Source organism: Sphingomonas ginsenosidimutans, assembly GCF_002374835.1.
GTDB classification, from domain to species: domain Bacteria; phylum Pseudomonadota; class Alphaproteobacteria; order Sphingomonadales; family Sphingomonadaceae; genus Sphingomonas; species Sphingomonas ginsenosidimutans.
This window is the reverse complement of the sequence record NZ_NWVD01000001.1, coordinates 403,160-458,002: the sequence shown is the minus strand read 5'-3', so window position 1 is coordinate 458,002 and position 54,843 is coordinate 403,160. Positions and strand designations below refer to the sequence as shown.

Here is a 54,843-nt window from a genome sequence, read left to right as displayed (position 1 = left end):
CCACCGACAATTCGCCACGGATCGCCTCGATCGCATCCGCCTCGCCGAAGCCGTTCAGCATCACCGCCGCGCCCTCCGCCGCCAGCGCGCGCGCGATGGCCAGGCCGATGCCCGACGTGGAACCCGTGACGATCGCGCTCTTGCCCTTCAGGAACATGGCCTTGGTCTCTCCCGATCCGATCGCCCAGCCCTAACGGGCGACAGGCGGCGCTTGCAACCCGGCACCGCCCGGACGCATTCATGCCGCGACGGAAACGATCCAGCCGAAGGATGATCCCATGCGCCTCGACGATTACGACAACGACATCAACGTCGAGGATCAGCGCGGCGGCGCCGGCGGCGGGTTGGGCGGCGGCGGCGGGCTGCTGCTGGGGCTGTTGCCGATAATCGGCAGCCGCTTCGGCTGCGGCGGGATCGTCGTCGCGCTGCTGCTGCTTGCGGTGTTCGGCGGGCTGGGCAACCTTGGCGGGCTGGTGGGCGGCGGCGACAGCTTCGCCCCGTCGACGCCGGTATCGCGCACCAACGGCGGCGGCGGGGAGACGCTGGCGCAGAAATGCGACACCCAGGCCGCGCGTGCGGCCTGCAACGCCTTCTCCTCGGCGCAGGATACGTGGGAGGCGATCTTCGCCAAATCGGGCGAGCGGTTCGTCGCGCCCAAGCTGGTGTTCTTCGGCGAACAGGGCGGCCGTTCGGGGTGCGGCGCGGCGATGTCGGCGATGGGGCCGTTCTATTGCCCGACCGATCAGGGCATCTACCTCGACACCGATTTCTTCAACGAACTGACCAACCGGTTCAAGGCGCCGGGCGATTTCGCGCAATATTATGTGATCGCGCACGAATTCGGCCATCACATCCAGAATCTGACCGGCACTTCGGAACGCGTGCAGCAGGCGCAGCGCCAGGCGAGCGAGCGTGAGGGCAACGCTTTGTCGGTGCGGCTGGAATTGCAGGCGGATTGCTATGCCGGCGTCTGGGCCGCCGCCAACCGCAACCGGCTGGAGCCGGGCGACGTGGAGGAAGGGATGCGCGCGGCGCAGGCGATCGGCGACGACACGCTCCAGCGCGAGGCGCAGGGCCGCGTCGTTCCCGACAGCTTCACCCACGGCACCTCGGCACAGCGGCAGGAATGGCTGCGGCGGGGCATGGAAAGCGGCGATCCGGCGGCCTGCGACACGTTCAGCGGCGCAGTGTGACCCGCACCCCCGCCCTTTCCGGCGTCCACGAAAAAGGCCCGGGCGTCGCCGCCCGGGCCTTCTGTGCATCCGCCGGGTTTCGGGTCAGTAGGTGCCGGAAAAGCTGCGGTTGAGGTTGGTGCCGCCCGACGTGCCGGTGCCGGCCGACGTGCCGGTGCCGGTCGTGTCATCGCTAGGCGCGGTGCCGGTCTGGCCACCGGCGGCGTAGCTGGACGCGCCCATCCGCTGGCGATCCTGATCGGCGCCCTGCCCGCCGCGGTCGCCATAGCCGAACATCGCCTGGTTCTTCTCTTCGGTGCGCCAGTGCTGCTTGGCCTCGTCGGCGGTCTTCGACAGCGTTACCTTGCCGTCCTCGGCGCGGTCGATCCACCGCGACGGGATCGAATGATGCTGCCCGCCGGCATCAGCATCGTTCTTGGTCAGCAGGATGCGGTCGCCGCGCACCTTGTCGACGGTACCGACATGGCTGCCGTCCGATCCCAGCACCTCGTCATGTTCCTTGACGCGATCCAGCGCGTCGCGCTGCGTCTGCCGCTGCGATCGCCAGGCCGAGAATTCGTTCTCGAACTTGGTGCGGTTCTCGCGGCGATATTCGTCGTAATCGCGGTCGAACGACGCGATCTGGCCCGAACGCCACGAATGATAATCGCCGTCGCGGTCCTGGCGATCCTGCTGGTTGTAATAACGCTCGTCGTAGCGGCCATCCATCTCGCGGCGGCGTTCCGCCTCCTCGTCGCCGAACCACGACCGCACCTCGTCCCCGGCACGCGCCAGGAAACCGCGGTCGTCATAGTCGTAGCCCTGCGGCTGGCGGCCATAGCTGGCCCCGCCGCGCTGGCGGTCACGATCGCGGTAATTGTCATCGTCCCAATGGCGGCGTTCGCCGACATCCTCGAACCGGCGACCGTCATGCGCGTAACTGCCGTGATAGTCGTTCCCGCGGTCGCCCCGCGACTGGCCATAGCCCGACCGGCCGTAGCCGCCACGATCATCGTCCGACTGGCCATAGCCCGACTGACCATAACGCGACTGGCCGTAACCGCGATCGTTATGCTCGTTCCCGCCACGGCCGTAGCCGGCGTTTCCATATTCGCGGGCCCCGTAATCGTCGCGCTGCCCGCGCACCCCGCCGCGTTCGTCGCGCCCGATCATCCCGGCCGCACGATACTCGCGCGCGCTCGAATAGCTGTAATCGCGACCGGATCCGTAATCGCGCCCGTAATCCTGCGTGTCGCGTCGACCGTCGTCGTCGCCGCGCGGATAGCGTTCGTAGCCCATGGCATCCTCCTCGTCGTCAGATCGCCCCCGCGCGCCACCGGCGGCGTCGCGGGGATGCTGGCAGAAGGGATCGGGGACCGCTTTCGTTCCTCTCGTTGCGGGCGCGCAACGGGCGCTGGTCGCATGCCGCGCTCGTCCGGTCGGGGCGGGACCGGGCGGTAAATGCGCGCGCACCGCGAAAGGTGTGTTGCATCGCCCGAAAAGGCTCGCTAAGGGCGGCGCTCCCGGCGATGCCGGGCTCCCGGGCGGGGCCGTAGCTCAGATGGGAGAGCGCTGCAATCGCACTGCAGAGGTCAGGGGTTCGATTCCCCTCGGCTCCACCACCCCGCCCCCTTTCACGTTCACGCCGTTTTCTTGGCCCCTTCCGCGCGATCGGCGGTTGCCCTGCGCCGCATCGCGCCCGATGATGCCGCGTATCGGACGGGCGCTCACGCCGCCTGCCGGCTGGAAGGATGGGAGACGGGCCGATGATCGATCGCAGCTTTCGCGCGGAGCATCTGGTCGATCCCGATGGCGGCGACGACGATCTGCCCCCCGCCATCCCGGCGGCCACCCTGGTCATCTTCCGCGAGGCCGCCGATGGCGGCCCGCCCGAACTGCTGATGGTGGAACGCGCGAAGGCGATGGCCTTTGCCGCCGGGGCGATGGTGTTTCCCGGCGGGCGCGTCGATCCGGGCGACCACCTGCTGGCCGAGGTGATCGGCGCGGGGGAGGACGGCGCGGCGCGGATCGCCGCGATCCGCGAAACGATCGAGGAGGCGGGCATCCCGATCGGCCTGTCGCCGCCACCCGCCCCCGACGCGCTGGCACGGATGCGCGCCGCGCTCCACGCCGGCACCTCCTTCGGTGAGGTGCTGGCCGATGCCGGCGTGCGGCTCGATCTCGATCAGCTGGTGCCCTTCGCGCGTTGGCGCCCGGCGCATCGCAACATGCGCATCTTCGACACCCTGTTCTTCCTCGCCGGCCTGCCCGCCGACGCGCCGTGCGCCAGCGTCGATGCGACCGAGAACGTCCGGCTGGTGTGGGCCAGCGCGCGGTCCGTGCTGGACGATGCCGATGCCGGGCGGCTGGCGGTGATCTTTCCCACCCGCCGCAACCTTGAGCGGCTGGCGCAGTTCGACAGTTTCGAGGACGCGGCCGCGCATGCGCGCGCCACGCCGGTGCGGGTGGTGACGCCCTGGCACGAAACGCGCGATGGGGAGCCGCACCTCTGTATTCCCGACGATCTGGGCTATCCCGTCACGTCCGAGCGGCTGAGCGACGCCATGCGCGGCTGATCCGCGCGGTGCGCCGCGTCATCGCCATCACTGCCGCACTCGCGCTGGTCGCGGTCGCGGCGCTGTTGATCTGGGCGCAGGCGCGCGGCCGGCCGCAGGATCTGCCCTGGACGCGGCTGGACCTCGCGCAGCCGGTCGGGCTGTTCACGGGGCGCAAGCTGACCGCGCTGGGCGACGACGCGCCGCGCTGCCGCGCGCTGCTGACGGATGCGGGTGTGCGCTTCACCGCACTGCCCGCGCTGCGGCCCACGGGAGCGGGCAGCTGCGGCTACGACGATGCGGTGCGGCTGGAGCGTGGCGGGGCCGGCGCGATCCCGTTCGCCGCGCCGGTGCCGGGGGTCGCCTGCCCGGTGGCGGCGGCGCTGGCGCTGTGGGAATGGCATGTCGTCGCGCCCGCCGCGCAGCGCCATTTCGGCGCCCGCGTCACGCGCATCGACCATTTCGGCAGCTATTCGTGCCGCCGCATGTACGGCCGCGACGCCGGATCGTGGAGCGAGCATTCCACCGCCAATGCGATCGACATCGCCGGCTTCCGCCTGTCCGACGGCACGCGCATCACGCTGGCCGGCGACTGGAACGGCGCGCCGGCGAAAGCCGCCTTCCTGCGCGAGGTGCGCGACGGCGCGTGCGATCTGTTCGCGACCGTCCTGTCACCCGATTACAACGCCGCGCACCGCGATCACTTCCACCTCGACCAGGCGCAGCGCGGCACCATGGGGTGGCGCGCGTGCCGTTGAGCGTGATTCGCCTCGACGCGCGCGGCTGGCACGATCGCGACGACCTGTGGCGCGATCTGCTGGCGGGACTGGGCGCGCCCGGCTGGCACGGCGCGAACCTCGATGCGCTGTACGACGGGCTGGTCGCCGGGGAGAATAGCGTGCGCCCGCCGCTGGCGGTGGAGATCGCCGGCGCGGCACGGCTGCCTGCCGCGCTCGTCGCCTATCTGACGCGCATACGCGCGGTGTTCGACGACGCCGCGCGCGACGGCGCGGCGGTCGCCCTGCGGTTCGTCGCGCCGCTCAGTGCGGCAGCGCGGTGACGTCGACCTTTTCGACCCAGTAAGGGAAGAACGCCGGCTCGCGCGAGGACCAGCCCGATGCGGTCGCCGCGGCCTCGCTGATCGACTGGAGCAACGTCCGCCGCAGTTCCGGGTGGAGGTGCGGCATCGCCGACGCGGCGCAGAACGCCGCGGGCAGCCACGGACGCACCTGCGCCCCGACAAGCCGTTCGTACAGGAAGCGATACGCCGAAAAACTGGTCAGCCGCCCCTGCCCCAGGTCGAACGCGGTCAGCGTGATCAGCGGCGCCATCATCTGCTCGGCGCTTTCCAGTCCGCTGTCGTCGGGCACCAGCGCGCGGATCGCGGGCAGGCGCCGGTAATGCTGTGCCTGTGCGCGGATGCTCGCGGCCTCCACCACGTCGCGCGACCAGCGGATCATCGCATCGTCGCGGTCCAGCCCGACGTCCAGGCTGCGGCGCACGTACCGCTGCGTCGCCGCCGCGAACCCCGCGAATTCCTTCATCTCTGCCAGCGTCATCGCGCCTTCGGCCGGCTTCATCCTCTTTGCCATCGTCAACCCCGCCCCACCAGTGATCGAACCGTCGGCAGGATGCGCCCGACTGGTTAACACCAGCCTTAACGCCTCCGACTTTCGGCCGTCACAATCGAACACGAGATGTGCCGCACCGCAACATGGATGCGACGAAGCGAGGCCGGGCGTGACGCAGCGGTCACCCCCGGCCCGTGCAGGGTCGGCAATCGCCCGGCGTGGGCCGGATCAGGCGTCGCGCTGGCGCTCGGCCTCCTCCGCCGCGTCGAACCCGGACGACGGCGCGGGTGCGTCGCGGCCCGGCTGGGTCACCGCCGGCGGATCGGAGGCGTCCATCGATTCGTCGAGTGCCTCGTCCAGGGCATCCTGGCCGGCATCCTGCCCGGCATCGCCCGGGGCGACCGACAGGCTGTCGATCGCGCGTTCGTCGATTCCCTGCCCCTCCATTGGCGTGTTCGCGCTCATGGCTTCCTTCTCCATTGTTACGGCGCGTCAACGTGCCGGGGGGAGCCGCGTTCCTGCGCTCAGCCGGTCAGCCGGGCGACGCGTACTTCCTGCCGGTTCATCTGCGCGCTGCCGAAAATGGTCATGAACGCGATGTCGGTCGCATCGCGGCCCACCGCTACCCGCGCCATCTCGTCGCCGCGCGCCATCCGCGTCGCGTCGACCAGATGCCACGCCCCGTCCAGCCACAGTTCGGCGACCGCGTGGAAGTCTGGCGGATCGACCCCGGGGGCATAGACCGCGGCGCAGCGCGCGGGGATTTCCGCCGCGCGCGCCAGCGTGACCAGCAGATGCGCATAGTCGCGGCACACCCCGCGCCGCTCGGCGAAGGTTTCCAGCGCGCCGCCGCCCGGATCGCTGCCCGCCGGATCATAGTCGAGGTGGTCGTACACCCAATCGGCCATCGCCTGCGCCAGCACCCCGCCCGACAGGCCCGCGAAGGTGCGCCGCACGAAATGCTCGAACCGGTCCGACGCGCAATAGCGGCTCGGCAGCAGATAGGGGATCGTCGCCGCGGGCAGCGCGGTCACCGGGGTGGCGGGCAGCGCCGGCAGGAACGCCAGCGCGCGGTCGATCGCGACGACGGCGGTGTAATCGGCGACCAGCCGCTGCTCGCCGCGCGCCCAGCAGCGTTGCCCGATCCCCTCCTCCCCCGGAACCGCGCGGATCGGATGATCGGAGCGGATCAGCAGCGATTGCGTCTCCAGCCGCTGCGTCGGCTCGGCCGCCGCCTCGATCTGCAGCAGCACGTCGGCCGCCCGCGGGAAATGATAGTCGAGGTGGACCTCGATCGACAGGCGCATGGCGATACTCCGCAGACGGACGGCAAAAAGAAGGAGGCCCGGCGGTCAACCCGCCGGGCCTCCGGTCTGTAACGCTCCTGCGTGACGATCAGTCGCGATTGCCGCCGAACAGGCGCAGGATGAACAGGAACATGTTGATGAAGTCGAGGTACAGGCTGAGCGCCGACATCACCACCGCCTTGCCGACGGCCTCCGGGCCATAGCCGGCGACCTGGAAATACAGGCTCTTGGTGCGCTGCGTATCGTACGCGGTCAGCCCCGCGAACAGCAGCACGCCGACCAGCGAGATCACCAGGCCTAGCGGGCCGGACTGGACGAACAGGTTGATGATGCTGGCGACGATCAGGCCGACCAGACCGACGATCAGGAACGTGCCGAACGCCGACAGGTCACGCTTGGTCGTGTAGCCGTACAGGCTCAGCGCGCCGAAGCCCGCCGCCGTGGCGAAGAACGCCTGCGCGATCGCGATCGGCGAATAGACGAGGAAGATCGTCGACAGCGACAGACCCATCGCCACCGCGAAGCCCCAGAACATCGCCTTCAGCCCGGTGGACGAAAAGCGCCCCTGGCCGAAGCTCATCGCAAACACGAACGCCAGCGGCGCCAGCGTGATGACCCAGCGCAGCGGCGTCTGGAACACCGTCACCGCGGCGCCGGACACGGCGAACAGCAGCGCGACGATACCCGTCAGCAGCACGCCCGATGCCATGTAATTGTAGACGGACAGCATGTACGACCGCAGCCCGGCGTCGAACGCCTCGCTGCGGGTGCCCGAAGCGGTTCCGCCAAACGGGGCGGCGGAGGGCCGGGGATCGGACCAGTTGGCCATTGTCTTCTTGCTCCTTCGTCCGGCAATCGTTCCGGATGCATTGAATATCGCCTGCGCAACGTTGATTTTCAAGAAACGGCTCCGATAGCAACCGTTCGTTACAGAGATTTCATGCACCGCCTGTTCGTCGCCCTGCGCCCGCCGCCCCCGATCCGCACCGCGCTGGCCGCGGCGATGGCGGCGCTGCCCGGTGCGCGCTGGCAGGATGACGATCAATTGCACCTGACCGTCCGCTTCCTCGGCGACGTCGACCGGCACCGGGCGGAGGATGTCGCCGCCACGCTCGCCGGCATCGCCGCGCCCACCCCGGTGGTGCGGATCGACGGCGTGGGGACGTTCGACCGGCGCGGAGTCGTCGACACCTTGTGGGCGCGGGTGGTGCCGGGGGAGGCACTCGCCGCGCTCCACCGCAAGGTCGATCAGGCGCTGGCCCGCGCCGGCGTCGCACCCGATCCGCGCCGCTATCTGCCGCATGTCACGCTCGCCCGCTTCGGCCGCCACGCCGCCGATCCCGCCGCGATCGCACGCTGGGTGGCGGCGAACGCCGGGCTGGCCACCCCGACGTTCACGCTGCCGCACCTCATCCTGTACGAAAGCCACCTGTCCACTGACGGCGCGCGCTACGAACCGGTCGCCCGCTGGCCGCTCGACTGAGGGCGGAACGACCAGCCACACCTTCGCGCGGATTTTCCGGGACGGCCCCGGCAGCCCCCGCATGCCGGACCTGTTCCGGCATCCACCGCACCGCATAGTCGCGGTTGGTGGGTTTTGCCGCACGGTGGACCCCGGAACAGGTGCGGATGACGCGGGACAGGCGTCGCGAAACCCACGCCCTCCCGGTCAGATTGACGGCCGCTTCCCCGCCCCACGGCATCGATCGGAGCAATATTTCACCTGCTCCCAGTCGCGCGCCCACTTCTTGCGCCACGCAAACGGCCGGTGGCAGCTGGCGCAGGTCTTTTCGGGCAGGTGCGGCTTGCGGTGCGCCATCGCGCGGTGAACGCCCCGCCGCGCGCGCCGATCCCCGCGTCGCGACGGACGCACGAATTTATCCGTTGCGGACCCATCCCCGCCCCCGCCCGCGCACGCCGGGTTTAGGTTCGGGCCAGCAACGATTCGGGGGGATCGACGATGAGAGGGACGTTTCTGGCCGCCTCCGGCGCCATGCTGCTGACGGGCTGCGTATCGGGTTCCGCGCTGTCGACCGATCTGTCGGCGAGGCCGGTCCCCTCGCCGCAGACCGAAGATGCGCTGATTGAGGTGCTGGCCGAATCGCTGGAACAGACCGGCACCCGCACCGATGCGGACGGAAAGTCCCGGCCGATCATGACCTTTCGCGAGCCGCGCGATGCGGGGGAGATCAAACGCTATCTCGCCGCCGGCTTCGCGCTGACCGACATCTATTGCGACCGCTTCTTCCGCGAAACCAACGCCGCGATGCGGCGGCGCAAGTTCGGCCGCGCGCTGACCAACGACGTCGGCACCGCGGTGGGCAGCGTGCTCGGCCTCATCACCTCGGTGCCCAAGGCGGTGGTCAGCGGCACCAGCGCGGTGACCGGCGGTCTCGATTCCACCTGGCGCAATTATGAGGATTCGTTCGTCGTCTCGCCCGAACTGGAAAGCATCCGCTCGCTGGTGCTGGCCGCGCAGGACGATTACCGCCAGCAGACGTATCGCGAGGCGTTTCCGGCCGATTACATGACCGCGCGCTCGGCGGTGGTGCGCTATGCCGGGCTGTGCAGCTTCCTGGGAATGAAGGCGCTGCTGAACCAGTCGGTGGACCAGCGGCGCAACGAGCTGGTCAAACTGGTCGATCCGCGCCCCTCGCCGACCCCCGCGGCCCCGCCCCCGCCCGCCGCCGTCGTTGCCCCGGCCGCCGCCGCACCGGAAACCGAAGGACCCGCGGCGCGCGCGGGCCTTATCCCGCCGGGCTGACACGCTTTTCCCCTTCCCTAGCCCCCCGCCTCTGTTACCCTCCCCGGCAAAACGGATGGAGAGGCGGATGACGACGACGAGCGAGACCCGCGCGAGCGGCTACGCCTGGTACGTGCTGGGGATCCTGTTCCTCGTCTACATCCTCAACTTCATCGACCGGCAGGTGATCTCGATCCTCGCCGAGGACATCAAGCGCGACCTGGGGCTGAAGGACGAGGATCTCGGCTTCCTCTACGGCACCGCTTTCGGGGTCTTCTATTCGCTGTTCGGCATCCCGCTCGGGCGGCTGGCGGACAGCTGGAACCGGGTACGGCTGATGACGGTCGGGCTGGGGCTGTGGTCAACGATGACCGCGCTGTCCGGCCTGTCGAGCACCGGCGCGCATCTGGCCGCCGCGCGGATCGGGGTGGGCGTGGGCGAGGCGACCGCCTCCCCCTCCGCCTATTCGCTGATCTCCGACTATTTCCCGAAGAAGCTGCGCGCCACCGCGCTGTCGATCTATTCGGCGGGGCTGTACGTCGGCGGGGGCTGTTCGCTGTTCATCGGCGGCCTGGTGGTTCAGAACTGGAACCGCGCCTATCCCGATGGCGGGCCGCTGGGGCTGGCGGGGTGGCAGGCCGCGTTCCTGGCGGTCGGCATCCCCGGGCTGGTCCTGGCGCTGATCGTCGCCACCCTGCGCGAACCGATCCGCGGCGCGGTGGAAGGGCTGCCGGAGCCGGAGCGCCATCCCGCGCCGTTCCGCGCTTTCTTCGACGAACTGGTGACGATCCTGCCGCCGCTGACGCTGATCGGCGCGGCGCGGATCGGCACGCGCGCGCTGGCAGTGAATGCGCTGGCGCTGGCGCTGGTTGCCGCCGCGGTCGCGGGGCTGGTCGCGGCGGGCGAGCCGCTGCCGCAATGGCTGGCGGTCGGCATCGGCGTCTATGCGGTCTTTTCCTGGGCCAGCGCGCTGCGCCACCGCGATCCGCCGACCTTCGCGCTGATCATCGGCACACCCGCGTTCCTGTGCACCGTCGTCGGCTACGGCCTCAACGCCTTCATGAGCTATGCCGCCGGTTTCTGGGCCGCGCCCTATGCGATGCGCGATCTGGGCGTGTCGGCGGCGGAAGCGGGGCTGCTGCTGGGCGGGCTGGGCGCGCTGTCGGGGTTCCTGGGGGTGACGGTGGGCGGGGTCATCGCCGACCGGCTGCGCCGCACGAACCCCGCCGGGCGGCTGGTGCTGGTGATGCTGGGCGCGACGCTGCCGGTGCCGTTCCTGATCGCGGCGTTTACCGCCTCCACCCCGGTCGTCCTCTATATCGGGCTGTTCGGCGCGCAGTTCTTCGCCAGCTGGGGGCTGGGCGCCGCGGCCGCGACGACGCAGGATCTGGTGCTGCCGCGGATGCGCGGGACGGCGACCGCCACCTTCTTCATCGGCACGACGCTGCTCGGGCTGGCGCTGGGGCCATATCTGGCCGGGCGCGTGTCGACGCTGACCGGCAGCCTGTCGACCGGCATGCTGTCGCTGCTGGCGACGGTGCCGATCACGCTGGCGGCGGGCGCGATCGCCTATCGCACCGTCCCCGCCGCCGAACGCACGCGCGAGGATCGCGCGCGCGCCGCCGGCGAGGCGGTGTAGCGGCTCAGCTCGGCTGGAACACGCCGCAGGCGATGCGCCCGCCCGAATTGCCGCTCGGGTCGGTCTTCAGGTCGTCGGGCTGGGCATGGATGACCATCGCCGCGCCGTCCGCGTCCATCAGCGCCGTCAGCGTCGCGCCGGGGATCGTCGCCGCGATCGTCCCGCGCCCGTCGTTGGCGATCACCAGGTTGGGCAGATCGCCCTGATGCGGCCCCTGCGGGTTCATCGCGCCATGCTTCATCCCGGTCGGGTTCCAGTGCCCCCCCGCGCTGGCGAAGTCGGGCGCGTCGCAGCGGCCGACCATATGGACGTGCGCGCCATGCGTGCCCGGCGGCATCCCGGTCGCGTCGATCGTGAAGCGCACGCCGCCCGCCACGTCGGTCGCGGTCGCGCGGCCCACCGGCGCGCCGGTCGCGGTCGCCAGCATCGCGGTCGCGCTCGCCCCGCCCGCCACCGGCGTCCCCGTCGCCATCTTGCCTTCGTCGTTGCAGCCCGCCAGCACCAGCGCCGCCAGCCCCGCGCCCGCCGTCATCACCATCCGCAGCATCACCGACCCTCCTGTTGATCCGTCCGGGGCGAACCCGTGGCGCGGCGGCCGGGTTCCGGTCAAGCCGGCCGCGCCATTATCAGCGCGGCGCGTAACGTGCGGCACACGATCTCGTCGCGCTGGTTCAGCCCGACGTGCGCGAACGTCACCACCCCCTGTCCGGGGCGCGACGCGGACGGGCGCAGCGCGGTTACCTCCGTCTCCGCTCGGATCGTGTCGCCCGCGAACACCGGCTTGGGAAAGGTCGTCTCGCTCATCCCCAGATTGGCGACGGTCGTGCCGAAGGTCGTGTCCTGTACCGTCAGCCCGATCACCAGCCCCAGGGTGAACAGCGAATTCATCAGCGGCCGCCCGAATTCGGTCGTCGCGGCATAATGATGGTCGATGTGGATCGCCGCGGGATTGTAGGTCAGCGCGCTGAACAGCACGTTGTCCGCATCGGTCACCGTCCGGCGGATCTCATGGACGAAGCGGCGCCCGACCGTGAATTCCTCGAACCACAACCCGGCCATCGTCAGTCCCCTCCTGCCGCGATCAGCCGCGCGATCCGCCGCCCGCTGGCCGCCGCCTGCATGATCGCAAACGCCAGCACAAGGTTCAGCGCCACCAGCTCGATCAGAAAGAACCACAGCGGCGATCCCGCGATCATGCTCAGCCCCAGCAGGATCGTGCGCGGGTTCGCGCCGATGATCGCCACCACCGGCAAGGTCGATCGCCCGGCGGTGCGCGCGATTTCCGCGATCCGCCGGCGCTCGGCCGGATCGGCCTCCGCGCTGGCGACCAGCGTGTTGACCACCTGCGTCGGGCCGGACAGCCGGTTCCACACCCACAGATAGATCGCCGACAGCCGCACGCCGATGCCGTCGCCGGTCGCCTTCGCGGTCTGCAACCACGGCACCCCATAGGCCCACCATTGATAGGTGCGCCGCGCGCTTTCCGCGAACACCGACTGGACCGCGCGGCTCAGCCCCGCGCCGACCGCCAGTATCCAGGCCCAGCCGCCGATCTGGTCATCGAGCCGCAACGCCAGCAACACGTACAGTACCGCATGGCCGGCATAGTCACACAGCCCGTCGACGATCTCCCCCGATGCCGACGCGCGCCCGGACATCCGCGCCAGCGCCCCGTCCGCACCGTCGACGACGTGCCACGACAGGTGCAGCACGAACCCCAGCGCGATCGCCCATGGCGTGCCGACGACGGCGTACAGCACACCCGCCGCCATCACGATCGCCGCCCCCGCAATCGACACCATATTGGGCGTCACCGGCGTCGGCACCAGCACGCGCGCCAGCCGGTGCGCCAGCGGATGGTAGATCGTGCGATTGAGAAAGCCCTGCAACTCCTTGGGTTTTCCCGCGTTGCTCGGTTCGGGTCGGTCCAACGTATCCCCCAATGATCTTGTCGCCGAACGCCCTATCAGGCGGCGGCTTCGCTTGACACCTGCCACGTATCTGTCACCTAGCAGCAACGGATTTGTATCAATGCCGGCATCGCCGGCGAGCGGGGTTTCATGGCGACGATCAAGGTTGCGGTCATCGGCGTTGGCAATTGCGCCAGCAGCCTGGTGCAGGGGAAGTATCATTATGCCGGCAGCAATACCGGCGCTGGCCTGATCCATGAGGATATCGGCGGGTACAAGGTCGGCGATATCGATTTCGTCGCCGCCTTCGACGTCGATTCGCGCAAGGTCGGACTAGATCTGGGCGAGGCGATCTTCGCCAAGCCGAACTGCACCAAGGTCTTCCACGCCGACGTGCCGAAGACCGGCACCGTGGTGAAGATGGGCGCGAAGCTGGACGGCGTCGCCCCGCACATGCTGACCGCCGCGAACGATCGCGGGTTCGAGCTGAACGACACGCGCGACGCATCCAAGGCGGAAATCATCGCCGAGCTGAAGGCGTCGGGCGCGGAAGTGCTGGTCAATTTCCTGCCGGTCGGCAGCCAGGAAGCGACCGAATTCTACATGGAATGCGCGCTCGAGGCGGGCGTCGGCGTCGTCAACTGCATGCCGGTGTTCATCGCGTCGAAGCCGGAATGGGAAAAGCGGTTCGCCGATGCCGGCCTGCCGATCGTCGGTGACGATATCAAGGCGCAGGTCGGCGCCACGATCGTCCACCGCGTGCTGTCGAACCTGTTCGGCCAGCGCGGCGTGACGATCGATCACACCTACCAGCTGAACACCGGCGGCAACACCGATTTCATGAACATGCTCGACCGCAACCGTCTGTCGAGCAAGAAGGAATCGAAGACGGAGGCGGTGCAGGCGGTGATCGCCGAGCGGCTGGCGGACGAGAATATCCACGTCGGCCCGTCGGACTATATCCCGTGGCTGCACGACAACAAGCTGTGCTTCCTGCGGCTGGAGGGCAACCAGTTCGGCGACGTGCCGATGAACCTGGAACTGCGCCTGTCGGTGGAAGACAGCCCGAATTCCGCGGCCTGCGTCGTCGATGCGATCCGCTGCGTGAAGCTGGGGATGGAGCGCGGCGTGTCCGGTGCGCTCAACGGCCCGTCGGCCTATTTCTGCAAGCATCCGCCGCAGCAGGTCACCGATGACGTCGCGGCGCAGCTGACCGACGAATTCATCAACGCCGACGCGCGCCTCGCCGCCGAGTAAGCGTCGATGCACGCACTGATCGTCGCGGCCGGCTTCGGCAGCCGGCTGCGCGCGGTGTCGCCGTCGAAGCCGCTCACCCCGGTCAACGGCGTGCCGCTGATCGAACGGGTGATCCGCGCCGCGCATGACGGCGGCGCCTCCGCCTTCACCGTCGTGACCGGACATGAAGGCGATGCGGTGGAGGCGTTCCTGGCCACCGCTGCCGCGCGGCTGGCGCTGCCGATCGCCTGCGTGCGTACCGCCGACTGGAACCTGCCCAACGGCCATTCGGTACTGACCGGCGCCGGTGCGATCGGCGCGCGCCGTCATTTGCTGATGATGGCAGACCATCTCGTCGACCCCGCGCTGATCGCCACCGTCGCTGGCGCGCCCGCCGCCGGGCTGGTGCTGGGCGTGGACCGGCGGCTCGACAATCCGCTGGTCGATCTGGACGACGTCACGCGCGTGCGCACCGATCCCGCCGATCCGACGCGGATCGTCGCGATCGGCAAGCATTTGCCCGATTACGATGCCTTCGACACCGGCGTGTTCGCGGTCGATGCGCGCTTCCACGATGCGTTGCGCGCCTCGATCGCCGACGGCGGGGCGGGGTCGATCTCCGCCGGGGTGGAGGCGCTGGCCGCCACCGGCCAGGCGCGGGTGATCGACACCGGCGATCACTGGTGGCTCGACGTCGACGATCCGCGCGCGCTCGACCAGGCGGAAGCCGCGCTGGCGCTGGCGGACCGCTACGTCGTCGCCGCCTGACGGGCGGCCACGCCGACAGCCACAAAATGTAATCCATATCAACGGGAACGGCCGAGCGGCATTCGTCATTGGACGCGGGATTCATCCTCGAAAGGAGCTTCCCATGCCCCATGACATGTCGGACGATCGCCCGCAGCGCAGCGTGCGCAGCTATTCCGGACTTCCCGCGCTGATCCTGATCGCGGTGCTGATCGCCGCGGTGCTGTTCATCACCGCCGGCCGCGACGATACGAAGGTGAAGCCCGCGACCGGATCGGCCCGCGCGATGGCGCTCGCGGCGGAACGCGGCGGGGATACGGGCAAGCAGCCTTGACCGAGGGATGCGGACGACCCGGCCGCTCTCGTCCTGATCCAGATTGTGTCGAAATATGTCTAGCGCAGGAACGCGCCGCCCCGGCGCATCGTTTCGCCCGCATCACAAGATCAGGAGTGATGCCATGTTGTGGACGATCGTTGCGATTCTGCTGGTGCTCTGGCTGCTGGGCTTCGGCTTCCATGTCGCCGGCGGGCTGATCCATATCCTGCTGGTCGTCGCGCTGGTCGTCGGCCTGATTCAGCTGTTCTCGGGCCGCCGGGTCTAGGGTCGGGCCTCTAGGCGGCGATCCGCAACCACAATGCCGTGGCGTCGTCGCTCGCCTTGAAACGGGGGAAGCGGCGGCAGGCGGCATCGTCGCGCTCGATCGCGCGCAGTTCGACTGCCAGCGCCGCAAGCCCGCGCTCGGCGACCGCCGCGAACAGTCCCGGGCCGTCATAGGCACCATAGGCATCGACCAGTGCCGCGAACCCGTCGCTCATCAACAGCACGTCGTCCCCGCCCGCAACGCGCGTTTCGGCGGTGCTGATCGACGAAAGGGACGCTTCGGCCGCCACACCCAGCACTCGCCTTCCTGCACGCGACCGCGCGATTCTGCGGTCCTCCAGTACGGCGGGATCGCGCATTTTCGCGGCGCCCACCCCGTCCCCAAGTGCCGCCGCATCCGCACTTTCCCGCGCCCGGTCGGGCGTCGGCGTCACCCATGTGGTGCCCGCGACGCCGCGCCACAGGATCGCGCAGTCCGCCGCCCAGGCCGCTTCCAGCCGCCCGTCCGTCAATTGCACCGCCGCGAACGCCGCGCTCGGCAGCTCCCACGCCGCCACCGGATCGCGCCGCCGCTCCCGCGCGTATCGCTCCTCGACCGCAGCGAACACCGCCCCGCACGTGTCGCGCAGCGTCGCCCCGCCCGCCGCACCGAACGCCGCATCGGCCGCCGCGGCCAGCCACGCCGCCCCACCCTGATCCCCCATCAACCCCGGCGGTCCCAGGTCGGTGGCGCCGTCGATCACCCATCCGGCGCGCGCGCTGGCGCCGAGGCGATCGTCATTGGGCGTGCCCGGCGTCCCGCACAGGCTGAGCGACTGGATCAGGTCTAGGTGCATGGGCGCCCCCATGCACCGCTATCAGTCCGCGAACAACAGCACCGGCGTCTCCAGCAGCTTCTTCAGCGCCTGGACGTAACTGGCCGCGTCCCAGCCATCGACCACGCGATGATCGCAGCTGATCGACAGGTTCATCAGCTTCGCCCGCACGATATCGTCGCCCCCCTGCCCGTTCGGTCGGAACACCGGCCGCTCGACGATCCTGTTCGGCCCGATGATCGCCACTTCGGGGCGGTTGATGACCGGAGTGGTCGCGATCCCGCCCAGCGGCCCCAGCGAGGTGACGGTGATCGTCCCCCCGCCCATCTCGTCCGGCTTCAGCTTGCTGGCGCGCGCCGCCTCCGCCAGCCGCGTGATCTCGCTCGCCAGCTGCCAGACGTTGCGGTCCTGCGCGTCGCGAATGACGGGCACGGTCAGCCCCGCATCGGTCTGCGTCGCCATTCCCAGATGCACCCGCCCCGACCGCGTCACCACGCCCGCCTCATCGTCGTAGCGCGCGTTGAGCATCGGAAAATCGGGCAAGGTGCGACAGATGGCGACGATCAGCAGTGGCAGCATCGTCAGCTTCGGCCGCGGCCCGCGGTAGGCGTTCAGGTCCGCGCGCACCAGCTCCAGTTCGGTGACATCGATCTCGTCGACATAGGTGAAGTGCGGGATGTTGCGCTTCGACGCCGCCATATTCTCGGCGATACGGCGGCGCATCCCGATGACGCGCACCTCCTCGTCGGCGCGCGCGTGGCTGGCATGGGGGCGCTGGTAACCCTGCCCGGCGTTGTAGCGCAGATAGGCGTCGAGGTCGGAATGGCGGATGCGATCGCCCTCGGCGATGCGCACCTGCGACAGGTCGACGCCCAGATCCGTCGCGCGCGCACGCACCGCGGGGGAAGCGAGGACGGGGGTTTGGCGCGCGCCTGACTCCCTCTCCCCTGCGGGGAGAGGGTTGGGGTGAGGGGCCGGGGTCTCACCGAGACCGACCTCTCCATCAGACACCGCCCCCTCACCCAAACTCTCTCCCCGTGGGGGAGAGAGTTTATCGGCCGCTTCCTCGACACCGGGGTTTTCGGCTTCCAGCGTGTCCGGCTCGGTGGCCGCCCCCTCGCCCTCGCCCTCGGTCTCGATCACCACCAGCGGCGCGCCGATCGACACCTGGTCGCCGACCTCGCCCGCGATCTCGACCACCACGCCCGCGACCGGCGATTCCATCTCTACCGTCGCCTTGTCGGTCATCATGTCGGCGAGGCTCTGGTCCTCCTCGACACGGTCGCCGACCTTGACGTGCCACGCCACGATCTCCGCCTCGGAAATGCCCTCGCCGATGTCGGGCAGCTTGAAGGTGAAACGCGCCATCTGCCTTAGTCCTTCAGAATCTTCTTGAGCGCCTGGCCGATCCGCACGGGTCCGGGGAAATAGGCCCATTCCAGGCTGTGCGGGTACGGCGTGTCGAAGCCGGTGACGCGCACGACCGGCGCTTCCAGGTGGTAGAAGCAGCGCTCCTGCACCAACGCCGCCAGCTCCGCCCCGAAGCCGCTGGTGCGCGTCGCCTCGTGGACGATCATGCAGCGGCCGGTCTTCTTCACGCTCGCCTCGATCGTCTCGATGTCGAGGGGGACGAGCGTGCGCAGGTCGACGATCTCGGCATCGACGCCGGTATCGGCGACGACCTGCGCGCAGACATGCACCATCGTGCCGTAAGCGAGCATCGTCACCGCCTCGCCCGCGCGGACCACGTTCGCCTTGCCCAGCGGGATCGTGTAATAACCCTCCGGCACCGCGCCGCCGGGGTGCTTCGACCAGTTCTCCGCCGGGCGGTCCCAATGGCCGTTGAACGGACCGTTGTAGATGCGCTTCGGCTCGAAGAAGATCACCGGGTCATTGTCCTCGATCGCGGCGATCAGCAGCCCCTTGGCGTCATAGGGGGTGGAGGGGATGACGGTCTTCACGCCCGACACATGGGTGAAGATGCCCTCCGGCGACTGCGAATGCGTCTGCCCGCCGAAGATGCCGCCGCCGAACGGCGAGCGCACCGTCAGCGGCGCGGTGAACTCGCCCCCCGAACGATAGCGCAGCCGCGCCGCCTCGCTGACCAGCTGGTCCAGCGCAGGGTAGATGTAATCGGCGAACTGGATTTCCGGGACGGGGCGCAGGCCATAGGCGCCCATGCCGACCGCCACGCCGATGATTCCGCATTCGGTGATCGGGGTGTCGAAGACGCGGGTCTTGCCGTATTTCTTCTGCAGCCCCGCCGTCGCGCGGAAGACGCCGCCGAAATAGCCGACGTCCTCCCCCATGACGACGATCGCCGGATCGCGCGCCATCGTGACGTCCATCGCGGAATTGATCGCCTGGATCATGTTCATGCGGGTGGTGGTATCGTCCACCGGCTGTTCGATCGTGTCGGTCAAAGCAACGTCATCCCAGCGAACGCTGGGATCTCCCTGTTACGAAGCGCGCCCTTGCGGCGCGAGACCCCGGCGTTCGCCGGGGTGACGGATGCCATTGTCACTTGCGCGCCCATGGCCGCCCGCTCGCGGTTTCCTCGTCGATCATCTGCTGGCGCTGTTCGCGCAAATGCCAGGGCATCTCCTCGAACACGCCGTCGAACAGCGTGTCGAGCGGCTGGTGCAGGCCGTGGCCCAGGATGCCGTTCTTCTCGGCCTCCTTCTGCGCGGTCTTCACCGCCTCCGCGACCTCGCGGTCCATCGCCGCCTGACGGTCCTCGTCCCATTCGCCGAGCGCGATCAGATGATCCTTCAGCCGCCGGATCGGGTCGCCCAGCGGCCAGGCGGTCGGCTCGCCCGCGGAGCGATATTGCGTCGGGTCGTCCGACGTCGAATGGCCTTCCGCGCGATAGGTGAAATGTTCGATCAGTGTCGGCCCGGCGTTGGTGCGCGCGCGCTCCGCGGCCCAGGCGGTCGCGGCATAGACCGCCAGCGCGTCATTGCCGTCCACGCGCAGCCCGGCGATCCCGTAACCGATCGCGCGCGCGGCGAAGGTCGTCGCCTCCGCCCCCGCGAAGCCCGAGAAGCTGCTGATCGCCCATTGATTGTTGACGACGTTGAAGATCACCGGCGCGCGATAGACCGTGGCGAAGGTCAGCGCGGAGTGGAAGTCGCCCTCCGCAGTCGAACCCTCCCCGCACCAGGTCGCGGCGATCCGCGTGTCGCCCTTCGACGCCGATGCCATCGCCCAGCCGACCGCCTGCGGATATTGCGTCGTCAGGTTGCCGGAGATCGAGAAGAAGCCGAAGCGCTTTTCCGAATACATGATCGGCAACTGCTTGCCCTGCAGCTTGTCGCCAGTGTTCGAATAGATCTGGTTCATCATGTCGACCAGCGGGCAGCCGCGCGCGATCAGCAACCCCTGCTGGCGGTAGGACGGGAAGCACATGTCCTCGTCGTCCAGCGCATGCGCGGCGGCGATCGCCACCGCCTCCTCGCCCAGCGACTTCATGTAGAAGCTGGTCTTGCCCTGCCGCTGCGCGCGGAACATGCGTTCGTCGAAGGCGCGCACCATCGCCATGTCGCGCAGCATCCGGCGCAGGCGGTCGGGGGACAGTTGCGGGTTCCACGGGCCGACCGCCTGCCCGTCCTCGTCCAGCACGCGCACCATCGTATAAGCCAGGTCGGTGAAGTCCTGCGCCGGCGCCAGGGTGTCGGGGCGGCGCACCGATCCGGCGGCGGGCACCTCGACATCGGCGAAGTCCACCGCATCGCCGGGCCGGAATTTCGGCTCCGGCACGTGCAGCGACAGCGGCTTCAGGTTGCTCAGCGCGTCAACCACGTCACTCTCCTCGGGCATCGCCACCCCGACGGGTGCGCGACCACTAGTATCATTCGCTTGTAATTATATTTCAAGCGAAGCGAAAGAGGGTCGGGGCGTCTTTGTGCGACAGGAAAATGCCGGGAACGCATCCCACGGGTCCGAAAACATCGTGGCGGCAATGGATTGACTCGACTCGCATCATGAGAACAAAATAGGAACTATTGTCCTTCCTGGGAGTCGTGCCACCCGTGACCTGTCCGAGCGTCCTCGAATCGCTGCGCGCCACGCTCCGCGCCATCGAAGGCGACGGCCATCGCCGCCGTGCGGTGCTGCCCTTCGGTGCCGAGGCGATCGATTCGCGGCTGACGGACGGCGGGCTGCGGCTGGATGCGCTGCACGAGGTCGCCGCCGCCACCCCGGCGCTGGGCGACGATGCCTCCGCCACGCTGTTCCTGGCCGGGATCGCGGCGCGCGCGTGGGGGCCGGTGCTGTGGGTGGTGCGCCGCCGCGACCTGTTCGCGCCCGGCCTCTACCAGTCCGGCCTGTCGCCGGAGCGCGTCCTCTATGCCGAGGCGGCCGACGATGCCGAGGTGCTGGCGCTGATGGAGGAAGGATTGCGCCACCGTGCGCTGGGCGCGGTAATCGGGGAGACGCGCCGCGCCGCGATGGCCTCGACCCGCCGGCTGCAACTGGCGGCCGAGGGTGGGCGGACGATCGCACTGCTGCTGAAGCGGCACGCGCGTGAGGATGCCGACCCCTTCGCTGTCCCGTCCGCCGCGGTCACGCGCTGGCGCATCGCCTCGGCTCCCTCAGCGCCGCTGCCGGTCGCGGGAATCGGGCGCGCGCGTTGGGACGTCGCGCTGGCGCGGCAGCGCGGCGGCGAATCTTTCCAACTGCTTGTGGAGGCATGCGATGAAACGGGTCGCATCGCTCTACCTGCCCGACTGGTCGATCGACCGGCTGCGGCGGGCGGAGCCGGCGCTCGCGCCGCCGCCTGAGCGCGTGGCGCTCGATCTTGCCGCGCTCAAGGCGGCGAGCGATGCCGAACAGGGCGGCAAGCAGTGCGATGCGCCGCGCAACAGCGGCTGGCGCCCCGGCGCGAAATGGGCGCGGGAGGAAAGCGGCGTATGGGGCGGCGACACCCGCGCCGACGTCGCCCGCCGCATCGCCGCGCTGCCCGCGCACCAGCGCCCGCCGATGCGCGAGATGGGGCGCCGCAGCGAGGCGGCCGACCATCCGTACAAAAGGCTGCCCGGCGATGACGGCGGCAAGGCGAGCGGCTGGCCGGAACCCGCCGGGGTGCCGGTGCGCAGGACGGACGCAGGAATGCGCGCGCCCTGCCCCGATCCGCTGCCTTCGCACCGTCATCCCGGCGAAGGCCGGGATCCCTCGCGGCAAGAGGACTGCCGACGCCACGCAGGACCCCCAGCCTCCGCTGGGGTGACGAAAGGAGCGGGCGCGCCCGTTCCCCTCGCCACCTGGCGCACGATGCCCGCGATCCGCTACCCCGGCGACGGCCCCCATCCCGACAAACTCGCCGCGAAGGAGCGCCGTCCCGGCTCCAACGACGCCGGCGCGACGGTGAAGGATGTCGCCGCCTTCTTCGACACCGGACGCAGCACCGCGGACACGGTCGCGCGCGTCTGCCCGCCCGATCCCCGCAGCGCGCCGCCCGCGGCCGGCGATGGCGCCGCGCCGCTCGTCACCGTGCACAAGATCGGCAGCCGGGTGGAGATCACCGCCGCCTCCCCCGCCGCGCGCGCGCTGGGGATCGCGCCGGGCATGGCGCTGACGCAGGTGCGCGCCGCGACGCCTGACGTGGTGGTGCGCGATGCCGATCCCGATGGCGACGCGCGCGACCTCCACCGGCTGGCGGTGGCGCTGGCGCAACGCTGGACCCCGGTGGTGGCGATCGCGGATGCGCAATCGCTGTTCCTGGACGTGACCGGCGTCGCGCATCTGCATGGCGGGGAAGCGCGGATGGCGCGGCGGATCGTGCGGCTGCTGGCGCGGCTGGGGATCACCGCGCGGCTCGCGATCGCCGACACGACCGGCGCGGCCTGGGCCTGCGCGCATCATGCGCGGCCCGGCGCTGGCGGAGTGACGGTCCTGCCGCCCGGCGAAACGATCGCCGCGATCGCGCCGCTGCCCGCCGCCGCGCTGCGCGTGGAGGATCATGCGCTCGAACTGCTGCGCCGGCTGGGGGTGGACACGGTCGGGCAGCTGGCGGCGCTGCCCCGCGCGCCGCTGGTGCGCCGCTTCGGGCGGCAGGTGGCCGACCGGCTCGACCAGGCGAGCGGGCGAGTCGCCGAACCGCTCGCCCCGGTCGTACCGCCGACCGCGATCGTCGTGGAGCAACGCTTCGCCGAGCCGCTGCTGACCGCCGAGCCGATCGCGCACTGGATCGCCCGGCTGGTCGCGCGGCTGTGCGACGAACTGGCGCGCGCCGGGCGGGGCGCGCGATCGGTGGTGCTGGCGGCAACGCGCGTCGATGCCGCGGTGCAGCTGGTCCGCGTCGGGCTGGCGCGCCCCACCCGCGCACCCGACCACCTGCTGCGGCTGCTGGTGCGGCGGATCGACCGGCTCGACCCCGGTTTCGGGATCGAGACGCTGGCGCTCCACGTACAGCGCGCCGATCCACTGGGCGCGCAGGCGTTCGACGACGATCTGGCGGCGGGCGAGCGCCCCGATCTGGCGCCGCTGGTCGATGCGATCGTCAACCGCATCGGCGCGCGCCGGCTGTGGCGTGCGCGCGCGGTGGAAAGCGACGTGCCCGAACGGTCGGTGGCCACCGCCGCGCCGCTCGATCCGCCGGCGCCCGCCGCCGCGGCGCCCGCCCGCGACGACGTGCGCCGGCTCGACCGGCGCGGGCGCGACCATCCGTGGCACCCGCGCTGGCCGCGCCCCGCGCGGCTGCTGCGCCGGCCCGAACCGGTCGACAATGTCATCGCCGGCCTGCCCGACCAGCCGCCGCGCCGCTTCACCTGGCGCGGCATGACGCACCGCATCGTGCGCGGCGACGGGCCGGAACGGATCGCCGGCGAATGGTGGCGCCGCGCCGCCGAACGCGATGCGGTGCGCGACTATTATCAGGTGGAGGACGAGGATGGCCGCCGCTTCTGGCTGTTCCGCCGCGGCGACGCCGAACGCATCGAAACGGGCGACCTGTCATGGTACATGCACGGCACCTTCGGCTAGGCGGCGACAAGGCGTCCGCAGCGGCTTGCGCGCCTGTGGGCCGGTGGATGCGGGAACGGTGCCGATCGCCGCTAGGCGCGCGCGTCGATCGCGCCGACGTGCCCGGCGGCGGCATAGGCGAGGATCTTTTCGTCCGCGGTCAGCACTGGCAGGTGCAGGCCGCGTGCCGTGGCGATCACGATCCGGTCGCCCGGGTCGCCATGGATGCTTCCCGGCAGAAGACCGGCATCGATCGCCGTCGCGAGTTCCAGTGGCGCCAGTCGGAAGCCGGGACTTGCCAGGATGTGTCCGAACCAGGCATCGACCGCCAACCCCAGCGACACGCGATCCTTGTCGACCAGCATCGCGATTTCCCATGGGACGATGGCCGGGATGTAGACGCCATCGACGCTCCGCGATTCCTCGATGATCTCCCTCGCCGTCGCGCCGAGCCGTGGATCACCCTGAACCAGCCACACCAGCGCGTGGGTGTCGATGACGATCATCGCGCGCGATACAGTTCGTCCGGATTGTTCGCGTCCCATTCCTCCGGCGCCACCGCCGGGCTTAAGGGATCGTCGAAGCGATATTGCGGATGGCGCAACATCCCGAACGCCGACGCGCGGGGCGGCTGCTGTCCGACCCGTCCTTCCCCCTTAGCCGTCAGCGTCAGCGACGGCTTGCCGCGCCGCGTAATCGTCAGCGGTTCGCCGCTGCGCTCCATTTCGTTGAGCAGCGCGATGCACTTCGCCTTGAACTCGGTGATGCCGACGATCTTGCCCATGCCCACCTCCAACCGACCATTTGATATAGTCATTTCGCGTCGGATACGCCAGTGACGTACAGCGAGCTGCAGGTCACCACCCATTATTCCTTCCTGCGCGGCGCTTCATCGTGCGAGGAGCTGTTCGCCACCGCCGCACTAATGGGGATGCCCGCGCTGGGGATCGTCGATCGCAATTCGGTCGCCGGCGTGGTGCGCGCGCTCTACGCCAGCGAACAGGTGGCGAAGGACGGCGCCGCCGTGCGCGCGCTGCCCGGCTGCCGGCTCGATCTGGTCGACGGCACGTCGCTGCTGGTCTGGCCGCAGGATGCCGCGGCGTGGAGCCGGCTGACGCGCCTCCTGTCGCTCGGCAAGAACCGCGCCGATGCGCAGCACGGCGAAAAGGGCCGCTGCTTCCTCCACTGGGACGATGTCGCGGCGCATGCCGACGGCATGGTCGCCGCGCTGGTGCCGGGGGAGGATGACGCACGCGCGCTGCGCTGGATGGCGGAGCTGTTCCCCGATCGCGGGCACGTCTGCCTGACGCACCGCCGCCGCCCGGGCGAGGCGCTGCGCCTACACGAAGCGGCGCTGGCGGCCCGCGCGCACGGCCTTTCCCCGCTCGCCACCGGCGAGGTGCTCTACCACCATCCCGACCGGCGGCGGTTGCAGGACGTCGTCACCGCGATCCGCGAGAAATGCACGATCGACGATCTGGGCCTGCGCCGCGAGCGCCACGCCGACCGCCATCTGAAACCGCCCGCCGACATGGCGCGGCTGTTCCGCCACCATCCCGATGCGCTGGCGGCGGTGGAGGCGATCGTCGAGCGCTGCACCTTCTCGCTGCGCGACCTGACCTATCATTACCCGGATGAGGAGGTGATCCCCGGCAAGACCGCACAGGACGCGCTGGCGACGCTGGCATGGAACGGCCTGCGCCAGCGGTTCGGCGCGCACCCGCCGCGCGCCTATGTCGACCTGCTGAACCACGAATTGGGGCTGGTCGCGAGGATGGACTATGCCCCCTACTTCCTGACCGTGAATTCGATCGTGCAGTTCGCGCGCAGCCAGGAGATATTGTGCCAGGGGCGCGGATCGGCGGCCAATTCGGTGATCTGCTTCGCGCTGGGCATCACCTCGATCGACCCGGTCAAGCACCAGCTGCTGTTCGAACGCTTCGTGTCGGAGGAACGCCGCGAGCCGCCCGACATCGACGTCGATTTCGAACACGAACGGCGCGAGGAGGTGATCCAGTTCATCTACGACCATTACGGCCGCGATCATGCCGCACTGACCGCGGTGGTCAGCCGGTTCCGCACCCGCGGCGCGATCCGCGAGGTGGGCAAGGCGCTGGGCCTGCCGGAGGACATGACCGGCGCGCTCGCCAGCCAGGTATGGGGCTGGTCGAACGAGGGCGTGCCGACCGAGCATGTCGCCGCGCTCAACCTCGACGCGGGCGAACCGCGGCTTGCGCTCGCGCTCGAACTGGCGCGCGAGCTGATCGGCACCCCGCGTCATCTGTCGCAGCATCCCGGCGGCTTCGTGCTGACCCGCGCACCGCTCCACGATCTGGTGCCGATCGAACCCGCCGCGATGGTCGATCGCCACGTCATCGAATGGGAAAAGGACGATATCGAGCAGCTGGGCTTCATGAAGGTCGATATCCTCGGCCTGGGGATGCTGGGCTGCATGCGCCGCGCCTTCGACCTGCTGGAGGCGCACAAGAGCATCCGCATGACGATGGCCAGCCCGGTGATGCAGGAGGACGATCCGGCCACCTATGCGATGATGCAGCGCGCCGACACGTTGGGCGTGTTCCAGATCGAAAGCCGCGCGCAGATGAGCATGTTGCCGCGGATGAAGCCGCGCGAATTCTACGACATCGCGATCCAGGTCGCGATCGTGCGGCCCGGCCCGATCCAGGGCAACATGGTCCACCCCTATCTGAAGCGGCGTGAGGGCAAGGAGGCGGTGGAATATCCCAGCGAGAAGCTGCGCACGGTCCTGCAAAAGACCCTGGGCGTGCCGCTGTTCCAGGAACAGGCGATGCAGGTCGCGGTGCTGGGCGCGGGCTTCACTCCGGGCGAGGCGGACCAGTTGCGCCGTGCGATGGCGACGTTCAAGCTGACCGGCGGGGTCGCGCATTTCCGCGAGCGGCTGATCGCCGGAATGCGCGCCAACGGGATATCGGAGGCGTTCGCCGAGCGGCTGGTCCAGCAGATCGAGGGGTTCGGCAGCTACGGCTTTCCCGAAAGCCACGCCGCCAGCTTCGCGAAGATCGCCTATGCCTCGTCATGGATGAAATGCCATCATCCCGACGTCTTCTGCGCCGCGCTGCTCAATGCGCAGCCGATGGGCTTCTACGCCCCGGCGCAGATCGTGCGCGACGCGCGCGAGCACGGCGTCGTGATCCATCCGGTGTGCGTGCTGGAAAGCGAATGGGACACGTCGCTGCTTGAGCCCTCTCCCCGCCGGGGAGAGGGTTTGGGTGAGGGGAAAACGTCTCACCGGGACCAGGGTAGCTGCAGCACGCCGCCGCGAACCGACGGCGCGCGGTGCGATCTGCGGCTGGGGCTACGCATCGTCACCGGCCTGTCGGGCGCGGACGCGGGGCGAATCCTGACCGCGCGGGCGCAGACGCGCTTCACCTCGGTGGAGGATATCTGGCGCCGATCCGGCGTGCCGCTCGCCACACTGGAAAAGCTGGCGCGCGCCGATGCCTTCCATGCGCTGGGGCTGGACCGGCGGCAGGCTTTATGGGCGATCCGCGGGCTTGGCGAGACGCCGCTGCCGCTGCTCGCCGCGGTCGAACGGCGCGAGGAGCCGGTCACGCTCGCCCGGCTTACCGGCGGGCGCGAGGTGGTGGAGGATTACCGCGCCACGCAATTGTCGCTGCGCGCGCATCCCTTGTCGTTCCTGCGCGCACAGTTGGCGGCACGATGCGTGGTGCGCTGCGCCGATCTGGCCGCGCACGACGGCAAATGGGTGGAGGTCGCCGGGATCATCCTCGTCCGCCAGCGCCCCGGCTCGGCCAAGGGCGTGCTGTTCATCACGATCGAGGACGAAACCGGCGTCGCCAACGGCATCCTGTGGCCCGACCGGTTCGAGGCGCAGCGCCGCACCGTCATGTCCGCCGCGATGGTATCCTTGCGCGGGCAGGTGCAGAAGGAAGGCGCGGTGATCCACGTCATCGTCGATCGCGTCACCGACCTGACGGGCATGCTGCGCGAGGTGGGGGAGATCGACCTCCCCCGCCTGGTCGCGCGCGGCGACGGCGCGACGCATCCCGGCGCCCCCGATCGCGGGGACAAGGGCTACAAGGACAAGCAATGGCGCCCCGCCCCCCGCTCCGACTATCACTTCCGCGACCGGGCGGAAGACGTCATCCCGATCAAGAGCCACGATTTCCACTGAGGACCAGTCCGCGCCGCGCCTGACGGCTCACAACCGCGCGAGCCAACCCCAGAATCCGGGCACCGCTTCCGCCTTCGGCTTGAGCAGGATCGCCCGGATCAGCGCGATGCTCAACAGCACCGGCGCGGTATAAACGATGGTCGCGCGATAGCCAGCAAAGTCGCCATGTTCGAAAGCATCGCCGACCATCCACCAGCTCAGCCGGAACGTGGACCACGCACCATAAGCGATCACCGCCATCTGCACCAACGGCGCGTTCCACAACGTCTTCGCCGCCGCAGTCACCTGCCTGATAACATTCTTCACGATCATTCTCCCTGCTGACGGCGCAAGGATATCACTGTGGAGAAGCACACCCCCACCACCAAATGTTCATATGGTGTTCTTTATTCGCTTGCGTATCTTGTCGGATCGTGAACGTTCATGTGGCGGTCGCCCGCTCGTCATACCGCCGCCGCGCCACGACCACGTCGGGCATCCGCGTCTCGGCCCAGTCGATCATCAGACGCAGCGCCGCGATCAGGTCGGCACCCAGCGGGGTCAGGGCATAGCTGACCGTCACCGGCATGGTCGGCGCAACATCGCGGCGCACCAGCCCGTCGCGTTCCAGCGCGCGCAGCGTCTGGCTCAGCATCTTCTGCGAAATGCCGCCGACCTGCCGCTTCAGTTCGTTAAACCGGCAGTCGCGGTCGGCCAACAGGATCAGAACCAGCACGCTCCATTTGTCGCCTACCCGGTCCAGCAGTTGGCGCGTCGGGCATTGCGCCGCAAATACATCGCCGCGTGTCCATTCGGGCAAACGCTCGGTTACGCCGGGGTGACCAGATGCGGGTAAGGTGCCTTCTTGCATGCTCCGGTCACCATAGCCAATCAGGTCACTATTGGAAACCTAGGAGTCGAGATATGAAGGTTGCCGTACTGGGCGCCAGCGGACGCGCCGGATCGCAGATCACCAGGGAACTGGCGGCGCGTGGACATCAGGTGACTGCAGTCGCGCGCAAGCCGCAGGCGATCGCCGCCGCGCCGGGCGTCACCGCCGTCGCCGGAGATGCCGCCGATCCCGCCGCGCTAACCGCGCTGATCCGCGGGCATGACGCGGTCGTCAGCGCATTGCACTTCGACGTCACCGCCGACACGCTGCTGTCCGCGCTGCGCGCCGCCGGCGTGCCACGCCTGCTGGTGACGGGTGGCGCCGCCAGCCTGGAGGTCGCTCCCGGCCAAAGACTGATCGATTCGCCCGATTTTCCCGACGAATGGCGCGAATTCGCGATGGGCGGGATCCGCTTCCTCGACGCGCTGCGCGACGAGACAGGCATCGACTGGACGTTCTTCTCGCCCGCCGCGCTGATCGAGGAGGGACCGCGGCTCGGCCATTATCGCACCGGCACCGATCGCCTCGTCACCGATGCGCAGGGGCAGAGCCGGATCAGCTTCGCCGATTATGCGATCGCCATGGCGGACGAACTGGAACAGCATCGCCACCCCCGCGCCCGCTTCACCGCCGCCTATTGAGGCAAATTGCGCGCCGCTCAGCGCGCAAACCGCTCCTGCAAGGCGCGCGTGACGCCGTTGGTCCAGCCGAAGCCGTCCTGCGTCGGATATTCGCCGCCGCCGCCGGGGCGGCTTTCCTCGACGTCGTACTTCTCCAGCAGCTTGCCCGACGCGCGATATTCGCGCTCCACCGTCGCCAGGAAGCGCGTGCCGATCATCCGCGCCACGTCGTCGCGGCCGTATCGCGCCACGCCCCCGACCGCGATCCATTGCAGCGGCGCCCAGCCGTTGGGCTTGTCCCATTGCTGCCCGGTCGCCACCGTCGTGGTACGCAGGCCGTTGGGCGCCAGCAGCACGCGCGCGATCGTATCGGCGGCACGCGCGCCGCGACCGGGCGCGGCGACCCCGGTGAACAGCGGATAGGCGGTCGCCGCGGTCACGCCCGCGCGCAGCCGCCCGGCGGTCAGGTCGAAATCGCCGTAGCGCCCCTCGTCCGCGCTCCACAGCCAGCGTTCGATCGCGGCGCGGCGCGTGTCCGCCATCCGGTCGAAATCGCCTGCACAGGCCCGGCCCAGCGCGCGGCACCGCGTCGCGATCGCGCGCTCCATCCCGTAGAGCAGGCTGTTGAGATCGACCGGCACGATCCGCGTCGTGTCGATCGTCGCCAGCGTCCGCCCGTCCGCCAGCCAACGCGAGGAAAAGTCCCAGCCGCTTTCCGCGCCCGCGCGCAGGTCGTTGTACCGCTGCCGGTCGCCCGCCCCGGTCTCCACATCCTCGCGCCACGATTCGTCGCGCGGGGTGAACCGCGCGTCGCCATAACGCTGCAACGTCGCGCCATCGGGCATCGCGACGCTGCGCTGCGCGATCCAGAAACCATGTTCGGCGATCAGCGCGTCCAGCCAGCGCGCCTGCGTCGCGCGGTCGACATCGGGGACCAGCCCCATCATCAGGTACAGGAACGGCGGCTGCGATCGGCTGACGTAATAACTGCGCGTGCCGTTGGGGACATGGCCGTAGCGCGCGACCAGCGACACGAAATCCTCGATCATGTCGCGCGTCAGGTCGCCGTGGCCGTCCGACTCCAGCCCCAGCATCGTGAAATAGCTGTCCCAATAATACATTTCGCGGAACCGCCCGCCCGGCACCACATAGCGCCGCGGCAACGCCAGCGCGGAGGAACCGGCCCGCGGCACCAGCGGCGGGCGCGTCAGCTGCGGCCACAGCGCGCGGATATGGTCGGCCAGCGGCGGGCGCTCGGCGCTGGGCGCGACGGTCGGCGCCTCCGCCGGCACGTCGAAATTGGCGAGCACGAACGCCTTCAGCGCGGCATCGTCGGCGGGCGGGGCGGCGCGATAATCGGCCATGATCGCGGCGGGATCGCGCCGTGGCACCGCATCGACGAAGGTCTTCCCGTCGGCGAAGATCCGCCGCATCTGTACGGCCTGGAACAGCGTGCCGTACAGATCCGCCGGGGTCGCGGGCGCGGCCAGCGGCGGCGCGGTCACCGGCGGACGCGCCGCCGGCTGTTCGACGCACGCCGCCGCGACCGCCGCCAGCGGCAACACCTTCCATGCCCGCATCGTCAGGCGACCGTCTGTTCGATGGTGCCGAAGATCGGATGGTGGCGATCGTCCTCCGCCCAGATGCGCACGGTGTCGCCCTTCTTCAGGAACGGCGTGGTCGCGGTGCCGGTGCGGATCGTCTCGACGGTGCGCACCTCCGCCAGGCAGCAATAGCCGACACCGCCATCGGCCACCGGACGCCCCGGCCCGCCATCGGCGTCGCGGTTCGACACGGTGCCCGACCCGACGATCGTCCCCGCGCCCAGCGCGCGCGTCTTCGCGGCGTGCGCGATCAGCGTGCCGAAGTCGAACGTCATGTCCTCGCCCGCCTCCACCCGGCCCAACGGCGCATCGTTCAGGTCGACCATCAGCTTGCGGTGCAGCTTGCCGCCCTGCCACCAGTCGCCCAGCGCATCCGGGGTCACGAACACGGGGGAGAAGGCCGACGCCGGCTTCGACTGGAAGAAGCCGAAACCCTTGGCTAGTTCGCCGGGGATCAGGTTGCGCAGCGACACGTCGTTGGTCAGCCCGACCAGCCGCACCGCCGCCAGCGCCTCCTCGCGGCTCGCGCCCTGCGGCACGTCGCCGGTGACGACGACCACCTCGGCCTCCATGTCGCAGCCCCACGCCTCGTCCGCGAGCGGGATCGGGTCGCGCGGCGCCAGGAAGCCGTCGGAGCCGCCCTGGTACATCAGCGGGTCCTGCCAGAAGCTGTCCGGCATCTCCGCCCCGCGCGCCTGCCGCACCAGCGCGACATGGTTCACATAGGCCGAGCCGTCCGCCCATTGATAAGCGCGCGGCAGCGGCGCGTCGGCGGCGTGCTCATGGAACCGCTCACGCGGGATCGCCTCGTTGCGCAGGTCGGTCGCCAGCAGCTGGAGATGCGGCGCGATCCGGTCCCAATCATCCAGTGCCGCCTGCATCGTGGCGCAGATATGCGAGGCGTCAGCATACCATGCCAGATCGTCGGAGACGACGACGAGCTGCCCGTCGCGCCCGTGCTTGAGACTAGCCAGTTTCATGCGCAACCATCTCCTTCGCGCTCGTCGTAACCCGAACGATCCGATCGCGCTACCGTCGACGTCGCGATGCGGGCCCTATCGCCCCGCCATAACAAAAGTTACTTGACCCGCCGCGCGCGTCCCCCATGATAAGCGCAACCTATTATCCGGAGGGGATATCATCATGACGCTCGACACGGTCGCCGGCCGCTTTGCCTATACCGAGGATCACGAGGCGTTCCGCCAGACGGTCCGCAGCTTCCTGGCCAAGGAAGGCGTGCCGCACGTCGACACCTGGGAACGCGAACGTCTGGTGCCCAAGGCGTTCTGGCAAAAGGCCGGGGAGATCGGGATGCTGTGCCCGACCGCGCCGGAGGCGTATGGCGGCCTGGGCCTCGATTTCGGCTATAACGCGATCGTCGACGAGGAAATGGCCTATGCGGGCGTCCCCGCGGGCTTCTCGCTCCAGTCCGATATCGTCGCCGGCTATATGGAGACCTACGGCTCCGAGGAGCAGAAGAAGGAATGGCTGCCCAAGATGGTGTCGGGCGACGTCATCACCGCCATCGCGATGACCGAACCGGGCACCGGCAGCGATCTTCAGGCGATCCGCACCACCGCGCGCAAGGATGGCAACCACTACGTCATCAACGGCTCGAAGACCTATATCACCAACGGCCAGAACACCGATCTGACGCTGGTCGTGGCGAAGACCGATCCCGACGCACAGCCGGCGTGGAAGGGCATGTCGATCATCCTGGTCGAAAGCGACCGCGAGGGGTTCAGCAAGGGGCGCAAGCTCGACAAGATCGGGCAGGACGCCGCCGACACGTCGGAGCTGTTCTTCGAGGACGTGCGCGTGCCGATCACGAACTGCCTGGGTGAGGAAGGCATGGGCTTCGTCTATCTGATGAGCCAGCTGCCGCAGGAACGGCTGTCGATCGCAGTCAGCGTGATGGCGTCCTCACAAAAGGCGTTCGACGACACGGTCGCCTTCGTGAAGGATCGCAAGGCGTTCAAGGGCGTGGTGTTCGATTTCCAGAACACGAAATTCGTGCTCGCCGATCTGAAGGCCAAGCTGCAGGTCGGCTGGGCGCATCTCGACTGGGCGATCGCGCGCCACCTGAAAGGCGAGCTGACCAACGAGGAAGGCGCCGCGGCCAAGCTGTGGCACACCGACCTGCAATGGGAGGTGATGGACAAGTGCCTGCAATTGCACGGCGGCGCGGGTTACATGAACGAATATCCGATCGCGCGGATGTGGCGCGGCGCGCGCGTCAGCCGCATCTACGGCGGCACGAACGAGATCATGAAGGAAGTGATCGCGCGCAAATTGTGACGCCCGCTCCGATGGCGACGCCCGCGCCATCGCGGGTGTCGCTGTCATCTGTCCGTCACACACGGTAAAGTCCGTCTTCACATCATCGCGTTACTGCCTTCCCCGCAACGCAGGCGGGGTGGTCGGTCGATGGGACGCGGGATGGAAGGTGACAGGCTGGTCGACCGCGACACCGTTGCGCCCGACTGGATCACCCATCGCCACGCACTGCCCGACGATGCGCCGCTGCTCGATGCGGTGCATCTGCTGCGCGCGCATCCGACGCTGCGGCTGATCGCGATCGTCGATGACGAGGGGCGACCGACTGGCGCGCTGCTGGAGCGCGACGTGCGTCCGCTGCTGTTCAGCCCGTTCGGCTATGCCCTGTTATGCAATCGCAGCCTGTCGATCGGCGTCGCGTCGCTGCGTCGTGCCTGCCCGGTGGTGGAGGCGGGTGCCCCCGTCTCGCTCGCGCTTGAGCGTATCCGCCGCACCGACGACGGTGGCGAAGGACTGGTGATGACGGCCAAGGGGCGGTTCGTCGGCGTGGTCGACCAGCAGGCGCTGTTGACCATCGCGGCGCGGCGCGACCGTGCGATCACCGCCGCCCGCACCGCGCGCGCCGACCGCATCGACCGGCTGTCGGCCGAGTTCCAGGACGACGCGCACCGACTGATCGCCGGGCTGGGGCAGGCCGCCACCACGGTCGAGGAGACGGCGGAGCGGATGACGGGACGCGCCGGCGACATTGGCCGGCGCACCGTCGAAGTGGCCGGCGCGATCGGGCAGGCCGCCACCAGCCTGGGCGGCATCGCCGAACGCGGCCGCGCGCTAACGGGTTCGCTCGACGCGGTCGAACGGCGGATGGCCGATGCGCAGGACGCGACCCGCCGCGCGGTCGATCAGGCGGACCGCAGCGCCGGGCAGGTCGCCGCGCTGACCGACGCCGCCGAGGCGATCCACACGGTCGTCGCGCTGATCGATTCGATCGCGCAGCAGACGTCGATGCTGGCGCTCAACGCCGCGATCGAGGCAGCGCGGGCGGGCGATGCCGGGCGCGGCTTCACGACCGTCGCCGGGGAGGTGAAGGCGCTGGCCGAACAGACCCGCCACGCCGCCGCCGGGATCACGGGCCATGTCGGGCGGATCCGCGAGGCGATCGGCGACGTGTCGGACGGTCACGCCGCGGTCGCCGCCGCGGTCGGCGCGGTCGACGCGCTGTCGGCGAGCGTGATGGAGGCGGTGCGCGAACAGGGCGCCGCGGCGCGTGTCATCAGCGACAATGTCGACGATGCCAGCCTTGCGGCGGCGCATATCGAACGCAACATCGCGACCATCCTGGACGGGACGCGCGGTGCCGACAGCGATGCCGGCGCGATGCGCGACCTGGCGCATGACCTGGCGACGCGCAGCGCAACGATCGACGCACGGCTGGCCGCGTTCCTTGACGGGCTGACCGCGGCCTGAGGCGTCAACCCGCCAGCAACGCGCGCACCTTGGCGGACAGCGCCTCCATCGCGAACGGCTTCGTCACCAGCGCCATGTTCGGCGCCAGCTGGCCGTTGCCGATCACCGCATTTTCGGCATAGCCGGTGATGAACAGCACCTTCAGCCCCGGGATCAGCGCCAGCGCCGCATCCGCCACCTGCCGCCCGTTCATGTCGCCCGGCAAGCCCACGTCGGTGACCAGCAGGTGCGGCCGCGCGCCCGCGTGCAGCAGCCGCAGCGCGCTCGCACCGTCGCCCGCCTCCAGCATGGTGTAGCCCAGCTCGGACAGTATCTCGATCGCCAGCATGCGGATCGTCGGTTCGTCGTCGACGACCATCACGGTCGCCCCGTCCCGCGCGACCGGCGCATCCTCGACCGCGCGCACGGCGGCATCGTCCGCCGCGGCGGCGCCGTAATGCCGCGGCAGGTAGATGCACAAGGTCGTGCCCTGCCCCGGCTCGCTGTAGATGCGCACCTGCCCTCCCGACTGGCGCGCGAAACCGTAGATCATCGACAGTCCCAGCCCGGTCCCCTCGCCTAGCGGCTTGGTGGTGTAGAACGGGTCGAACGCGCGCGCCTGCACCTCGGCGCTCATCCCCGTGCCGGTGTCGGTGACGCACAGCGACAGATATTGCCCCGCCGGCAGATCGCGCGCCGCGGCGGCGCGCTCGTCCATCCATTTGTTGGCGGTCTCGATCGTGATCCGCCCGCCGTCGGGCATCGCATCGCGCGCGTTCAGGCACAGGTTGAGCAGCGCGTTTTCCAGCTGGTTGGGATCGACCAGCGCCGGCCATAGCCCCGCCGCGCCGACCACCTCCAGCGAAATCGCGGGGCCGACGGTGCGGCGGATCAGTTCCTCCATCCCCTGGATCAGCCGGTTGACGTCGGTCGGCTTGGGATCCAGCGTCTGGCGCCGCGAAAAGGCCAACAGCCGGTGCGTCAGCGCCGCCGCCCGCCGCGTCGCGCTCTGCGCCGCGCTGACGTAGCGGTCCAGCTCGCCGACGCGCCCCTGCGCGACCCGCACTTGGATCATCTCCAGTGCGCCCGAGATGCCGGTCAGCAGGTTGTTGAAATCATGCGCCAGTCCGCCCGTCAGCTGGCCGACTGCCTCCATCTTGTGCGCCTGGCGCAGCTGCGCCTCGGCCACCATCAGCTCGGCGGTGCGCGATTCCACCGCCTGCTCCAGCCGGGCGTTGAGCGCGGCCAGTTCGAGTTCGGCGCGCCGCCGCTCCACCGCATCGCGGGTGCGTTCGGCCACCTCCCGCACGAACATCAGCTCGTCGGACAGCCACGGGCGCGGCACCGCATGGTTCAGGTACAGCAGCGCGACGAACCCGCCGCGTTCGGTGATCGGCATGTTGATGAACGACATCGCCGCCAGCTCGCGCAGCCCCTCGGCGGTGTCGCGGGTGCGCGCATCCTCGCGCACGTCCTCGATCGCGACGGTGACGCCGCGCTTCAGATCCTCGATATAGCTGCCGTAGTCGCGAAACCGCAGGATCGGCGGCAACGGCGCGATCCCCGTCGCGCAGAAAGCGCGCTCGGTCGTGATCGTCTCGGCGATCGGGTCGACGATGCCGTAACCGGCGCGGCTGACCTCCAGCGCGCGCCCCAGCACCTCCGCCGCCGCCAGCGCCAGGTCGCCCGGATCGCCCGGTTCGCGCAGCCGGTCGCCCAGTTCGACGATCGCCGCCAGCCGCAGCTCGCCGCGCTTGCGTGCATCGATGTCGAAACTGACGCCCGGAAAGCGCACCGCACGGCCGGCGTCATCGCGCTCGACCCGGCCCTGCGCGGCCAGCCAGCGACTGCGGCCGCCATCGCCGACGACACGATATTCCTGTTCGAACACGCCCCCCGATGCGATCGCCGCCCCGATCGCCGCGCGCACCCGGTCGCGGTCGTCGGGATGGATACCGCCGAAGAATTCCGCCAGCGGCGCGCCCATCGCCGCGACGTCCGCGGGCACGCCGTACAGCGCCGCGAAGCCCGCGTCGGACGTCACCCGATCGGCGACGATATCCCAGTCCCAGCGCCCGACGCTGGTGGCATCGGCCTGGCGGCGGGCCGGCGACGGGGGGGCGGGCGAAAGGGTCATGATCAGGTACAGGACTTACAAGTTGTGGGAGACAGGGGCTGAACACGACAGCTTCGCGGTAGTTCACCGGTGCGGGCGATCTTTGCGATCACCTTGACTTTTTGCGCCGCACCATTCACATGGAGCAATATCGAGACGTCGGCAGCGTGATCGGGCCCCGTGCCCAGGCTCCGTTTCGGTCAGTATGTTCACCGGCTTCCCAAGTCACGCGGGGTGTCATCTTCTCCCCGCCACCGACGCGCTTCAGCGCGTCGGGTCGGCGTCGTACAGGATTGTATTTCATGCCTTTTTCCGCTCTCGGCCTTGCCGAGCCGCTCGTCCGCGCGCTCGCCGCGAAGGGCTATAACGAACCCACTCCGATCCAGCGCGACAGCATCCCGACGCTGCTGGAAGGCCGCGACCTCCTGGGCATCGCGCAGACCGGTACCGGCAAGACCGCGGCGTTCGTGCTGCCGTCGATCCAGCAGCTGGTCGCCGCCAACAAGCGCGTCCTGCCCACCCATTGCCGGATGCTGGTGCTGGCCCCCACCCGCGAACTGGCCAGCCAGATCGCCGACAATGCCCGCGGCTACGCCCAGTTTTCGAAACTGTCGGTCGCGACGGTGTTCGGCGGGACCAGCATCAACAAGAACCGCACCGACGTGGCGCGCGGCGTCGACATCTTGGTCGCCACGCCGGGCCGGCTGATCGACGTCGTCGAGCAGGGCTATCTGAACCTGTCGATGATCGAGATCCTGGTGCTCGACGAAGCCGACCAGATGCTCGACCTGGGCTTCATCCACGCGCTCAAGAAGATCGTGCGGATGCTGCCCCGCAAGCGCCAGACGCTGTTCTTCTCGGCCACCATGCCGCCGTCGATCCGCCAGCTGGCGGATCAGTTCCTGACCGATCCCGCGACCGTCAGCGTCGTGCCGCAGTCGACCACCGCGGAGCGGGTCGACCAGTCGGTGATCTTCTGCAACCAGCAGGAAAAGCAGGCGCTGCTGACGATCCTGCTGAAGGACATGCCGATCGACCGCGCGCTGGTGTTCACCCGCACGAAGCATGGCGCCGACCGCGTCGTGAAGCTGCTGGCCGGCAACGGCGTCGCCGCCAGCGCGATCCACGGCAACAAGAGCCAGCCGCAGCGCGAGCGTGCGCTGGCGTTGTTCAAGTCGGGCGAGGTGCCGATCCTGGTCGCCACCGACATCGCGGCGCGTGGCATCGACGTGTCGGGCGTCAGCCACGTCTTCAACTTCGAACTGCCCAACGTGCCGGAACAATATGTCCACCGCATCGGCCGCACCGCGCGCGCCGGGGCGAGCGGCGAGGCGATCGCCTTCTGCGCCGAGGATGAGCGTCCGTATCTGAAGGATATCGAAAAGCTGACCCGCCAGAAGGTGCCGGTCGCCGCGCTGCCGGAGGATTTCCTGCGCCGTGCCGAGGCGATCAAGGCCGAGCGCGTGAAGGCGATCGGTGCCGATCCCGCCCCGCGTGAGGATCGCCCGCGCGGCGCCCGTCCGCCGGCACGCCCGAAGGCGACGCATCAGCCGCGCGCGACCGGCGGCACGCCCCAGGCACGCGGCCAGAATGCACGCGGCGGCCAGAACGGCGGCGGCGGATCGTCGCAGCCGGGCGAAAGCCGCTACGCCAACGCCAGCCGTCGCCGTCGTGGCGGTCGCGGTCGTGGTGCCGGCGGCGGCGGCGGCGCGGCGCGCCCGACGGCCTGATCGCGCGCGGGGCGGGCGGCGGCGTTCGCGCCGGTGGCCGCTTCGCCCGCACCGCTCAAACGGAAACGGCGGCCCCCGCGTCCCGGGTGCCGCCGTTGTCGTGTCCGCGGATCAGCGCGTCGCGTTATACTTGAGCTGGTCCGGGGTCAGCTGGAACCCCACCAGCGCCTCGAACGTGGCGGAGGCGACCGCGGCGCGCACCTCGGGGCTGGCGAGCGGATCGACCGCCGCATCCTCGTCGCCCGCCTTGCGCTTGCGGGTCAGCCGGTCGCGCACCTCCTGCGGCAGCGTGGCGAGCGCGCGGCTGACCGCTGTGGTCGCCTCGGTCGAGGCCGTGGCGCGGCCCTGCCCGGCATCGAAGTGCAGCTGCACCTGCCCGACGCGCTTGGCGACGACATTGCTGCCGCCGCGGGTGATCGCGATGAAATAGGGCAGCGTCACGTCGCGCGGCGCATCGGTGCGCGTACGCCGGGCGTCCACCTGGAAGGTGACGCGGGTGATGACGTCGTCGCCCTGATCGTCGCAGGTCGATCGCACGTCGCTCATCGCGGCGACGACGTCGATCGCGCTGGCGTCGCGGCTGGCGGGCGGATCGAACAAGGTCACGTCGCCGGTGCCCGCGGGCACGCCCACGACCGGGCATGCCGAGCGGACCGAGGTGATGCCCACGCCGCCGGTGAGGTCGATTTCCCCCTTTTTCGCGCAACCGGCGGCGATGAGGAGGAACAGCGGGGCGGCGAGCGAGCGAGCGGTCACGAAAATATCCCGGACTGTTGGGCACGTTGGGCACATACGGTTCGGGGCCGCTCCCCGCCAGACGGCAGGACACGGCCCCGGATCGTGGGCCACCATAGGAACCGACTATCGCCGGAGCAAGCATTCGCGTAAGCGCAGCGGCATGGCCGAAACCGCAACTGACCGCCGCCCGCTGGAGCTGCTGATCGCCGCGCCGCGCGGCTTCTGCGCCGGGGTGGACCGCGCGATCCGCATCGTCGAACTGGCGATCGAGAAGCACGGCGCCCCCGTCTATGTCCGGCACGAAATCGTCCACAACAAGTTCGTCGTGGATTCGCTGAAGGCGAAGGGCGCGGTGTTCGTCGAGGAGCTGGACGAGGTGCCCGACGGCGCGCCGGTGGTCTTTTCCGCGCATGGCGTGCCCAAATCGGTGCCGGCCGCGGCGCAGGACCGGGGCCTCGACTATCTCGACGCCACCTGCCCGCTGGTGTCGAAGGTGCATCGCCAGGCCGAACGGCTGGTCGCGATGGGGCGGCACATCGTCTTCATCGGCCATGCCGGCCATCCGGAGGTGATCGGCACGTTCGGACAGGTGCCGGACGGCGCGATGACGCTGGTGGAAACCGTCGCCGATGTTCAGACGATGACGGTGCCCGATCCGGCCAATCTCGCCTTCCTGACCCAGACGACGCTGTCGGTGGACGATACCGCAGCGGTCGTCGCCGCGCTCCAAGCGCGCTTCCCCGCGGTCCAGGCGCCGCGTGGCGAGGATATCTGCTACGCCACCTCCAACCGGCAGGCGGCGGTCAAGGCGATCGCCTCGGCGTGCGACGCGGTGCTGGTGATTGGCGCGCCCAATTCCTCCAACTCGCTGCGGCTGGTCGAGGTCGCGGAGCGGCAGGGGATCCGTGCCGCGCTGATCCAGCGCGCCGCCGATCTCGACTGGTCGTTCCTCGACGGGGTCGGCACGCTGGGGATCACCGCGGGCGCGTCCGCGCCGGAACTGCTGGTGCGCGAGCTGGTCGACCTGCTCGCCACGCGCTTCGCGGTGACCGAGCGCGAGGAGGAAACCACGCGCGAGACGATCTCGTTCAAGCTGCCGCGCGGGCTGGACGCCGCCGAAGCCGCGTGACGCCCGCGCGCCGGCCCGTTCGCGGCTGGCGCCCACCTGACCACCGGAGGCCCCGGCGCGCGCCGGGATGACGTGACACCATGGCAGTCTATACACAGGTTTCCGCGGAGGCGCTGGCCGCTTTCCTCACGCGCTACGACGTCGGCGAACTGGTGTCCGCCAAGGGCATCGCCGAGGGCGTGGAAAACAGCAACTATCTGGTCGACACCACGGCCGCGCGCTTCATCCTGACGCTGTACGAAAAGCGCGTGTCGGCGGACGACCTGCCGTTCTTCATGGCGCTGCTCGATCATCTCGCCGACAAGGGCCTGCCCGTACCGCCCGCGATCAAGGATCGTGGCGGGGTCGAGATCCAGGAACTGGCGGGCCGCCCGGCCTGCCTCATCAGGTTCCTGACCGGCGTGTCGGTGTCGCATCCCACGCCGGCGCAGGCGCACGCCGCCGCCCGCGCCATGGCCGACATGCACATGGCGGTCGCCGATTTCGCGCCCACCCGCGCCAATTCGATGGGCATCGCCACCTGGCGCCCGCTGCTCGAGCGGATGGGCGCCGACATGGACGCGATCGACCCCGGCCTGTTCGCGCGCGTCGACGCGGCGCTGCGCGAGGTGGAGGCGGCATGGCCCGCCACGCTGCCGGTCGGCGCGATCCATGCCGATCTGTTCCCCGACAACGTCTTGATGCTGGGCGATACGGTCAGCGGGCTGATCGACTTCTATTTCGCATGCACCGACGTGCGCGCCTATGACCTGGCGATCATGCATTCGGCATGGACCTTCGATGCGACCGGGCGAACCGCCGACGCCGCGATCGGCGCAGCGTTGCTGGCCGGCTATGCCGACGGCGCGGCGCTGTCCGCGGCGGAGCGCGCGGCGCTGCCGCTGCTGGCGCAGGGCGCCTGCATCCGCTTCCTGCTCAGCCGTGCGTGGGACTGGCTGCACACCCCCGCCGACGCGCTGGTGATGCGCAAGGATCCGCTCGCCTATGCGCGGCGGCTCGACTGGTATCGCACCCATCCGGGCGCCTTCGCATGAGCGGCGGCGAGGAACTGACCCTGGTGGAGATCGCCACCGACGGCGCGTGCAAGGGTAATCCCGGCCCCGGCGGCTGGGGGGTGCTGATCCGCGCCGGCGCGCATGAGAAGGAACTGTCCGGCGGCGAGCCGCTGACCACCAACAACCGCATGGAGTTGATGGCCGCGATCGAGGGGCTGAACGCCCTGACCCGCCCGTGCCGCGTCCGCCTGTCCACCGATAGCCGCTACGTCATGGACGGGCTGACCAAGTGGATCCACGGCTGGCAGAAGAACGGCTGGAAGACCGCCGACAAGAAGCCGGTGAAGAACGCCGAACTGTGGCAGGCGCTGCTGGAGGCATCGCGCCGCCACCGTGTCGAATGGACATGGGTGAAGGGCCACGCCGGTCATCCCGACAACGAACGCGCCGACCGGCTGGCCAGTGACGCCGCAGTCGCCGCTGCCGCGCGCCGCTAGAGCGGTTTCCGACCGATCTGCGCCGTCGTGACGGAGCCGATGTTGGTTCGTGGCCAGGAGTGAGGAAGGAACGGGGCTTCGCCCCCGTGACGGACGATCGACGCCGCCGCGGGCCAACATCGGCCCGCCCCGAAGGGGTTGCGTCAGGAAGGCCGCTGGACGTCGTCGCGGCGCTCGTAGGGGCAATTAGCCCCTGCTTCGCGCCGCTCCTCGCCAGCAACCTTCCTGACGCAATCACGATGGTGCAGATCGTTCGGAAACCGCTCTAGGCCGGCATCAGCCGAACCGCCCCGGCGCGTAACGGTCGGCGTCCACGCCCGGCGGCATCGCACCCTGTCCCAGCAGCAACGCCGCGCCGATCGCGGCGGCGGCCGGAGCGGTCTGGATGCCGAACCCGCCCTGCCCCGCGAACCAGAAGAAGCCCGACAGTCGCGGATCGGCGCCATAGACCGGCAGCCGGTCGGGCGCGAAGGACCGCAGCCCCGCCCAGCGCCGCTCGACCCGCGTGACGCGCCAGTCGACCGCGCCCTCGAACCGGTCGATCGCGATCGCCACGTCGATCTCCTCCGCGGCGACGTCATGCGGTTCCACCGGATGCTCGTCGTGCGGGCTGAGCCACAGCTTGCCGCCTGCTTCCGGCTTGAAATAGAAATCGCCGCCCAGATGGTTGACGAACGGCATCCCGGCGGGCGCGGCCGGATCGGTGGCCAGCTGCACCATCGTGCGGCGGTACGGGCGGATGCCCAGCGGCCGCGCGCCCGCGATCGCCGCCACCGCATCGGCCCAGGCCCCGGCGGCGTCGACCAGCGTGGCGGCGCTGAAGGTACGGCCATCGCGCATCGCCAGCTGCCACGCCCCGTCGCGCCGCTCCGCCGCGGCCAGCTGCGCGCCCGTGACCAGCTGTGCACCTGCGCGGCGCGCCTGCGCCAGCGCATCGGTATGGAGCTGGCCTACGTCGATATAGGCGCAGCTCGGCTCCCACACGCCCAGCGTCCACCCGTCGCGCAGGCCCGCCACGCGCGCGGCCGGGTCGACCGCCTCCAGCACCACCGGCGTGCCCGCGAACTCCGCCAGCAGCGCCGCCGCCGCGCGCTCGTCCGCGTCCGCGCGCCCGACATGCAGCGCGCCGAGCGGATCGAGATAGCCCCCGTCGCGCAGCGGCGCCTCCGACGCGGTGGTCAGCGGCTGGATACCCGCGCCGCCATAGGTTTCGGACCAGAAGGCCGCCGACCGCCCGGTCGCGTGATAGCCGGGGGTATCCTCCCCCTCCAGCAGCAGCACGCGCGCGCGCGTCCCGATCGCGGCGGCCAGCGTCGCGCCCGCGATCCCCGCGCCGACGATCGCAATGTCATGGGTCATGCCACCGGCGCCCGCTCGTCCAGGAAGGCATCGATCGCCGCCAGCGCGCGGTCGCGCACCGCATCGCGCTCGCGCAATATCTCATGCGCGGCGTCGGGAAAGCGGATCGCGCGCGCATCGGGCAGCCGCGCGGTCGTCGCGATCGCCGCGCGCGGATCGACCAGCGCGTCGCGATCCGCCACCAGCGTCAGCACCGGCACCGTCACCTGCGCCAGCCGCGGGTCGGCGCGCAGCGCGGCGGTGCCGGCGAACGCCTGCGCCAGCCACGCCCAGCTCGGCGGGCCGAGTTTCAGCGACGGGTCGTGCGCGAACCAAAATGCCTCGTCGTCATAACGGTCGGTGTCCCCGGTCAGCAGCGCGCGGCGATCGGGCGCGCCGGGGCGCTCGCCCTTCCACGCCGCGCGCGCGGGATTACCCATTGCGGCGATAATCCGCGCCGCCAGCCCGCCGATCGGCGCACCCACCGGAGAGCGCAGCCCCAGCATCGGCGCGACCAGGACCGCGGCATCCGGCGCGACACGGCCCTCCACCATCGCGCGCAGCGCCAGATAGCCGCCCATCGAATGCCCCATCAGCACCGCCGGGCCGGCGCGTCCCGCCCGCCAGTCGCGCCAGAAACCCGCCAGATCGTCGATCCACGGCGCGAACGACGCGCAATGGCCGACGTGCGGATCGGCGCCCAGCCGCCCCGATCCGCCCTGCCCGCGCCAGTCGAACGCGGTCACCGACCAGCCGGCGGCATGCCAGTGATCGAACGATTCCAGATACTTCTCGAACATGTCGGCTCGTCCGGCCTGGAACAGGATCGCGCCACGCCCCGCCCCGTCGCGGTCGAACCGCCGCACCGCCCAGCCGTCCGCCGCACGCCAGTACGTCACGCGCGCATCGGGCGGGATGGCGCGCGCCACCCGCTGCATCGGCGAGGGATCGGGGGCGGTGTCGATGGTCATCGGGCGTGGTTACGGTTTCTCAAACCCTGTCGTCTAGCGGTCCTCGCATGGGATGGAACATTCTCTCCTGGGCGTTGCCCGCGATCATGGCGCTGCTGCTGCTGTCGGCGGGGATCCAGGATGCGCGCACGCGGGAGATCGCCAACTGGAAGAACGCCGCGATCGCGCTGATGGCGCCATTGTGGTGGGTGGCGATCGGGCTGGACCCATGGCCCGGCATGGCGATCCAGCTGAGCGTCGCCGCGTTCGTGTTCGCCTTGTTCGTCGGCGCCTTCGCGATCGGCCAGATGGGCGGGGGCGATGTGAAGCTGATCGGCGCACTGGCGCTGTGGCTGGCGCCGTTCCGGCTGCTCGACATGCTGCTGATGATGTCGCTGGTGGGGGGCGCGCTGACGATCGTGTTCATGATCGAACGACGCTGGCGCCCGCGCGAGGGGCCGGTCGAGGTGCCCTATGGCGTGGCCATCGCGGTGGCCGGGCTGCTGATGTTTCGCGAACCGCTTCTTAACCAGTTTACCCAATAATCGCCTGAAATCTTTCAACGACCTGGCGCGAACCCGAGGGACAAGGATCAGATGGACAGTCGCAAGGTGATGATGCTGCTGGGGGCGTTGCTGGTGGCCGCGGTGACCGCGTTCGCCGCACGCTCGCTGGTGGCGGGCGCGGCCGCGCCGGAGGCAGCCGCCGCCGCGCCGGTCGTCATCGACGGGCCGGAAGTGCTGGTCGCGACGCGCGCGCTGCCGGTCGGCACGATCCTGGATGCGACCGCGCTGAAGTTCCAGCCCTGGCCCAAGGATCTGGTCGAGAACGCCTATTTCAAGCGTGAGGGCACCGATCTGTCGAAGCTGATCGGCACCGTCGTGCGCCTGCCGGTCACCGCCGGACAGCCGGTCACGCAAGGCCAGCTGGTCAAGCCCGGGGATCGCGGCTTCCTGGCCGCCGCGCTCGGGCCGGGGATGCGCGCGGTGACGGTGCCGGTGTCGGCGCAGACGTCGGTCGCGGGCTTCGTGTTTCCGGGCGACCATATCGATCTGATCCTGACCCAGTCGGTCAGCGCCAACGACGGCCCCGCGCTGAAGACCAGCGAGACGGTCGTGCGCAACCTGCGCGTGCTCGCCACCGATCAGCGGACCAGCGACGACAAGGACGACCAGGGCAATACCGTGGTGCGCACCTTCTCGACCGTCACGGTCGAGGCGACGCCGCGTATCGCCGAACAGATCGCGGTCGCGCAGACCATCGGCACGCTGTCGCTGTCGCTGCGCTCGCTCGCCGACAATGCGTCCGAACTGGAACAGGCGATCGCATCGGGCGCGGCCAGCGTCGGCGACAGCAAGGATCCGCGCGCCGAAAAGGCGATGATCGACAAGCTGGCGAACACGCCGCAGGCCGGCAATTCCACCTATGTCGTCGGCGCCGACGTGTCGCGGTTCCAGCGCCGCTCGGTCCCGCCGCTGGTGGCGCCGGCCGCCGGCACCGCGGTCACGGGCACCGCAGGGCCGGGCAGCGGCGTGCCGGGCGCACCCATCGTGGGGCCGGTCGTCCGCGTCACCCGCGGCAACAGCGTGACCGAGGTTCCGGTCGGGGGGAAGATTTAAGATGCGTGTCACCAGCCTTCTTGCCCATGGCATCGCGCTTGCCGCGCTGACCGTCGGCACGATCCTGCCCGCCGCCAGCGCCGGCGCCGCGCCCGCGGTGCACCACAACGGCACCGGCCGCGCCGCGCGCGTCGGCCCGCCGCCGCCCGGCGTCACCAAGCCCGCGGTCGAAAAGTGGCTGTCGATCGGCGAGGGCGAGCTCATCACCCTGCCCGCCAGCGTCGTCGACGTCTGGACGTCGAGCCCCGACGTCGCCGACGTCTATGTCGCCAACCCGCGCCAGATCCATCTGTTCGGCAAGGGCTTTGGCGAATCGACGCTGTTCGCCACCGACAAGGCCGGCCGCGTCGTCTATGCCGCGACGATCCGCGTGTCGCAGAACTCGACGTCGCTGGATCGCATGATGAAGGCGGCGATGCCGGAGGCCGACATCCATGTGACCCAGGTCGGGCAGATCGCGGTGATGAACGGCACCGTCGCCTCCCCCGACGACAGCGCTCAGGCGCAGCGGCTGGTGACCAGCGCGCTCAACCCCGGCGTCGACGCGACCCAGGCCAATGCGGTGCTCAAGGTGATGGTGGTCAACCGCCTGCGCACTGCCACGCCGCTGCAGGTCAACCTGCAGGTCAAGTTCGCGGAGGTCAGCCGCACCTTCCTGAAGAACATCGGCGCCAACATCCAGTCGGTCGACGGCACCGGCGGGTTCCAGTTCGGCGTCACCCGCGGGCGCGGGGCGGCGACGCAATTCATTCCCGGCGGGCCGCTGGGCGTCGGCTTCACGCAGGCGCCGCCGAACGGGTCGCAGGTAACCAAGGGGTCGGAAAACTCCACCTTCGCGCTGGCCGGCAAGCTGCTGGGCCTGGACCTGCTCGGCGCGATCGACGCGGGCGAGACGATGGGCCAGGTGACGACGCTCGCCAACCCGAACCTCACCGCGCTGTCCGGTGAGACCGGCACCTTCCTGGCGGGCGGCGAAATCCCGATCCCGCTGGCGCAGGCGCTGGGCACCACCTCGGTCGAGTACAAGCAGTTCGGCGTCAGCCTGGCCTATACGCCCACGGTGCTGTCGGACGGGCGCATCTCGCTGCGCGTGCGGCCGGAAGTGTCGCAGCTCGATTATGCCAATGCGATCACGATCAGCGGCGGGCGCGTGCCCGCGCTGACGACGCGGCGCGCCGAAACCACCGTCGAGCTGGGATCGGGGCAAAGCTTCATGATCGCCGGCCTGATGCAGAACATGCACAACAACAATTTCGACAAGACGCCGGGGCTGGGCAGCGTGCCGGTGCTGGGCGCGCTGTTCCGCTCGAATGCGTTCCAGCACAACGAAACCGAACTGGTGATCGTCATCACCCCGTATCTGGTGAAGCCGGTCAACGGCAACGACATCCGCCTGCCGACCGACGGCTATCGCGCGCCGGGCGATCTGGAACGCCTGATGCTGGGCAAGCTGGACGAAGGGCAGCGCGGCCTGCAGCGGCCCAAGCCCACGATGCAGGTCGCGCCCGCCGGCGCGGCACCCGCGATCGGCGCGGCGGGCGACGTGCCCGTCCTGCCCGTCCCGAACCTCGATGCGGGCACGCCGCCCGCCATCGACCGCAAGGCGGCGAAGCCGGCCGATCGTCGGCCCGCCGCGGCCGCGCCCGGCTTCTCGGTCAACTGAGCTGAAAGGGATCCCATCATGTTGAAGCGCCCGATCCTTTTCGTCGCCCTCGCCGGCACCGCGCTGCCCATGGCGGCATGCGGCCCGGTCAACCGCGGGGTCGAATCGGTCAACCAGCCGGTCGTCACGCGCACCGATTATGCGTTCGACGTGCAGACCGCCGGCGACGGCCTGTCGCCCGCCGAAACGCAGCGGCTGTACGGCTGGCTCGACGCGCTGCGGCTCGGCTATGGCGACAGCGTCGCGATCGACGATCCCAACGGCGCGGGCGCGCCCGCCCGCGCGGCGATCGCCTCCGCTGCCGCACGCTACGGCTTGCTGCTGTCGCCCGATGCGCCGGTCACCGGTGCCGCGGTCGCGCCGGGCACGGTCCGCGTCGTCGTCAGCCGCTCGCGCGCGTCGATGCCCAGCTGCAACGACCTGCGCCGCAACGTCGAGCCGGCGTTCCAGCAGGAAAACACCACCGATTACGGCTGCGCGGTCAACGGCAACCTTGCGGCGATGATCGCCAATCCCGCCGATCTGGTCCGCGGCAACGCCGGCAGCGGCGTGTACGATACGCAGATGGGCACGCGCGCGATCACCACGCTGCGCGCCGCGCAGCCGACCGGCGCGGGCGGCACGACGCTCAAGTCTGAATCGACGGGAGGAGGCAGCAAGTGAACGCACCCTGGAAACCGGGCGGCACGGGCACGCGCGCGCCGTTCCTCGCCTTCGCCTGCGACGACGCCTCGGTCGAGCTGCTGCGCCCGATCGCGTCCGAACTCGGCTGGCCGGCGGACAATGTCTACAAGGGCGGGCTGCGCAACGCGGTGCAGACGCTGTCGGTCACGTCCAGCCCGCAGGTGCTGTTCGTCGACCTGGCAGAATCAGGCGACCCGCTGGGCGACATCAACAGCCTGGCCGAGGTGTGCGAACCGGGGACGATCGTCATCGCCGCGGGGCAGGTCAACGACGTCCGCCTGTACCGCGATCTGGTCGCCAGCGGCATCCAGGACTATCTGCTCAAGCCGTTCAGCCCCGACATGGTGCGCGACGCCTTCGCCCAGGCGCAGGCGATCATCAGCGCGCCCAAGCTGGCCGACGTGTCGCTGGACCGCCCGCATTGCGCGGTGGCGGTGATCGGCACGCGCGGCGGTGCGGGCGCCTCCACCGTGGCGACCTCGCTCGGCTGGCTGCTCAGCGAAAAGGGCAAAAGGTCGACCGCGCTTCTCGACCTCGACGTCCATTTCGGCACCGATGCGCTGGCGATGGACCTGGAGCCGGGCCGCGGCCTGACCGACGCGATCGAGAACCCCAGCCGCATCGACGGGCTGTTCATCGAACGCGCGATGGTGCGCGCGTCGGAAAAGCTGTCGGTGCTGTCGGCCGAGGCGCCGATCAACACCCCGATCGTCACCGACGGCGCGGCCTTCTACCAGTTGCAGGAGGAGATGCGCGCCGCGTTCGAATGCACCGTCGTCGATCTGCCGCGGGGCATGCTGGTCCAGCACCCGCACCTGCTGTCGGACATCAACGCCGTCGTGCTGGTCACCGAACTGACGCTGGCGGCGGCGCGCGACACGATCCGGCTGCTGTCGTGGCTGCGCACCCATGCGCCGCAGGTACAGGTCACGGTGATGGCCAACCGCGTCCACGCCGGCCCGCAGCTGGAGATTTCGCGCAAGGATTTCGAGGGGTCGATCGAACGCAAGATCGACGTCATGGTCCCGTTCGACCAGAAACTGGCCGCGCAGGCCGCCAAGCTGGGCAAGCCGCTGGCCGAGGCCGGCAAGGGCAGCAAGACGGTCGCCCCGCTGGCCGAGGTCGCCGACCGGGTGATCGCGATGACCGACGACGGCGCGTTCGAGGGCGCCGGTGGCGGCACGGCCAAGGGCGCGTCACTGCTGTCGAAGTTCGCCGGCATGAAGGGGCTGGTGGGCAAGAAGGGCGCGAAGGCGAAGTGATGGCCCGCAAGGGAGCCTGGCGGCGATGACACCGATGATCTCCCTGCTGCTGCTCGCGCTCGGCGGGCTGCTGACGGTCGGGCTGGTCGTGCTCGCCTTCGCCGGGCCGTCCTCCGACAAGGCCGGCGCGCGCCGGCTGGTGGCTGTGCGCGAACGCCATATTGTGACGCAGGCCAGCGCGATGGAGGCGCAGATGCGCCGCATCACCGGACGCAGCGCGTCGCGCGCCGACCTGGCGGCGATGCGCTTCTTCCCCAAGCCCGCCGAGCTTCAGAAGCGGCTCGACATGACCGGCAAGAGCTGGACCGTCGGCCAATATGCCTCCGCGACGGTCGGACTGGCGGTGCTGGTGGCGGCGCTGCTATCGCTGCGCGGACTGCCGTTCCTGCTGGCGATGTTCCTGGGGATCGCACTAGGCGCGTTCATCCCGCACATGGTGGTGGGCAAGCTTATCAAGCGGCGCGTCGGCAAGTTCACTGCCAAGTTTCCCGACGCGATCGAGCTGCTGGTGCGCGGGCTCCGTTCCGGCCTGCCAATCTCGGAGACGATGCAGGTCGTCGCCGCCGAAGTGCCCGGCCCGGTGGGCGAGGAATTCCGGTCGGTGTCGGACAAGATGAAGATCGGCCGTTCGATGGACGTCGCGCTTCAGGAAACCGCCGACCGGCTGGGCACGCCCGAATTCCAGTTCTTCTGCATCACCATCGCGATCCAGCGCGAAACCGGCGGCAATTTGGCCGAAACGCTCCAGAATCTCGCCACGGTGCTGCGCCAGCGCGCGCAGATGAAGCTGAAGATCAAGGCGATGTCGTCCGAATCGAAGGCGTCGGCCTATATCATCGGGTCGCTGCCGTTCATCGTGTTCGGGCTGATCTACATGATCAACCCGCCCTATATGCTGGGCTTCTTCAGCGACATCCGCCTGATGGTGATCGGCGGCGGGGGCATGTGCTGGATGGCGCTCGGCGCGTTCATCATGTCCAAGATGATCAGTTTCGAGATCTGAGCCATGGAACCTGCCGCCCGCCCGATCCTGCTCGGCCTCGACGCCGTCACGCTGGCCACGCTGCTCTCCGCGGTCGCCGCCGCGGCGGTGTTCGTCGCGATCTTCGCCGCGGTCAGCGTGCGCGATCCGATGACGCGCCGGGTGAAGGCCCTCAACGACCGGCGTGAACAGCTGAAGGCGGGCATCACCGCCTCCACCAGCAAGCGCCGCGCGAAGCTGGTGCGCCAGAACGCCACCACCGACCGGCTGCGCCATTTCCTGTCGTCGCTACGCGTGCTCCAGGACGAACAGGTCAAGGCCGCGCAGCTCAAGCTGATGCAGGCCGGCATCCGCAAGAAGGAATGGGCGGTCGCGGTCATCTTCGGCCGGCTGATCCTGCCGATCGTGTTCGGCGGGCTGATGATCGTCTACGTCTATTTGCTCGATGCCTTTCCCGACTGGAGCGCCATCAAGCGCTATGCGCTGGTCGCGGTGACGCTGATCCTGTCGTACAAGGCGCCCGACCTGTACCTCACCAACCGCATCAACAAGCGCAGCGCGGAAATCCGCAAGGGGCTTCCCGACGCGCTCGACCTGCTGGTGATCTGCGCAGAGGCGGGGCTGACCGTCGACGCCGCCTTCCACCGCGTGTCGAAGGAGCTGGGCAAGGCCTATCCCGAACTGGGCGAGGAATTCGCGCTGACCGCGATCGAACTGGGCTTCCTGACCGACCGGCGCCAGGCGTTCGAAAATCTGGCCACGCGCGTCCATCTGGATGCGGTGAAGGGCGTCGTCACGACGATGATCCAGACCGAGAAATACGGCACCCCGCTGGCCAGCGCGCTGCGCGTGCTGTCGGCGGAATTCCGCAACGAACGCATGATGCGCGCCGAGGAAAAGGCCGCGCGCCTGCCCGCGATCATGACGGTGCCGCTGATCCTGTTCATCCTGCCGGTGCTGTTCGTCGTCATCCTTGGCCCGGCGGCCTGTTCGATCAACGACAGCTTCATCAACAACGGCCCGAAATAGGGCTGCGGGAACGCGCTTCCTCCCGTGTCGTTGTCACGGCGTAACAGGGAGGAAGCGATGCTGTTCACCACCCCCACGCAATATATCGCGCTGGCGATCGCGCTGGTCGCCGGCTGGCTGTTCGGGCTTGCCAGCCATCCGGGCGGCAAGAAGTGGAAGGCGCGCTACGCCGCCGAACGCGATGCCCATGCCGCCGCGACCAAGCGCATCGCCGAACTGGAGCGCGAGAATACGCGGCTGGTGAACGAGCGCCCGGTGGCGGTGGAGCGCCCCGTCGTCGAGGAACGGCCGGTGGTGGAGGAACGCATCGTTCGTGACGACCGCCCGCTCGCCCGCCCCGCCGCCGAACCGGCCTATCGCGACGACCGCACGATGATCTAGAGCGGTTTCCGACCGATCGAGGCATGGTTCGCCGCCCTCCTTTCCGGGAGAACGGAAGAAATTGGGGGGACGCATGTCCCCCCATTGTCGATCAGGCGGTGATGACGGGCCGATCGTAATTCTTGGCATAGGCGTTCTCCACGCCGGTCAGGATCTCGACGATGTCGAAATACCGATCCCAGAAAGCGGTTTCGCGCAGGTCCTCCACCAGCAACTGGTAGGAATGATGATCCCTTGCGTCCCACATCCAGATATCGGTGACGCGGGTCGAATAGAATTCCACGTCGAAGAAGCGCAGAACGACGTTGTCGGCGTGCTTCTTCAGGATGGGGGTGAATTCCGCGCCGAGAAGCTCGAACCGGCGGTCGACCGAAAATCCCAGCCATTCCGGTGACGTCTTCACCAGCATGAAGATCGTCAGCGCGGGGTCGAACGGAAGTGGTGTATTGCTCATCATGCGTCCTTGCATCCTTGTGTGGCGCGCATAAAATGCGAGCAAACACTCACAATTGGCTACTCGCATTCCTTCGATGGCGGACACCTCTAAGCAGCAGCGCCCCACGCCCCGGAAAGCACCGCGCCAGGCCCGGTCGGTCGAAACGGTGCGGGCGATCGTCGAGGCTGCGGCTCGCATTCTGGAGCAGGCCGGACTGGCGGGATTCACGACCAACGCCGTGGCGGAGCGCGCCGGCGTCAGCATCGGTTCGCTCTATCAATATTTCCCCGGGAAGGAGGCGCTGATCGGCGCGTTGATCGTGCGCGAGACGTCGCGGCTGATCGCCGACTGGGAAGCGGCGCTGGCAGCGACGAGCGGTCGGGATGCGCTGGCCGGGTTGGTCGCCGCAGCCGTCGCCCACCAGCTTCGCCGACCCGCGCTGGCACGGCTGCTAGACGTCGAGGAGGGACGATTGCCCTTCGACGCGGAAACACGGCACGTCACCTGTCGATTGGTGTCGATCCTGCGCGGCGTGCTGGAGCGTCCGGATATCCCCGTCCAGCCCGACCTCGATCTGGCGGCGGGTGACGTGCTGGCGATCATCAAGGGGATGGTGGATGCCGCTGGCGAGCGGGGGGAGCAGGATCGCGCGATGCTCTCGTCGCGGGTGTGCCGGGCCGTCTACGGCTATCTCGACAACACGAACTGACCCCCGGCGCGCCCCGGCCTGTACGATCGCGGGTCGCGATCCCGATCGGCCCCGTCCCGTCCGGAACGCCGCTCAACCGGCCGTCGCCACTCCGCAGGTCGACACCCGCCGCGCCTGGTCCACCAGCGCGAACCGCGCGCGGTCGTCGATCAGGATGCGGATCAGCGCGACGCCGTGCCCGCCGGGCACCAGCACCCCGGTATAGCCCGCCGGCACCGCCTGCCCCGGCGTCACCAGCGCGACGCGGATCGGCGCGTTGCCCGCCTCCACATTGTTGCGCACGAACGCCACGTCGGTGTTGGCGCCGAACACCGACAGCGACCAGTAGCGCGCCGGCACCGGGGCGACATCGACCAGGACCGGCGCCTTCGACGCATCGAACACGCAACTGGAATAGGCTAGGTCCGGGCTGGGCCGCACCACCGCGCGCGACGCCGCGGTCGCCAGCGGCGCGTGCGCGAAGCGGTTGACCCCGCCTAGCTTTTCCAGCCGCCGTTCCGCCGCCGCCATCAGCATCGTCGGCGCACGCCGCAGCGTCACGACATAGGCAAGCGCGGCAACCAGCAACCCCGCGACGATCGGCCAGCGCCAGTTGCGGATCATGCGCACGCCTCCTGCCGGATCGAGGGGAGTTGGTCGCGCGCCGGGCTGGTGCGTCCCGCATCGGCGGGCAGATAGGTGCGCAGCGTCAGTTCGAACCGGTCGAGCTTCGCGGTCGGCAGCCAGTGCCCCGGCTGCGGCGTCGGCGCGATCAGCACCGTCCACCGTCCCTGCTCCGCCTCCGGCAACGCGGCACTCCCGACCGAATAGGGGCCGTCGCCCACCAGATAGCCGGCGCGGTCATACAGCGTCAGGCTCCACCATCGCGCCGGCAACGTGCCCCCGGTCACGCGATACCGGCACCGCCCGTCCAGCGGGCGACCGGCATCGTCGGTGGCGGCGGTATAGTAACGCGCTTCACGCGCCGGCAGCGCGAGCAGCCCGCGCAGCGCGACGACCGCGCGGGTGCGCGCGCTCTGGTCCTGCGATCCGAAATCGGTGCCGGTGCGCCAGGCGCCGATCGCGGTGCCGGACCCCAATGTGCCTGCGCGCACGACCCAGGCGGCGTACAGGACGCCGACGATCAGCCCCAGCGCGACACAGACCAGATACCGCGCCCAGGGTTTCATCGTCACCGCTCCCGTCCGCTCAGCCCCTCGCCTTCAGCGCCGCCTGTGCGGCGGCCAGCCGTGCGATCGGCACACGGTAGGGCGAGGCGGAGACGTAATCCAGCCCCACGCTCTCGCAGAAGGCGATCGACGCCGGGTCGCCGCCATGTTCGCCGCAGATGCCCAGCTTAATCGCCGGCCGCGTCGCGCGCCCGCGCTCGGCCGCCAACGACACCAATTCGCCCACGCCCTCGACGTCCAGGCTGACGAACGGGTCCTTGGCGTAAATGCCCTTTTCGACATAGGCGCCCAGGAAGCGCGCGGCGTCGTCGCGGCTGACGCCCAGCGTCGTCTGCGTCAGGTCGTTGGTGCCGAACGAGAAGAATTCGCCCGTCTCGGCGATCTCGCCCGCCTTCAGCGCGGCGCGCGGCAGCTCGATCATCGTGCCGACCAGATAGTCGACCGTTCGCCCGCGCTCGCCGAACACCGCCTGCGCGGCGGCATCGACCACCGTCTTCATCAGATCCAGCTCACGCTTTGTCGCGACCAGCGGGATCATCACTTCGGGGATCGGTGCCTCCCCGCTCCTCTCGGCGACGTCGATCGCCGCCTCGAAGATCGCGCGCGCCTGCATCTCGTAGATTTCGGGATAGGTCACGCCCAGCCGGCAGCCGCGATGGCCCAGCATCGGGTTGAATTCGTGCAGCTCGGCGGCGCGGCGCTTGAGCTGCTCGACGCCGACGCCCGCCGCGCTCGCCACCTCGGCGAACTCGTTTTCCTCATGCGGCAGGAATTCGTGCAGCGGCGGGTCGAGCAGCCGGACGGTGACCGGCAGGCCGGCCATCACCTCGAAGATCGCGGTGAAATCGGCGCGCTGTTCGGGCAGCAGCTTTTCCAGCGCGACACGGCGCCCCGCCTCGTCCTCGGCCAGGATCATCTGGCGCACCGCGGTGATGCGCGCGCCGTCGAAGAACATATGCTCGGTGCGGCACAGCCCGACGCCCTCCGCGCCGAAATCGCGCGCGGTGCGGCAGTCGAGCGGGGTTTCGGCGTTGGCGCGCACCTTCAGCCGGCGCACGCCGTCGGCCCATTCCATCAGCGTGCCGAAATCGCCCGCCAGCTCGGGCTGGATCGTCGCGACCTCGCCCATCATCACCTCGCCGGTGCTGCCGTCGATCGTCAGCGT

General features: G+C 69.6%; 58 protein-coding genes and 1 tRNA gene (2 of these 59 only partly in view). 31 read left to right on the top strand and 28 right to left on the bottom strand.

Annotation, left to right across the window (positions count from 1 at the left end; genetic code table 11):
• On the bottom strand, positions 1-157 hold the beginning of the coding sequence (locus COA17_RS01995; RefSeq protein WP_096609859.1) for a 3-hydroxybutyrate dehydrogenase. Its footprint begins 629 nt before the window's first position; the window shows 157 of its 786 coding nt (coding positions 1-157); it begins with the start codon at positions 155-157; its stop codon lies off the left edge, out of view.
• A 121-nt stretch (positions 158-278) separates the two neighbouring features.
• Between COA17_RS01995 and ypfJ the strand changes: the two genes are divergently transcribed.
• Complete coding sequence (gene ypfJ / locus COA17_RS01990) at positions 279-1,193, top strand: KPN_02809 family neutral zinc metallopeptidase (protein WP_096609857.1); 915 nt, start codon at positions 279-281, stop codon at positions 1,191-1,193.
• A gap of 84 nt (positions 1,194-1,277) precedes the next feature.
• Here the strand turns inward: ypfJ and COA17_RS01985 are convergent, their stop codons facing one another.
• Entirely contained in the window at positions 1,278-2,471 is a 1,194-nt protein-coding gene (locus tag COA17_RS01985) for a DUF2171 domain-containing protein (protein ID WP_096609855.1), read from the bottom strand.
• Between the two features lie 247 nt (positions 2,472-2,718).
• Here COA17_RS01985 and COA17_RS01980 point away from each other — a divergent pair.
• The 4 genes from COA17_RS01980 to COA17_RS01965 all read left to right on the top strand — a co-directional run bounded on the left by COA17_RS01980 (position 2,719) and on the right by COA17_RS01965 (position 4,787).
• Positions 2,719-2,794 (top strand) — tRNA-Ala (locus COA17_RS01980).
• 144 nt (positions 2,795-2,938) lie between these two features.
• Positions 2,939-3,748, top strand: coding sequence for an NUDIX hydrolase (locus COA17_RS01975; protein ID WP_176484764.1), 810 nt, complete (start codon positions 2,939-2,941; stop codon positions 3,746-3,748).
• Between the two features lie 8 nt (positions 3,749-3,756).
• Positions 3,757-4,485, top strand: coding sequence for an extensin-like domain-containing protein (locus tag COA17_RS01970; protein WP_245857352.1), 729 nt, complete (start codon positions 3,757-3,759; stop codon positions 4,483-4,485).
• A gap of 2 nt (positions 4,486-4,487) precedes the next feature.
• Entirely contained in the window at positions 4,488-4,787 is a 300-nt protein-coding gene (locus COA17_RS01965) for a barstar family protein (protein ID WP_245857448.1), read from the top strand.
• On the opposite strand, the gene COA17_RS01960 is transcribed toward COA17_RS01965, so the two are convergent.
• From COA17_RS01960 to COA17_RS01945, 4 genes are all read right to left on the bottom strand, one after another.
• On the bottom strand, positions 4,768-5,319 hold the full coding sequence (locus COA17_RS01960; RefSeq protein ID WP_066490675.1) for a hypothetical protein: 552 nt from the start codon (positions 5,317-5,319) through the stop codon (positions 4,768-4,770). The genes COA17_RS01965 and COA17_RS01960 overlap by 20 nt on opposite strands.
• Positions 5,320-5,526: 207 nt before the next feature.
• Positions 5,527-5,763: a hypothetical protein gene (locus COA17_RS01955; RefSeq protein WP_176484762.1), complete on the bottom strand. Its 237-nt coding sequence runs from the start codon at positions 5,761-5,763 to the stop codon at positions 5,527-5,529.
• 59 nt (positions 5,764-5,822) lie between these two features.
• A complete protein-coding gene (locus COA17_RS01950; RefSeq protein WP_096609849.1) occupies positions 5,823-6,605 on the bottom strand; it encodes a transglutaminase-like domain-containing protein in 783 nt (260 codons plus the stop codon).
• An 88-nt stretch (positions 6,606-6,693) separates the two neighbouring features.
• Positions 6,694-7,434 (bottom strand): Bax inhibitor-1/YccA family protein, encoded by a 741-nt coding sequence (locus COA17_RS01945; RefSeq protein ID WP_066490681.1) that lies wholly within the window; start codon positions 7,432-7,434, stop codon positions 6,694-6,696.
• A gap of 111 nt (positions 7,435-7,545) precedes the next feature.
• Here COA17_RS01945 and thpR point away from each other — a divergent pair, with 111 nt between their 5' ends.
• On the top strand, positions 7,546-8,088 hold the full coding sequence (gene thpR / locus COA17_RS01940; protein WP_070321569.1) for an RNA 2',3'-cyclic phosphodiesterase: 543 nt from the start codon (positions 7,546-7,548) through the stop codon (positions 8,086-8,088).
• Positions 8,089-8,274: 186 nt separating this feature from the next.
• Here thpR and COA17_RS01935 read toward each other — a convergent pair whose 3' ends face one another.
• Positions 8,275-8,424 carry a DUF2256 domain-containing protein gene (locus COA17_RS01935; protein WP_096609847.1) on the bottom strand — a complete coding sequence of 50 codons (150 nt, stop codon included), beginning with the start codon at positions 8,422-8,424 and terminating at the stop codon, positions 8,275-8,277.
• Positions 8,425-8,565: 141 nt separating this feature from the next.
• On the opposite strand from COA17_RS01935, the gene COA17_RS01930 reads away from it, so the two are divergent.
• Positions 8,566-9,369: a hypothetical protein gene (locus COA17_RS01930; RefSeq protein WP_141397005.1), complete on the top strand. Its 804-nt coding sequence runs from the start codon at positions 8,566-8,568 to the stop codon at positions 9,367-9,369.
• A gap of 67 nt (positions 9,370-9,436) precedes the next feature.
• Entirely contained in the window at positions 9,437-10,987 is a 1,551-nt protein-coding gene (locus COA17_RS01925) for a spinster family MFS transporter (RefSeq protein WP_245857351.1), read from the top strand.
• A 4-nt stretch (positions 10,988-10,991) separates the two neighbouring features.
• Here the strand turns inward: COA17_RS01925 and COA17_RS01920 are convergent, their stop codons facing one another.
• Genes COA17_RS01920 through COA17_RS01910 form a run of 3 tightly spaced genes read right to left on the bottom strand, consistent with a single transcriptional unit; the run spans position 10,992 to position 12,918 of the window.
• Positions 10,992-11,534, bottom strand: coding sequence for a superoxide dismutase family protein (locus COA17_RS01920; RefSeq protein ID WP_096609841.1), 543 nt, complete (start codon positions 11,532-11,534; stop codon positions 10,992-10,994).
• A 59-nt stretch (positions 11,535-11,593) separates the two neighbouring features.
• Entirely contained in the window at positions 11,594-12,046 is a 453-nt protein-coding gene (locus COA17_RS01915; protein ID WP_096609839.1) for a MaoC family dehydratase, read from the bottom strand.
• A 2-nt stretch (positions 12,047-12,048) separates the two neighbouring features.
• Positions 12,049-12,918 carry a CDP-alcohol phosphatidyltransferase family protein gene (locus COA17_RS01910; protein WP_176484761.1) on the bottom strand — a complete coding sequence of 290 codons (870 nt, stop codon included), beginning with the start codon at positions 12,916-12,918 and terminating at the stop codon, positions 12,049-12,051.
• Positions 12,919-13,047: 129 nt separating this feature from the next.
• On the opposite strand from COA17_RS01910, the gene COA17_RS01905 reads away from it, so the two are divergent.
• The 4 genes from COA17_RS01905 to COA17_RS18705 all read left to right on the top strand — a co-directional run bounded on the left by COA17_RS01905 (position 13,048) and on the right by COA17_RS18705 (position 15,482).
• The gene (locus tag COA17_RS01905) at positions 13,048-14,154 is read left to right on the top strand and encodes an inositol-3-phosphate synthase (protein WP_096609837.1); all 1,107 of its coding nucleotides are present in this window, start codon (positions 13,048-13,050) and stop codon (positions 14,152-14,154) included.
• Between the two features lie 6 nt (positions 14,155-14,160).
• Positions 14,161-14,901 (top strand): phosphocholine cytidylyltransferase family protein, encoded by a 741-nt coding sequence (locus COA17_RS01900; RefSeq protein ID WP_096609835.1) that lies wholly within the window; start codon positions 14,161-14,163, stop codon positions 14,899-14,901.
• 103 nt (positions 14,902-15,004) lie between these two features.
• Entirely contained in the window at positions 15,005-15,214 is a 210-nt protein-coding gene (locus COA17_RS01895) for a hypothetical protein (protein WP_141397003.1), read from the top strand.
• A gap of 124 nt (positions 15,215-15,338) precedes the next feature.
• Positions 15,339-15,482: a lmo0937 family membrane protein gene (locus COA17_RS18705; RefSeq protein ID WP_141396487.1), complete on the top strand. Its 144-nt coding sequence runs from the start codon at positions 15,339-15,341 to the stop codon at positions 15,480-15,482.
• A 10-nt stretch (positions 15,483-15,492) separates the two neighbouring features.
• On the opposite strand, the gene COA17_RS01890 is transcribed toward COA17_RS18705, so the two are convergent.
• The 4 genes from COA17_RS01890 to COA17_RS01875 all read right to left on the bottom strand — a co-directional run bounded on the left by COA17_RS01890 (position 15,493) and on the right by COA17_RS01875 (position 20,097).
• Positions 15,493-16,317 carry a protein phosphatase 2C domain-containing protein gene (locus COA17_RS01890; protein WP_096609831.1) on the bottom strand — a complete coding sequence of 275 codons (825 nt, stop codon included), beginning with the start codon at positions 16,315-16,317 and terminating at the stop codon, positions 15,493-15,495.
• A 21-nt stretch (positions 16,318-16,338) separates the two neighbouring features.
• The gene (locus COA17_RS01885; RefSeq protein ID WP_096609829.1) at positions 16,339-17,664 is read right to left on the bottom strand and encodes a dihydrolipoamide acetyltransferase family protein; all 1,326 of its coding nucleotides are present in this window, start codon (positions 17,662-17,664) and stop codon (positions 16,339-16,341) included.
• A 5-nt stretch (positions 17,665-17,669) separates the two neighbouring features.
• Positions 17,670-18,674, bottom strand: coding sequence for an alpha-ketoacid dehydrogenase subunit beta (locus tag COA17_RS01880; RefSeq protein ID WP_066490382.1), 1,005 nt, complete (start codon positions 18,672-18,674; stop codon positions 17,670-17,672).
• A gap of 142 nt (positions 18,675-18,816) precedes the next feature.
• A complete protein-coding gene (locus COA17_RS01875; protein WP_231738941.1) occupies positions 18,817-20,097 on the bottom strand; it encodes a 3-methyl-2-oxobutanoate dehydrogenase (2-methylpropanoyl-transferring) subunit alpha in 1,281 nt (426 codons plus the stop codon).
• A 230-nt stretch (positions 20,098-20,327) separates the two neighbouring features.
• Here COA17_RS01875 and COA17_RS01870 point away from each other — a divergent pair, with 230 nt between their 5' ends.
• Complete coding sequence (locus COA17_RS01870; protein ID WP_231738939.1) at positions 20,328-21,077, top strand: ImuA family protein; 750 nt, start codon at positions 20,328-20,330, stop codon at positions 21,075-21,077.
• A complete protein-coding gene (locus tag COA17_RS01865) occupies positions 20,992-23,277 on the top strand; it encodes a Y-family DNA polymerase (RefSeq protein WP_245857350.1) in 2,286 nt (761 codons plus the stop codon). The genes COA17_RS01870 and COA17_RS01865 overlap by 86 nt, the downstream gene beginning before the upstream one ends.
• Before the next feature lie 71 nt (positions 23,278-23,348).
• On the opposite strand, the gene COA17_RS01860 is transcribed toward COA17_RS01865, so the two are convergent.
• Both COA17_RS01860 and COA17_RS01855 read right to left on the bottom strand, forming a co-directional pair.
• Positions 23,349-23,762 carry a type II toxin-antitoxin system VapC family toxin gene (locus COA17_RS01860; RefSeq protein ID WP_096609827.1) on the bottom strand — a complete coding sequence of 138 codons (414 nt, stop codon included), beginning with the start codon at positions 23,760-23,762 and terminating at the stop codon, positions 23,349-23,351.
• Positions 23,759-24,040, bottom strand: coding sequence for a type II toxin-antitoxin system Phd/YefM family antitoxin (locus COA17_RS01855; protein WP_176484760.1), 282 nt, complete (start codon positions 24,038-24,040; stop codon positions 23,759-23,761). The genes COA17_RS01860 and COA17_RS01855 overlap by 4 nt, the downstream gene beginning before the upstream one ends.
• Before the next feature lie 51 nt (positions 24,041-24,091).
• Between COA17_RS01855 and COA17_RS01850 the strand changes: the two genes are divergently transcribed.
• On the top strand, positions 24,092-27,433 hold the full coding sequence (locus tag COA17_RS01850) for an error-prone DNA polymerase (protein ID WP_096609825.1): 3,342 nt from the start codon (positions 24,092-24,094) through the stop codon (positions 27,431-27,433).
• 27 nt (positions 27,434-27,460) lie between these two features.
• Here COA17_RS01850 and COA17_RS01845 read toward each other — a convergent pair whose 3' ends face one another.
• Both COA17_RS01845 and COA17_RS01840 read right to left on the bottom strand, forming a co-directional pair.
• Positions 27,461-27,739 (bottom strand): hypothetical protein, encoded by a 279-nt coding sequence (locus COA17_RS01845; RefSeq protein WP_141397002.1) that lies wholly within the window; start codon positions 27,737-27,739, stop codon positions 27,461-27,463.
• Positions 27,740-27,854: 115 nt separating this feature from the next.
• Positions 27,855-28,232 (bottom strand): winged helix-turn-helix transcriptional regulator, encoded by a 378-nt coding sequence (locus COA17_RS01840; protein ID WP_066490368.1) that lies wholly within the window; start codon positions 28,230-28,232, stop codon positions 27,855-27,857.
• 104 nt (positions 28,233-28,336) lie between these two features.
• On the opposite strand from COA17_RS01840, the gene COA17_RS01835 reads away from it, so the two are divergent.
• Positions 28,337-28,945 carry an NAD(P)-dependent oxidoreductase gene (locus COA17_RS01835; protein WP_096609819.1) on the top strand — a complete coding sequence of 203 codons (609 nt, stop codon included), beginning with the start codon at positions 28,337-28,339 and terminating at the stop codon, positions 28,943-28,945.
• Positions 28,946-28,962: 17 nt separating this feature from the next.
• On the opposite strand, the gene treF is transcribed toward COA17_RS01835, so the two are convergent.
• Positions 28,963-30,504 carry an alpha,alpha-trehalase TreF gene (gene treF / locus COA17_RS01830; protein ID WP_096609817.1) on the bottom strand — a complete coding sequence of 514 codons (1,542 nt, stop codon included), beginning with the start codon at positions 30,502-30,504 and terminating at the stop codon, positions 28,963-28,965.
• A gap of 2 nt (positions 30,505-30,506) precedes the next feature.
• A complete protein-coding gene (locus COA17_RS01825) occupies positions 30,507-31,508 on the bottom strand; it encodes a fumarylacetoacetate hydrolase family protein (RefSeq protein ID WP_096609815.1) in 1,002 nt (333 codons plus the stop codon).
• A gap of 163 nt (positions 31,509-31,671) precedes the next feature.
• Between COA17_RS01825 and COA17_RS01820 the strand changes: the two genes are divergently transcribed.
• Together COA17_RS01820 and COA17_RS01815 are read left to right on the top strand one after the other, a co-directional pair.
• Positions 31,672-32,826: an acyl-CoA dehydrogenase family protein gene (locus COA17_RS01820; protein WP_096609813.1), complete on the top strand. Its 1,155-nt coding sequence runs from the start codon at positions 31,672-31,674 to the stop codon at positions 32,824-32,826.
• Between the two features lie 141 nt (positions 32,827-32,967).
• The gene (locus tag COA17_RS01815; RefSeq protein WP_176484759.1) at positions 32,968-34,272 is read left to right on the top strand and encodes a methyl-accepting chemotaxis protein; all 1,305 of its coding nucleotides are present in this window, start codon (positions 32,968-32,970) and stop codon (positions 34,270-34,272) included.
• 4 nt (positions 34,273-34,276) lie between these two features.
• On the opposite strand, the gene COA17_RS01810 is transcribed toward COA17_RS01815, so the two are convergent.
• Entirely contained in the window at positions 34,277-36,388 is a 2,112-nt protein-coding gene (locus COA17_RS01810) for an ATP-binding protein (protein ID WP_096609809.1), read from the bottom strand.
• Between the two features lie 281 nt (positions 36,389-36,669).
• On the opposite strand from COA17_RS01810, the gene COA17_RS01805 reads away from it, so the two are divergent.
• Positions 36,670-38,097, top strand: a complete 1,428-nt coding sequence (locus tag COA17_RS01805) for a DEAD/DEAH box helicase (RefSeq protein ID WP_096609807.1) — start codon at positions 36,670-36,672, stop codon at positions 38,095-38,097.
• A gap of 111 nt (positions 38,098-38,208) precedes the next feature.
• On the opposite strand, the gene COA17_RS01800 is transcribed toward COA17_RS01805, so the two are convergent.
• Positions 38,209-38,853: a hypothetical protein gene (locus COA17_RS01800; protein ID WP_066485369.1), complete on the bottom strand. Its 645-nt coding sequence runs from the start codon at positions 38,851-38,853 to the stop codon at positions 38,209-38,211.
• A gap of 142 nt (positions 38,854-38,995) precedes the next feature.
• Between COA17_RS01800 and ispH the strand changes: the two genes are divergently transcribed.
• The 3 genes from ispH (at position 38,996) to rnhA (ending at position 41,456) form a co-directional block, all read left to right on the top strand.
• Positions 38,996-39,964, top strand: coding sequence for a 4-hydroxy-3-methylbut-2-enyl diphosphate reductase (gene ispH / locus COA17_RS01795; RefSeq protein WP_066485367.1), 969 nt, complete (start codon positions 38,996-38,998; stop codon positions 39,962-39,964).
• 80 nt (positions 39,965-40,044) lie between these two features.
• Entirely contained in the window at positions 40,045-40,998 is a 954-nt protein-coding gene (gene thrB / locus COA17_RS01790; protein ID WP_066485364.1) for a homoserine kinase, read from the top strand.
• Positions 40,995-41,456 (top strand): ribonuclease HI, encoded by a 462-nt coding sequence (rnhA, locus tag COA17_RS01785; protein WP_066485363.1) that lies wholly within the window; start codon positions 40,995-40,997, stop codon positions 41,454-41,456. Before thrB ends, rnhA begins: the two co-directional genes overlap by 4 nt.
• 276 nt (positions 41,457-41,732) lie before the next feature.
• Here the strand turns inward: rnhA and COA17_RS01780 are convergent, their stop codons facing one another.
• Both COA17_RS01780 and COA17_RS01775 read right to left on the bottom strand, forming a co-directional pair.
• The gene (locus COA17_RS01780) at positions 41,733-42,815 is read right to left on the bottom strand and encodes an NAD(P)/FAD-dependent oxidoreductase (RefSeq protein WP_096609805.1); all 1,083 of its coding nucleotides are present in this window, start codon (positions 42,813-42,815) and stop codon (positions 41,733-41,735) included.
• Entirely contained in the window at positions 42,812-43,765 is a 954-nt protein-coding gene (locus COA17_RS01775; RefSeq protein WP_245857349.1) for an alpha/beta fold hydrolase, read from the bottom strand. The genes COA17_RS01780 and COA17_RS01775 overlap by 4 nt, the downstream gene beginning before the upstream one ends.
• 47 nt (positions 43,766-43,812) lie before the next feature.
• On the opposite strand from COA17_RS01775, the gene COA17_RS01770 reads away from it, so the two are divergent.
• From COA17_RS01770 to COA17_RS19815, 8 genes are read left to right on the top strand one after another with little or no spacing between them, the layout of a single operon-like run.
• Positions 43,813-44,289 (top strand): A24 family peptidase, encoded by a 477-nt coding sequence (locus tag COA17_RS01770; protein ID WP_096609803.1) that lies wholly within the window; start codon positions 43,813-43,815, stop codon positions 44,287-44,289.
• A 51-nt stretch (positions 44,290-44,340) separates the two neighbouring features.
• Positions 44,341-45,363, top strand: coding sequence for a Flp pilus assembly protein CpaB (gene cpaB, locus COA17_RS01765; RefSeq protein WP_066485358.1), 1,023 nt, complete (start codon positions 44,341-44,343; stop codon positions 45,361-45,363).
• 1 nt (position 45,364) lies between these two features.
• Positions 45,365-47,026, top strand: a complete 1,662-nt coding sequence (locus tag COA17_RS01760) for a type II and III secretion system protein family protein (protein WP_066485356.1) — start codon at positions 45,365-45,367, stop codon at positions 47,024-47,026.
• 18 nt (positions 47,027-47,044) lie between these two features.
• Positions 47,045-47,689: a CpaD family pilus assembly lipoprotein gene (locus COA17_RS01755; protein ID WP_066485355.1), complete on the top strand. Its 645-nt coding sequence runs from the start codon at positions 47,045-47,047 to the stop codon at positions 47,687-47,689.
• Entirely contained in the window at positions 47,686-48,972 is a 1,287-nt protein-coding gene (locus tag COA17_RS01750) for a P-loop NTPase family protein (RefSeq protein ID WP_096609801.1), read from the top strand. Before COA17_RS01755 ends, COA17_RS01750 begins: the two co-directional genes overlap by 4 nt.
• Positions 48,973-49,006: 34 nt before the next feature.
• Positions 49,007-49,975, top strand: a complete 969-nt coding sequence (locus COA17_RS01745; protein ID WP_096609799.1) for a type II secretion system F family protein — start codon at positions 49,007-49,009, stop codon at positions 49,973-49,975.
• A 3-nt stretch (positions 49,976-49,978) separates the two neighbouring features.
• Positions 49,979-50,983 (top strand): type II secretion system F family protein, encoded by a 1,005-nt coding sequence (locus COA17_RS01740; protein WP_066485346.1) that lies wholly within the window; start codon positions 49,979-49,981, stop codon positions 50,981-50,983.
• A 57-nt stretch (positions 50,984-51,040) separates the two neighbouring features.
• Positions 51,041-51,364: a hypothetical protein gene (locus tag COA17_RS19815; protein ID WP_066485345.1), complete on the top strand. Its 324-nt coding sequence runs from the start codon at positions 51,041-51,043 to the stop codon at positions 51,362-51,364.
• A gap of 91 nt (positions 51,365-51,455) precedes the next feature.
• On the opposite strand, the gene COA17_RS01730 is transcribed toward COA17_RS19815, so the two are convergent.
• On the bottom strand, positions 51,456-51,818 hold the full coding sequence (locus tag COA17_RS01730; protein ID WP_066485390.1) for a darcynin family protein: 363 nt from the start codon (positions 51,816-51,818) through the stop codon (positions 51,456-51,458).
• 148 nt (positions 51,819-51,966) lie between these two features.
• Between COA17_RS01730 and COA17_RS01725 the strand changes: the two genes are divergently transcribed.
• The gene (locus tag COA17_RS01725) at positions 51,967-52,509 is read left to right on the top strand and encodes a TetR/AcrR family transcriptional regulator (protein WP_245857347.1); all 543 of its coding nucleotides are present in this window, start codon (positions 51,967-51,969) and stop codon (positions 52,507-52,509) included.
• Positions 52,510-52,581: 72 nt separating this feature from the next.
• Here COA17_RS01725 and COA17_RS01720 read toward each other — a convergent pair whose 3' ends face one another.
• The 3 genes in view from COA17_RS01720 to ppdK are tightly spaced (at most 19 nt apart) and all read right to left on the bottom strand, a layout consistent with a single transcriptional unit that may run on beyond the window.
• Complete coding sequence (locus tag COA17_RS01720) at positions 52,582-53,112, bottom strand: DUF1254 domain-containing protein (protein WP_096609795.1); 531 nt, start codon at positions 53,110-53,112, stop codon at positions 52,582-52,584.
• Positions 53,109-53,678 carry a DUF1214 domain-containing protein gene (locus COA17_RS01715; RefSeq protein WP_096609793.1) on the bottom strand — a complete coding sequence of 190 codons (570 nt, stop codon included), beginning with the start codon at positions 53,676-53,678 and terminating at the stop codon, positions 53,109-53,111. Before COA17_RS01715 ends, COA17_RS01720 begins: the two co-directional genes overlap by 4 nt.
• 19 nt (positions 53,679-53,697) lie before the next feature.
• On the bottom strand, positions 53,698-54,843 hold the end of the coding sequence (ppdK, locus tag COA17_RS01710; protein WP_096609791.1) for a pyruvate, phosphate dikinase. Its footprint extends 1,548 nt past the window's final position; the window shows 1,146 of its 2,694 coding nt (coding positions 1,549-2,694); its start codon lies beyond the right edge, outside the window — the gene reads right to left on this strand; it ends in the stop codon at positions 53,698-53,700.

Coding starts and splice junctions, on each gene's coding strand:
- ypfJ (WP_096609857.1), top strand. CDS start 279: ATGCGCCTCGACGATTACGACAACGACATCAACGTCGAGGATCAGCGC.
- COA17_RS01985 (WP_096609855.1), bottom strand. CDS start 2,471: ATGGGCTACGAACGCTATCCGCGCGGCGACGACGACGGTCGACGCGAC.
- COA17_RS01975 (WP_176484764.1), top strand. CDS start 2,939: ATGATCGATCGCAGCTTTCGCGCGGAGCATCTGGTCGATCCCGATGGC.
- COA17_RS01960 (WP_066490675.1), bottom strand. CDS start 5,319: ATGGCAAAGAGGATGAAGCCGGCCGAAGGCGCGATGACGCTGGCAGAG.
- COA17_RS01955 (WP_176484762.1), bottom strand. CDS start 5,763: ATGAGCGCGAACACGCCAATGGAGGGGCAGGGAATCGACGAACGCGCG.
- COA17_RS01950 (WP_096609849.1), bottom strand. CDS start 6,605: ATGCGCCTGTCGATCGAGGTCCACCTCGACTATCATTTCCCGCGGGCG.
- COA17_RS01945 (WP_066490681.1), bottom strand. CDS start 7,434: ATGGCCAACTGGTCCGATCCCCGGCCCTCCGCCGCCCCGTTTGGCGGA.
- thpR (WP_070321569.1), top strand. CDS start 7,546: ATGCACCGCCTGTTCGTCGCCCTGCGCCCGCCGCCCCCGATCCGCACC.
- COA17_RS01935 (WP_096609847.1), bottom strand. CDS start 8,424: ATGGCGCACCGCAAGCCGCACCTGCCCGAAAAGACCTGCGCCAGCTGC.
- COA17_RS01930 (WP_141397005.1), top strand. CDS start 8,566: ATGAGAGGGACGTTTCTGGCCGCCTCCGGCGCCATGCTGCTGACGGGC.
- COA17_RS01925 (WP_245857351.1), top strand. CDS start 9,437: ATGACGACGACGAGCGAGACCCGCGCGAGCGGCTACGCCTGGTACGTG.
- COA17_RS01920 (WP_096609841.1), bottom strand. CDS start 11,534: ATGCTGCGGATGGTGATGACGGCGGGCGCGGGGCTGGCGGCGCTGGTG.
- COA17_RS01915 (WP_096609839.1), bottom strand. CDS start 12,046: ATGGCCGGGTTGTGGTTCGAGGAATTCACGGTCGGGCGCCGCTTCGTC.
- COA17_RS01905 (WP_096609837.1), top strand. CDS start 13,048: ATGGCGACGATCAAGGTTGCGGTCATCGGCGTTGGCAATTGCGCCAGC.
- COA17_RS01900 (WP_096609835.1), top strand. CDS start 14,161: ATGCACGCACTGATCGTCGCGGCCGGCTTCGGCAGCCGGCTGCGCGCG.
- COA17_RS01895 (WP_141397003.1), top strand. CDS start 15,005: ATGCCCCATGACATGTCGGACGATCGCCCGCAGCGCAGCGTGCGCAGC.
- COA17_RS18705 (WP_141396487.1), top strand. CDS start 15,339: ATGTTGTGGACGATCGTTGCGATTCTGCTGGTGCTCTGGCTGCTGGGC.
- COA17_RS01890 (WP_096609831.1), bottom strand. CDS start 16,317: ATGCACCTAGACCTGATCCAGTCGCTCAGCCTGTGCGGGACGCCGGGC.
- COA17_RS01885 (WP_096609829.1), bottom strand. CDS start 17,664: ATGGCGCGTTTCACCTTCAAGCTGCCCGACATCGGCGAGGGCATTTCC.
- COA17_RS01880 (WP_066490382.1), bottom strand. CDS start 18,674: ATGAACATGATCCAGGCGATCAATTCCGCGATGGACGTCACGATGGCG.
- COA17_RS01865 (WP_245857350.1), top strand. CDS start 20,992: ATGAAACGGGTCGCATCGCTCTACCTGCCCGACTGGTCGATCGACCGG.
- COA17_RS01860 (WP_096609827.1), bottom strand. CDS start 23,762: ATGATCGTCATCGACACCCACGCGCTGGTGTGGCTGGTTCAGGGTGAT.
- COA17_RS01855 (WP_176484760.1), bottom strand. CDS start 24,040: ATGGGCAAGATCGTCGGCATCACCGAGTTCAAGGCGAAGTGCATCGCG.
- COA17_RS01835 (WP_096609819.1), top strand. CDS start 28,337: ATGAAGGTTGCCGTACTGGGCGCCAGCGGACGCGCCGGATCGCAGATC.
- treF (WP_096609817.1), bottom strand. CDS start 30,504: ATGCGGGCATGGAAGGTGTTGCCGCTGGCGGCGGTCGCGGCGGCGTGC.
- COA17_RS01825 (WP_096609815.1), bottom strand. CDS start 31,508: ATGAAACTGGCTAGTCTCAAGCACGGGCGCGACGGGCAGCTCGTCGTC.
- COA17_RS01820 (WP_096609813.1), top strand. CDS start 31,672: ATGACGCTCGACACGGTCGCCGGCCGCTTTGCCTATACCGAGGATCAC.
- COA17_RS01815 (WP_176484759.1), top strand. CDS start 32,968: ATGGAAGGTGACAGGCTGGTCGACCGCGACACCGTTGCGCCCGACTGG.
- COA17_RS01810 (WP_096609809.1), bottom strand. CDS start 36,388: ATGACCCTTTCGCCCGCCCCCCCGTCGCCGGCCCGCCGCCAGGCCGAT.
- COA17_RS01805 (WP_096609807.1), top strand. CDS start 36,670: ATGCCTTTTTCCGCTCTCGGCCTTGCCGAGCCGCTCGTCCGCGCGCTC.
- ispH (WP_066485367.1), top strand. CDS start 38,996: ATGGCCGAAACCGCAACTGACCGCCGCCCGCTGGAGCTGCTGATCGCC.
- thrB (WP_066485364.1), top strand. CDS start 40,045: ATGGCAGTCTATACACAGGTTTCCGCGGAGGCGCTGGCCGCTTTCCTC.
- rnhA (WP_066485363.1), top strand. CDS start 40,995: ATGAGCGGCGGCGAGGAACTGACCCTGGTGGAGATCGCCACCGACGGC.
- COA17_RS01780 (WP_096609805.1), bottom strand. CDS start 42,815: ATGACCCATGACATTGCGATCGTCGGCGCGGGGATCGCGGGCGCGACG.
- COA17_RS01775 (WP_245857349.1), bottom strand. CDS start 43,765: ATGACCATCGACACCGCCCCCGATCCCTCGCCGATGCAGCGGGTGGCG.
- COA17_RS01770 (WP_096609803.1), top strand. CDS start 43,813: ATGGGATGGAACATTCTCTCCTGGGCGTTGCCCGCGATCATGGCGCTG.
- cpaB (WP_066485358.1), top strand. CDS start 44,341: ATGGACAGTCGCAAGGTGATGATGCTGCTGGGGGCGTTGCTGGTGGCC.
- COA17_RS01760 (WP_066485356.1), top strand. CDS start 45,365: ATGCGTGTCACCAGCCTTCTTGCCCATGGCATCGCGCTTGCCGCGCTG.
- COA17_RS01755 (WP_066485355.1), top strand. CDS start 47,045: ATGTTGAAGCGCCCGATCCTTTTCGTCGCCCTCGCCGGCACCGCGCTG.
- COA17_RS01745 (WP_096609799.1), top strand. CDS start 49,007: ATGATCTCCCTGCTGCTGCTCGCGCTCGGCGGGCTGCTGACGGTCGGG.
- COA17_RS01740 (WP_066485346.1), top strand. CDS start 49,979: ATGGAACCTGCCGCCCGCCCGATCCTGCTCGGCCTCGACGCCGTCACG.
- COA17_RS19815 (WP_066485345.1), top strand. CDS start 51,041: ATGCTGTTCACCACCCCCACGCAATATATCGCGCTGGCGATCGCGCTG.
- COA17_RS01730 (WP_066485390.1), bottom strand. CDS start 51,818: ATGAGCAATACACCACTTCCGTTCGACCCCGCGCTGACGATCTTCATG.
- COA17_RS01720 (WP_096609795.1), bottom strand. CDS start 53,112: ATGATCCGCAACTGGCGCTGGCCGATCGTCGCGGGGTTGCTGGTTGCC.
- COA17_RS01715 (WP_096609793.1), bottom strand. CDS start 53,678: ATGAAACCCTGGGCGCGGTATCTGGTCTGTGTCGCGCTGGGGCTGATC.